The sequence below is a fragment of the Pseudobacillus wudalianchiensis genome, from assembly GCF_001685015.1.
Lineage (GTDB): Bacteria > Bacillota > Bacilli > Bacillales > Domibacillaceae > Pseudobacillus > Pseudobacillus wudalianchiensis.
In genome coordinates, this window is sequence record NZ_MAYT01000002.1 from 115,344 (window position 1) to 168,202 (window position 52,859).

Here is a 52,859-nt window from a genome sequence, read left to right on the forward strand (position 1 = left end):
TTACAAAAGAGACGAAAGCGTAACGGAAATATGGAATGACGGGCGTTTGCTGGAGGCTGTCAAGAACGGTTACACGCTTGTTTACGATGAATTTACCCGCTCACGGCCAACCACTAATAATATCTTTTTATCGATTTTAGAAGAAGGCGTTCTCCCTTTGTACGGGGCGAAACGAACTGACCCCTTCGTTCGCGTGCATCCTGATTTTGCCTGCATATTCACCAGTAACCCTGATGAATATGCAGGCGTCTATCAAACGCAGGATGCCTTACTTGATAGACTCATTACCATATTTATCGACCATAAAGATAGTGATCGTGAGGCAGCTATCATCTCAGAAAAAATGGATATCAGTAAGAACGAGGCTCAAGCCATTACCAATCTTATAGCTGAACTGCGAAAGGAATGCAAAGAGAATAGCGGTCCGAGCCTGCGTGCTTCGTTAATGATTGTTAAATTGGCTGAAGCAGCCGGTATTCCGATAGAGGGATCAAATTCACATTTCCAGCGTCTATGCATAGATGTATTAGGCCATCAGGTGAGTCGATGTATAGAATCTAATACTCCAATAACAACAGCAGAAAAACTGATTATAAAAGCGTGCCATAACATGAAGGTGACTGAAGAATAAAGGAGAGTTTGACAATGAGCCAGGAAGAACAAATGGGCATATACATTTTTTGTGGAATCCAGACAGAAACAGATGAAAAGTTGGGTGAGATTGAATTTGAAGGAGAACAAAGAGAGCTATTTATAATTCGGTATAAAGATGCAGCCATTGTTGCTGCTGAGGTACCTATGAAAATTTATCACCCGAATAAAGAAAATTTAATGATGCATCAAGGCGCTGTTTCGCTTGTGATGAAGCAGAATTCAACCGTCATACCTGTTAGCTTCGGCAATGTATTTCATTCAAAAGAAGACGTACGTGTACTGCTGGAAAACTTGTATCCGCAGTTTGAAAAGCTCTTTCCTGAAATAAAAGGAAAGGTTGAGCTTGGCTTAAAAGTGGTTGGGAAAAAAGAGTGGCTAGAATCACAGGTTAGCGAGAATTCGAAAATTAACAAGATGGCACAGGCCATTAAGGGAAAATCTGAGGAAGCCAGCTATTATGAACGAGTCCAGCTGGGCGGAGCAGCCCAAAAAATAATTGCTTCTCTGCAGGATGAGATAAAACAAGAAGTGTTTAGCCCATTGAAAGAGTTAGCGGAAGCATCAAAAGTAAATGATCCGATAGGCGAGAGAATGCTTCTCAATGCCGCTTTTTTAGTAGACCAGGATAAGGAAGATGAGTTTGATCAAAAAGTAAATGATTTGCATGAAAAATGGAAGGATAAAGTGGAATTTAGCTATAGCGGTCCTTGGCCTGCCTATAACTTTGTCAATATTAGATTAAAAGTTGAGGAAGCCTGATGCTGCATAAGTTAGTTTCCGCACCTATTAACGTTGTTATAAAAATTGCGGAAAAAGTGAAGGAAGAGGCAGATAAAGAGCTCTATGATCTTCCTACCATTCAACAAAAGCTCATTCAGCTGCAGATGATGTATGAGCTTGGTGATATTCCTCAAACGGCCTATGAGGCTAAGGAAGAAGAACTGCTTATAAGATATGAAGCAGCAAAACGAATGGAAATGGCGCAATGGGAACAGATGGCAAAGAAGAAAGGAGGAGAGGCAGAAGATGGATAGATTGATTTATTTATATGGCTTGATTCCAAGAAAGGAGGAAGGTCAGCAGCCTCTTCCGCCTTTAAAGGGATTTGATGGCACGGATAACTTGTATACCATTCCTATTGGAGATATAACAGCTGTTGTTTGCCAGCTCGATCCAGAAAAGTACTCAGAAGAAAGTATAAAAGAGCGGGTTAATGACGACATGGAATGGCTTCAGGAAAAGGCCTTTCACCATCATGAAACGGTCATGGCCTTGTCGAAGATTTTTACCGTTATACCGCTGAAATTCTGCACTTTATATAAAAACCCAGATAGTCTAAAAAGAGCTGTTCAGTCTAATAGGTCTAACATGCTGTATACATTTGACCTGATAGCTGGACATGAAGAATGGAACTTAAAAATGTATTGCAATGATCAGTTATTAAAGAAACAAGTGAGCGGGAGCAATCCAGTAATAGAAGCAAAAAGAGAAGAGATTAGCCAATTATCAAAGGGGAAACAATTTTTTGAAAAGAAAAAGCTGGACAAGCTGATTGAATCCCAGCTTGAAGAAGAAAAAAACAAAATCAGTGAAAACATTCATTTGCATTTGAAAGAGCTGGCCCGTAAAGGAGACGTAAAAAAAGCTTGGAGTGCGGCTGCGACAGCAAGAAAGGAAGATATGGCCTGGAATGGTGTGTATCTTGTCGAGAAATCAAAAGTAGAGCGTTTTCTCGAACAAATTCAACAGTATGAAAAAGAGCTGCGGGAAAATGGATGGCAGCTTGAGGCATCCGGACCCTGGCCAGCTTACCACTTCTCCAGCTTTTCATAAGTGAGGACAAAAACATGTCATTAAGAGAAACAATAGAAAACAAGGAGATCGCGCTCATTGATATTTTGGATGTCATCCTTGATAAGGGAGTGGCGCTAAAAGCGGATTTGGTCATTTCCATTGCAGGAGTCGACCTGGTTTATCTCGATTTGAGATTATTAATTGCTTCGGTAGAATCTCTTGTTCAGGCTCAGCAGGTAAATGGCAAAACGGTATCTTCAGAACAATTTAATAGAGAGAGGGAGGAGTTGGCTGATGCAACCGGTCAACCAATCGAATGGGAAAATTAACCTTGACCCTGAAAATGCAGAGCATGGATTGGCTCAGCTTGTTTTAACTGTTATTGAGCTGTTGAGACAAATTGTTGAAAGGCATGCCATTAGACGTGTTGAAGGTGGGACTTTGACAGACGAGCAAATTGAAAACCTAGGCGAAGCCTTAATGAATCTTGAAGAAAAAATGGAAGAACTAAAAGAACTTTTCGGACTGAATGATGAGGATCTCAATATTAATCTTGGTCCTTTAGGAAACTTACTTTAAGACAAACGCCAGGGAGGACTTCAAAATGGCGGTAGAACATTCAATGCAGTCCAGCTCGATTGTAGATGTGCTGGAGAAGATATTAGACAAGGGAGTGGTTATTGCAGGGGATATCACCGTAGGAATTGCTGATATTGAACTGTTAACCATTAAAATACGATTGATTGTCGCTTCTGTTGATAAGGCAAAAGAAATTGGCATGGATTGGTGGGAAACAGATCCCTATTTAACTTCAAAAGCCTCGGATCATAATGTCAAAGCTCTTGAAGAAGAAAATAAAGAGCTGCGCGAAAGGCTAGAATCTCTTGAAAAAAATATAGACCAACATCGTTTGGATGCCAGCGAATCTAATTATTGATAGGAGGATTTACAATGGAAAAAACAAAAAAGAAAGAAAGTCAGAATACAACAGCAGCAAATACTCTAAATGATAGTGCAATTAAGCGTTCGATAGCAGGAGGGCTGATTGGAGCAACAGTTGGATATTTAGCGGCTCCTGAGAATAGAAAAAAAATTATGGAGAATATTAGTCCGGATAAGTTAAAAAGTACAGGCATGGATTTAGGTCAAGCTGTTAAAGAAAAGACCATGAAAGCAGCGGATTCTATTAAGGATTCAGCCGGAAATTTATTTAATAAAGAAGACGTTTTAACTGAAGGCTATTCGAATGAACAAGATGAGGCAGCTGAGAATGAAACCTATCTTAAGTCAGATTCCAATAAAAATTCTTCCAATCATAATGATGTATCTCATAAGGAAAGTAAAATTTCTAATGATCAATTAGAAGAGATGCTTCTAAAATTAATTCAAGAAAGAAAAGATCAGAGCCAAGGGCAAAAAGAAGAACACGAAAATAATGAATCAAATAATAAATCTACACCGTCAACCCGATTAAACGATAAACGAGCTGAATCTCAAAGTAAAGAAGCACGCTCTCAATCAGAGGATGAGAATGATAGCAATGAATCACAATCCTATATATCCCAAAATTCATTGAACAATAAAGCAGCACAATCCCACTCAGAAGGCCAAGAGGAGAGTGCTAAAAATGAGACAGACCAACGATCAACTGACAACGATTACGAATCATTAAAGCAAGAGAATGAGCATTTGCAGAATCGTTTAGGAAAAATAGAGGAAATGCTAACAACGCTAATGCAAGAAAAAAGCAATGATCGCCAAGAGTCAACGTCTGAGCAAAAAGACGACGAATTGAAAGAAGAAGATTTACAAGAAAATGAGTCAGCCGGGAAGAAGCAAACTCTAACAGATACGGAAGAGCGATCTAATCAGGACGACAAAGAAGAGAAGTCTGAAGGTGTAACAAGCCAACAAGATGACGAAAAGGAAGAAAAAGAGAAGAAGGAGGGATCAAGTAATACTAAAAAGCAAAGCTCATCTGACAAAACATCAAAACCCGTGAGTCAGGCTGAGGAAGCCTATAATGTTCTTTCAGATGATCAAGACACTTATCTCCTTTTGAATAAATTAAGAAAGGAGATGTAAAATGAGTATGAGATCGGGCGTCATGAAAGACAGCATTCTTGAATTTTTTGTTCAAGCGGCCAATAAATACGATTTTTCCTTAGATATTACATTAAACATAAAGGGAGCAGTTGTTACAGGAACCATCATATCTGCTCAGGAGTATTTCGATAGGCTGAGCAGGTTATTTGAGGATGGTGATGAGGTTGCCCAAATGTTAAGTGAACAGCTTGAAGATGCTGGAGAAGCAGCCCATGCTCAAGATAACGCTGAAGCCTACTTTATCCATATGAAAGACACAAAGGTATATTGCGGTGATAGCAAACCGACACCCTCAAAAGGGGAAATTCTTTGGCGGGGGAAATTAAGCGAAATAGATGGTTTCTTTTTAGGAAAGATATTTGATCATAAGAAAGAAACATAGGTTTTAAATTTATAAAAAAATCCGGCAGGAAGCTTATCGTCCTGCCGGATTTAGTAATGGAGTTTAAATGTTCGGGAGATGAAAGTAAAAGGCCTACACTGCCTCCATCTTCTCCACATCTGTATAATAAATGACCTCAGAAAGGATTTTATATCCATCGATCTTATTGCATTTCTCTTTAGCTTCTTTTTTGCTATCAAATTCGAACATTTGAATACTATCTTCTAAATAAAGGGTTAGCACCCACACCATTATTTCCTCCTTATAAAGTAAAATTGCCTCACTTATTATGCAATAACTATGCCAAAATTTAAAAACTGGAATGCTTTGTTCTTATCAGTCTTTACAATGGATAAACATAGCTAGATTTACCATTAGGGATGAAAATTTTTTTACTTGGTCGTAAATATTTTTATTATTCATATGGCTGCTGAAGTATTAAGAATAAGTTAACTGTTATGTTCTATTTCTGAACGACTTGTGTACGAGAACTTGCAAGCAAACCAACTTTGTCACTGCTTATAGACTATTTTAAAAAACAGGCCCTATAAAGGGCGCTGTTCGTTTGTGTTATAATACCTTTGAGGTATGCTACTATTACTAAATGAATGATACCCCTGTCACTATTTAAGCAGGATATAGGTGTGTGAAGAGATGGAAATGAAGTTTGGCGATATACAAAAAGGAAAAAAGCCCTTGTATACGGTCGTGTATGATCAACTTTTTCAACAGATCATAAATGGCACGTTTCCAGTGGATACGAAGTTACCGGCAGAGCCTGAATTGGCAAAGATGCTGGGTGTAAGCAGAATGACGCTAAGGCAGGCTTTAGCCCTGTTGCAGGATGATGGATTAATCAAAAGCGTTCATGGGAAAGGAAACTTTGTTACAAGGTCGCAAAATATAAAAACAGCGATCGGTTTAGAGAAAATAGGAAACCCCATGTATAAATGTCACACTGAGAAAATTGACAACGTAGAGATGACCCTGCGCCTGGACTTAGAGAGTGAGTATACACAGCAAGTGTTAGGCAGAAAAGCTGCGGCTGTTGTGGCCTTTGAACGATGGTATAAAAGCAAAGATCAAGCTGTCGCCTATTCATTTACCTATATGGCCATTGAAACTGTTTCGGAGATGGGACTAGACTTACAGGATGAAAAGCGGCTGTTAGACATGCTTGAAAAAGAAGTGTATGAACTAGCTGCTTCGACGGTTACAGAAATAAAACGCTCAACGGCTATTCAGTCATCAACAGAAAAGTATCAAATCGTTGGCGCCGAGGAATGTGATTTGTTGTTAGAAAGTGTCTACATCAACGAGTCGTATCCTGTTGTTTATAATAAATACTACATTCCTAAGGAGTATAGTCAAATAAGGATCATTGCTTCTAAATAATGAAGCGCTCGAATTAATAACATATAGAAATTCTAAGAACAGTGCGGTTCCTTTATGGAATAGTACTGTTTTTTTGTTATGCATGTAGTTTTGCATGGACAAGTGTGTACCAAGTAATGAAGACCCTGAAAATACTAGTTGATAAAGGAATAAGGTATGTGGTATTTTTAATTAGTACTTATTAGACAACTATTTATACAACATGTAAAGTTGTATAAATGAGAGGTGTGACTGTCCAGCCTGTCAATATAAAATGAAAGCGCGATCAAGCAGTGTATAGATGGTTGTATGTGGGCAATAATAATTTTTGATATTTTACTGTGAAGAGGAGAGAACATAATGAGCTCAACAGAACATAAAGAAACACCTCATATTAAGCCAAATGGGGCGGAAATTGCGGAAACGATTCTTTTGCCTGGTGATCCATTACGGGCAAAATTTATTGCGGAAACTTATTTAGAGGATGTTATACAATTCAATGAAATTCGCGGCATGCTTGGATTTACGGGAACGTATAAAGGAAAAAGAATTTCTGTTATGGGAACTGGCATGGGGACACCTAGCATGAGCATCTATTCGTGGGAGCTTATTAACGTGTTTGGTGTAAAAAATTTAATCCGCGTCGGTTCTGCTGGTGCCATTCAGGATCATTTAAACTTGTATGATATTGTGTTTGCGATGGGTTCTTCAACGGATTCTAATTATGGCCATCAATATAACCTTCCAGGCCACTATTCTATTACTGCCTCATTTGAGCTATTGGAGAAAGCGAAAAAGGCTGCCGATCAACAAGGTCAGAAGGTCCATGTCGGAAACGTCCTTTCTAGTGATATTTTTTACAATGCGGACCCGACTGCTCTACAAAAATGGAGTGATATGGGAATTTTATGCGCCGAGATGGAATCAGCAGGTCTTTATATGAATGCTGCTCACGCGGGTGTAAATGCACTTTGCATTTTAACAATTAGTGATCATATTTTTAGACACGAGCAGACAACACAAGAAGAAAGACAGACAGCTTTCACGAAGATGATGGAGATTGCTTTAGAGCTTGCTTAAACAACATGAATACACCATTTAGAAGGGAAGTATAGCTATTGGCTACAACAATTGAACATTCAACAGATCATCCTAGCCATCTTGTCAAAAAAGCTGTACCCGTCATCCTATTCTTCTTCGTCTTTGCCTTAATCATTGATAACTCCTTTCGGTTAGTTTCTGTGGAAATTGCCAATGATCTAGGCATTTCAGCTACAACCGTTAGCTGGCAGGCTACATTAGCTGGCCTCGTGATCGGAATTGGAGCGGTTGTATATGCATCCTTGGCTGATACGATTAGCATTCGTACCCTTTTAAGCACAGGGGTTATTTTAATCTGTATCGGCTCTTTAATGGGATTTCTTTTTCAAGAATCCTTTACGATGATTCTCATTTCAAGGATTATTCAGACGGCTGGCTTAGCTTCAGCCGAAACGTTATACGTCATCTACGTAACAAAGCATTTACCTCGTGAGGAACAGAAGAAATTTTTAGGATTAAGCACGAGCAGCTACTCTTTATCACTCGTGATTGGTTCTTTAACGGGCGGATATGTTTCAACCTATTTAGATTGGACAACCTTATTTTTGATTCCTTTGTTAACGCTTCTCATCCTTCCGTTTATTATGAAATATCTGCCGAAGGAAAAAGCAAAAAAGAGTCATGTCGACGTAATCGGCCTCTTTCTAATTGCTGCTATTGCCACTTCGGTGATGCTGTATCTATCAAATTTTAACTGGATTTATATTGTTGTCTTTATCGCTGCAGTCGCCTTATTCCTTGCTTATATTAGTAAGAGTACAAAGTCATTAATCGATATTGCTTTTTTCCAAAATAAACGATTTATTTATACTCTTGCGGTCGCTTTTGTTATTTATACGGTACAGCTAGGCTACATTTTCCTGTTTCCGTTTTTGTTGGAAAAGGTTTATGGTCTAAAACTGGACATGATTTCCTTGCTCCTCATTCCAGGTTATGTAACCGCCGTTATCGTTGGGGGCTTGTCTGGTAAGATTGCAAAGATCTTGAGCAGTAAGCGAGCGATTGTAGCGGCTATGCTTGGTATTGCCATAAGCTTATTGCTGCCATCGTTCCTCGTAGAGAGTTCGGTTGTCGTGTTTGTTCTTTCAATGGTGTTATTCTCAGGTTCTTTTGCCTTCATGTATGCACCACTGCTCGATACGTGCATTAACACAATTCCGAAAGAAAGAGCAGGTACAGCTGTTGGATTTTATAATTTAGTATTAAATGTAGCAGCTGCTATTGGTATAGCTTACACAGCTGCTATGATAGATAAGATTGCATTTAGCCAAGTACTGCTGACTCTTGCCTTTATCGCTCTGGCTTCCCTAGTACTCTTTGGGTTACTAGTCGTTCGATTAACAAAAGCTGAATAACGCTGTTAAGATTTAGAATATTCTCTCCGGAAGAGCTCATGGCTCTTCCGGTTTTTTGTTTTCCGGAAAAATTGAGCAAGCTAAGGCTTGTTCTTCATTAAAAAGATTACACTCCTAATTAAGTTGTGATAATTTTGAACTATAAAGCGTTTTATAACCAATGCTGAAACAAAGAAGGATCATGGTAAAAGGAGAACATATGAAAAAATTAATAATAGGCATGAGCAGCTTTTTGATATTAGATCTATACTTTAATGTGATCACGCATTTTGTTTCCAATACGATCATTCAATTTGTTGGGCTCTTGTTGTTTTTCCCTCTTGCTTCGTCTGTTGGAAAGCTAAATGGGCTTCAAGGGCTGAAAGGAATCGGGTTAGTGTTCCACCACAACTGGCGGAAACATTTTGCTGCCAGTTTTGTCATGGGCTTTGGAGTTTGGCTGCTCATGTATAGTGTTTATGGGTGGATTGGAAAGTTTGAAATAATAGGAATCCAAACAGGCGGAGAGGCTTGGTGGGCGTTAATTCAGGTAATGATCGGATTTTTCCTAGGATCCTTCATCAACGATTTGATTACAAGGGGATTTGTTATCAATATATTGATAGGCAAGTTACCGCCGATGTTTATCGGCATCATAAGTATTTTTGTCTATGCTTTAGACGACTTTTGGAATGGCGATCTCACCATTTTAAATTTTGTTTTTTCTCTTATTCTAGGTTGTTCATTAACCTTTTCTTTCTACAAATCCGGCTCGATTTGGGCGGATACAGGCATTCACTTTGGATTAAATGTTGCTTACGGTTTATTTTACGGATTAATTGGCAAGGCAGGGGGAGGGCTATTATTAATTACAGAGGGAGCTATTAGCCCCATGCTTAATACTTTTATATTACTGTCATTTGCTTCTTTATTATTTTTGCCAGTGTTCTTTTACTATGGGCAAAGCAAGCCTAGTATGTTAGCTAACGAAAAGGCGGAGGAGATATAGAAAAGGGAGGTGGAATAGCTTTTATTATCTCACCTCCCTCTTATTTACCAATCCTTTGGTGTATAGTTCAAGTCTTTAAACAATTGATTGAGCTCTTTCTTAGTTAAGTCTCGCCATTGCCCGATAGGAAGGTCTCCTAAGTGTATATTCATAATTCTAATCCGTTGAAGTCTATAGATCTTATATCCGAGTGCTGCGCACATACGTCGAATTTGTCGATTTAATCCTTGTTTTAAAATAATACGAAATACGTATTTCGAAACCTTTGTTACTTCACAAGGAAGTGTTTTTGTATCTAAAATTTCTACTCCGCTTGCCATCTTTTTCAGGAATTCAGGCGTAATAGGCTTGTCTACCGTTACAATATACTCTTTTTCATGATTGTTTTCAGCACGCAAAATTTCGTTTACGATATCTCCGTCGTTTGTGAGCAGGATTAAGCCATCTGAATCTTTATCGAGCCGGCCAATGTGAAAAATTCTTAAGGGGTGATTGACAAAATCAACGATGTTTCCCTTGATATGTTTCTCGGTTGTGCTCGTAATGCCTACAGGTTTATTTAATGCAATGTAAACGTGATTTTTCTCCATTTGAATAGGCTTTCCATCTATCCGGACGTCATCTCCTGGTTCAACCTGACTCCCTATCTCTGCTAATTTCCCATTAATGGTGACTCTTCCTTCACTAATTAATTTATCTGCTCCTCTTCTAGATGATTTTCCAGACTCGCTAATGAATTTATTAATACGCAATATTGATCACAGCCTTAAGTAAGAATTGTATGCTTAAGAATAACTTAATAACCGATGTGTTTTCAAGAATTTTTCAGCCGCCTAGTCATGCCTAACTGGAGTAAGAAGCCATTCGCCTGGAGAGATGGGGAGGGGACGTCTATCTCTTAATCTGTTCCACCATTTTTGAGGTTCTAACTTAGGGTATATCAATCTTTACAATCTAAACGCAGTTAAGACTTTATTCATTCTGAATGTAATAGGGTGGCTTCACTCAATAAAATGATAAGAGTTTTCCGTTTTTTTGGACTTTTCCGAAGGGTTAGTTCCGTGAAACAGGAATTTTCCGTTTTTTTGGAATCCCTCTTTAGCTCATTAGTAAGAGATTTCCTTTTGCAATAGGAATATTCGTGAGTTTCTTTTGATTGGTACGATAATTGCAATCTAAAGAGAAATAGAGGTAAGCCTGTTTTATAATGATTGAAAGAAATTAACAGGATGATTAGCTTTTGGAGACAGAGGGGGAAATAACATAGAGGCTGCTTTGTAATGTAAACGCTTACTGAGAGGCAGCACTTTATGATTGATCAAACGATACAGGGGGGATTTACATGGATTTGCTAGTTATTTTATTGTCGCTTGGCCTTTTAATCTTTTTTGCTTATCGGGGTTATTCAGTCATTTTGTTTGCGCCTATTTGTGCGCTGCTCGCTGTTTTGCTAATTGCCCCATTGCACGTTTTGCCTTTCTTCTCGGGTGTGTTCATGGAAAAGATGGTTGGATTTATTAAATCTTATTTTGCTGTTTTCCTATTAGGAGCTATTTTTGGGAAGGTTGTAGAGATGTCAGGAATCGCAGAATCGATCGCCAAGACGATTGTGCGTTGGCTTGGAGCCAAACGGGCTATGTTAACGATCGTATTATTAGGGGCGATATTGACGTATAGCGGTGTTAGTTTATTCGTAGCCGTGTTTGCTATCTACCCGTTCGCTGCTCAAATGTTTAGGCAGGCGGATATTCCAAAGAGGCTCATTCCAGGAACAATTGCGCTTGGGGCATTTACATTTACAATGGATGCTTTGCCGGGAACACCGCAGATTCAAAATGTCATTCCCATTTCGTTTTTTAAAACAAATATTTATGCAGCCCCAACGCTTGGCATTATTGGCGGGATTCTTGTGTTAGCTGCAGGCCTGTTTTACTTGGAAACAAGGAGAAAGAAAGCTGAAAAGGCCGGTGAAGGCTATTACGGATTTGAAGCGGAAGAGGCAGCTGCAGTGGAAAACGCTGAGACAAGAGAGGAAAGCACTGGGCTTCCTAATTTAACATCACAACAATCGACAGCTAGACAGGTTTTAGCCTTCGTTCCGCTTCTTCTCGTTGGGGTGACGAATAAGCTGTTTATTACGTATATACCAAAATGGTACCCTAATGGTTTTGACTTTTCGGCTATTGGCTTAAAGGATTATTCAGTAGATGTTGCCACAGTTGCACCTGTTTGGGCGATTATTATGGCCCTGTTAGTGGGTATTGTTTCATCAATAGCGTACGATTGGAAACGGGTTACAAAAGGATTTAAAGAAGGCGTGAACACAGCCATCGGCGGTTCGCTCTTGGCCACTATGAATACCGGGGCGGAATATGGGTTTGGGGGAATTATCGCCGCGCTTCCAGGGTTTGCGAAAATGAGTGATGGGATCTCTAATACGTTCACTAATCCGCTCGTAAATGGAGCGGTGACGACGACTACACTTGCGGGGATGACTGGATCGGCTTCCGGCGGTATGGGCATTGCATTGGGAGCAATGGCTGATAAATACAATCAGGCGATTGCGGCAGCTAATATCCCTCCTGAAGTAATGCATAGAGTAGTCGCCATGGCATCAGGCGGCATGGATACGCTTCCTCATAACGGAGCCGTTATCACACTTCTTGCTGTGACCGGACTGACACACAAACAATCGTATCGAGATATATTTGCTATTACAGTTATCAAGACATTAGCCGTGTTCGTTGTAATTGCCCTTTACACATTTTTTGGCATTGTTTAAATAGGAAGAGGGCGTTTTTGATTACGAAAGTGTTTAAATTTAAGGAGGCAGCGGAAATATGAGCAAAGCATTAACAGGAAAAACAGCATTTATTACGGGATCGGCCAGCGGAATTGGCTTAGAGATTGCCAAGACGTTCGCCGAAGAAGGAGCCAATATCGTTATTTCAGATTTAAACGCTGAAAAAAGTGAACAAGTAGTTTTAGAATTAAAGGAACAAGGATTCACCGCATTGGCCGCTCCGTGTGATGTAACCGATGAGGAAGCTTATAAAAACAGCCTTGAATTGGCACAAAAAACGTTCGGGAAAGTAGATATTTTAGTGAACAATGCAGGAGTTCAATATGTTGCTCCTATTGAAGAGTTTCCTACAGAGAAATTTGAACAGTTAATCAAAGTCATGTTAACGGCGCCTTTCATTGGGATAAAGCATGTATTTCCAGCTATGAAGGAACAGGGCTTTGGCAGAATTATCAATATGGCTTCTATAAATGGCGTTATTGGCTTTGCCGGAAAAGCGGCATACAATAGTGCCAAGCATGGGGTCATTGGTTTGACGAAGGTGGCCGCATTAGAAGGCGCAGAACATGGCATCACGGTCAACGCTTTATGTCCTGGTTATGTAGACACACCGTTAGTCAGGGGGCAATTAAGCGACTTGGCGGAAACAAGAAATGTCAGCTTGGACCGTGCGATTGATGAAGTGTTATTGCCTCTCGTTCCCCAAAAACGGCTGTTAACGGTATCAGAAATCGCTGATTATGCTGTCTTTTTAGCCAGTGACAAAGCGAGAGGAGTGACAGGGCAAGCTGTCGTGCTAGATGGCGGCTACACTGCTCAGTAAAGTGGGAAATGGATAATGTGAATGCAAACTAAAAGTTCAAAGAGAATCCTGTCCGATTGATTGGAATAGGGTTCTCTTATTTGTTGTATAGGAATTATGTTAAGGAAATTTATGGTTGTATTTTTGTTATAATACATACATGAAGGTGAGAAGGGGGGATGTGGAATGAAACGGGCTTTTGAAAAAATTCCGAATAGCTGGTATGAACAAATCATTAATTTATTGGCAGAAAGAGTTGTTGTTGTCGACCGCAACGGCATTATTATCTATATCAATGAGGGGTACTGTGAGTTTATTGGAACGACGGTAGAAGAGGCAGTCAATCGTCCCGTACAGGACGTAATTGAAAACTCACGCATGCATATCGTAGCTAAAACAGGACAAACCGAACTTGCTGCCCTTCAATCGATCAATGGCAGCGAGATGATTGCTAATCGGTTTCCTCTGTTTGAGAATGGGGAAATTGTCGGCGCTTTAGGCAGTGTTATGTTTCGTAACCCTGAAGAGTGGCAGATGTACAAGACAAAAATTCAAAATCTCGTGGAGGAGTTGAATTATTACCAAGCAAGAGCCCAGAGAGACTTGCAAAGTAAATATAACTTTAATGATTTAATTGGAGACAGCCCGGCGTTTCTCTCGGTTAAAAAGCTTGCCCAAAGAATTTCAGGAAGCAATTCTTCGGTTCTATTGATCGGTGAATCTGGTACGGGAAAGGAATTGTTTGCTCATGCGATCCACCATAACAGCATGCGCGCGTCCGGTCCTTTTGTTGCGATTAATTGCTCCTCTATTCCAGAGCACTTGCTGGAATCTGAACTGTTTGGCTACGAGGATGGCGCTTTTACAGGAGCTAAAAAAGGGGGAAAGAAGGGGCAGTTTGAAATGGCCAACAAGGGTACGCTCTTCTTGGATGAAATCGGGGACATGCCTCTCTCTATGCAAAGTAAACTGTTAAGAGTCCTCCAGGAAAAAGAAATTTATCGAGTAGGCGGTCAAAAATCTATCTCTGTTGACGTGCGAATCATTGCAGCTACCCATCGTGACTTAGAAAAGATGGTGAAGAAAGGGGATTTTCGCCAAGATTTATATTACCGCTTAAATGTCATTAAAATTGAAATTCCTCCGCTGAGACAACGAGGGGAAGATATTATCCTTATTTCTAATTGGCTATTAAAAAAGTTAGGAACAAAATTTTACCGTAACAGCATAGAGTTATCGCCGGAAGTGGCGGTGAGATTAACACAACATTCTTGGCCGGGGAACATTCGCGAGTTGGAGAACGTGCTAGAGCGTTCGATTAATGTGCTGGACGGCAAAGTCATTAAGCTGCCTCACCTGCCATTATATTTACGCGATCAGGAAGCCGACATAACAGAAGAAGCTAAAATTAATGTACATGATGAACATCAACCAGCAAACATTCATGAGTTATCTCCGTCCTTGTCAGTTCAGCCTTTAAAAGAAGCAGTTGTTGCTGCTGAAAAACAAGCTATGCAGCGTGCTTTAGCCGTTGCAAAAGGCAATAAGTTAAAAGCAGCAAAGTTATTAGGAATTAGCAAAACCAGCTTTTATGATAAATGCAAATTATATAGTATTAAATAAAAAAGCCAGTATGACTAAAAAGTTAGCAGCTCATGATAGCTGTCTATGTGTAAATGCTCCAGAGTGCTGTCATGAGCAGCTTTTATTCTTAACACTTTGACCTCATTAATAGTTTCTTGAATTGCTTTTTATAGGAAGGATTCTCCGTTCTCCTCTTTCATAAATCACTAACAGCCTCTTAATAAAGCTTAACTTAGGCACTCCCCAATAAGCGAGTACGGCAGTGAAAACACTAATGGCTGCTCCCGCGAAGACATCCGCTGGATAATGAACACCTACCCAAATACGAGAAAAGCCAACTAAAGCAGCTAATAACAGCCACAATGCTCTCCCTCTTTTTTTAAACAGAAAGAAGGTCATACAAAACGAAAAAAATAAAATGGTGTGATCACTCGGAAAGGAGTTATCGACAGCATGCCCAATCAATTTATTCACATTAGCTAGTTCGGCAAATGGCTGATGGTTGGAATGGATCTTTCCAGCAAGCTTTCCTAATACTTCAGCTACAGCCAAAGTAATGGCTCCACAAACAATCATCATTCTATTTGTCTCGCTTCCCATAAACCAAAACAGGATAATGCTTAAGGCTAAGAAAAAGACCATATATTTAGCGGTGAATGTCATAGCAGGGTTTAAGTATGTAAAGTGGTTTCCTAAATTGTTGATCATTCTAAATAGCTCAACATTTATCTCATAAAAATTCACTGGATTGTTCCTCCTTATATCTCATTTTAAAAAATTATATGCCATTCATTGAAAGCAAGAAATTCATCTTTCTTACACCGTTCTTACATTTTTGTAAGGTTTTTCTTGAAATATTGGTCCCTGTTGTTCTTAGTCCTGTCTGAGAATGATGATGACAACGTGCTAAGAGTAAATTTTTTCTCTTCCAACAATATAGTGTAAGGATTTAGGCAATAATACAGAAGGAATATTCAATCTCACTTTGTTGGATAAGTAATATACATCCTGACACATAACTCTAAGGGGAGGACTAGAATGAAGAACTGTGAAGATATTCAGATGAAGTTTTACCAGAGCGGAGATGAAGGGGCAAAGCTTCTGCCGGTTTCGATAAAGGAATGGGAAGAAAGAGCAAGAAAGATACTTGCTGCTGGACCCTTTGACTATGTAAATGGCGGGGCAGGAGCAGGAGATACGATGCGAGCCAACTTAGAAGCTTTTCAAAAATATCAGATCCAGCCAAGGATTTGCCGTAACGTCGAGAAGCGTGATTTAACAATCAAATTGTTTGGAAAATCGATTCCTGTCCCAATTCTACTTGCACCTATTGGGGTGAATTCGATTCTTCACCCAGAGGCTGAACTTGCTCCTGCAAAAGCAGCAGCTAAGTTAGGGGTCCCTTATATTCTCAGCAACGTTTCTACGAAGTCGATGGAGGAAGTGGCTGAAGCAATGGGGGATGCCCTCAGATGGTTCCAACTGTATCCCCCTAAAGATCATGACCTGACAAATAGCTTTTTAAAAAGGGCGGAGAACGCTGGTTATTCGGCGATCGTCGTTACAATCGATTCTACTTTACTCGGCTGGCGAGAGAAGGATTTACATAATGCGTACTTGCCCTTTCTGTCAGGAGAAGGCATGGGGAATTATTTTTCTGATCCTGTCTTTCTTTCAAAATTAGAGGAACCGCCAGAAAAAAATGTGAAAGCGGCAAGCAAGAAGGCGTTAGATGAAGGAAATAATACGGCTTTTACTTGGAAAGAATTAGAGTATATTTGCCAGCAAACTCCGCTACCCGTCTTATTAAAAGGAGTGACTCATCCGGACGATGCGCTGCTTGCGCTAGAACATGGGGTAAAAGGCGTTATTGTCTCTAATCATGGCGGCCGGCAGTTAGATGGAGCCGTCGCTACTTTAGATGTACTCCCTTCTATATGCGAAGCCATTGAAAATAAAATTCCTGTTTTGTTGGACAGCGGGATCAGAAGGGGAGCCGATGTTATGAAAGCGATGGCTCTTGGTGCCTCCGCCGTGCTGATTGGCCGTCCCTATGCTTATGCTCTAGGGGTAGCTGGGGAAATGGGTGTACGGGAAGTGATTGAAAACTTTATTGCACAGACTGAGCTGCAATTAGCTATTTCAGGACGAAGCTCCATCAAAGAGGTAGATCGCCTTCTTGTAACAGATGCTTATCGATAAGATAAAGACAATAAAAAGGAAGTGCATGCATTCATGCACTTCTTTTCCACTTTTCTGTAATAATACTCGTTAATTTATTGTCTCTAAATAAATGTATAAAGAATGTCTTTAGGTTTCAGATTAAAGATCTCTCCCTTAGCCTGCGGTTTACATTGTAAATAGCAAGACCGCTTCCTTCTTTCGAATGCAGCGTCCAAATCCAATACCAACTCTATAACTATCAAGAAGACTGACTGATACGGCACCGACCATACGCGAATTAGCAACTAAACCGTGTATATGTACCGATAATGCCACAAAAATTGAGGAATAGGATCGCAGTGATGCAGCTGTTCTTAATAAACCATGCCCCTAAAAAACCTAAAGCGCGTCAAGATAAAAACGATAGTGACAATAATTCCAGGCCGTTCGAGCATGGTAATGAATAATTCTGGCATAGAATGCCCCCTTTTTGTGACCTTGTCATCCTCCTAAATTCTCTATAAATAATTTTTCTCATTATAACGGTATTTTAAGGGGTTCTCCTAGCTTTTTAGGTAGTTCAAGCCCTGCATACTTAAAAATAGACATAATTCTTTGTTTATCGACAAATAAAAAGAGGTATCGACAATTCGATAAAAAAAGTACAATAAGTATTATTGAATAATTCCTCTTATGGAAAACAGTTTCAATAAAATAGGTTTAAAGACATGGAGGGTTGAATGGATTGTGATATTTGAACCAAATAAAATTAAGGAAAATGGTCTATTTTATGGTGATAATTTGTATATTATGCAAGGGTTAATTAATATAGGTTACAAAGAAAAATTCGACATGATTTATTTTGATGGTCCGTTCAATTCCGGCTGGGTTTTCTCTGTGTTTAATAAGAGGTTAGATGAACGTATTATTGATCCGTGGAATGAGGCTGCCACTATTAAAAACTTCTATCATTCGGATATTTATCGTTCTAATTACCGAGAGAGAATCGCAACTGCTAGAGAGTTACTAAATGAAAAAGGAATCCTTGTTTTTCATACATCACAAAAAGAAGGGCATTATTTAAAAGTGATTTTAGATGAAATATTTGGACCTAATCGGTTTCTTGGAGAAGTCGTTTGGAAGTTTGCGGATAACGCGGTATATAAGAAGTCGCAATTTGGCCTTAATCACGAATCTTTATTTTTTTATGCTAAAACAGATCACTACTTTAAAAAGAAGGACGTTTCTTATTCATCCGTTTGGGATGATGTTGGACAGTATGAACACCTGGGAGAAGAAGATACATTTTATGCTACACAAAAACCTGAAAAACTGATGGAGCGTATTTTAGAAATGACGACAAGTGAAGGAGACTTAGTGGGGGATTTCTATTGCGGAAGCGGCTCTTTATCTTTTACGGCCGAAAAAATGAACCGAAGATGGCTGGCGAGTGATAATTCTCGATTAGCTATCCAGACTGCAGCGAGCAGAATAGGCACATTAGGGGTTGATGTGACGGTGCATCAGCTAGTTGAGGAGTTTAATAGAACATATCTTCAAGGAAATGAATATACGAAAAAAACGAAAATCCCATTTTCCTTAAATGAACTTCAAGGATTAAAGAACGAGCTGGGGAACACACCTGTTACGGTGCAAGCATATGAGTATACTCCTGAAATAGATTTGCTTGAAAATCAACATATTACATTTCAATTAATTATGCCTTCCATAACGCCTGAAGGAATTGATGCTACGGCTCCAGCTATCGTCCCAAGGCCCGTACCATTGGTAACCGAAAGTGGCTGCGAGCTCATTATTGACAATCCATTAAATTGGATTTTGTACCATATTGTCCATGGGGAAATTGAAGAAAACCAGTATGTTTTCGATTTTGCTGTGTTACAGCAAAGAGCTCATGGTGTTGATTTAAAAGTCATGGGTAATTGGATTGATAGGATGAAAGAATATAGTGAGTACTATCTATTAACAGATATTTTTGGCTATATTTACAAAGTAACCAAGCAAAAAGAGGTGCAATATGAGAGATAAAGTTGCTGTTGTTGTAGGTGGGTTAAAAGGGATTGGCGAAGGAATTAGCCGTAATCTTGCGAAACAAGGTTTCATCACCTATGCGACGACCCGGGAGAAAGAAGTAAACAGTGGTGTGAAAAATGTGATCCCTCTGCAAATGAACATCATGGATGAAGAAGAAATAAAGAACGCTTTTAACAGGATCGGTGAACAGCATGAAGCTATAGACGTGCTAGTTAACAATGCAGGCATTGGTTACTTTAAGGCATTTGAAGAGTTTACTCCCAAGGAATGGGAAGCTGTTTTTCAAACGAATGTGTTTGGTTTGTTTCACTGCATCCAAAATGCCTTCCCGTTACTGGAGAAGGAAGGAGGGCGCATCATTAATATTAGTTCTATCGCAACGAAAAGGAGTTTGCCATTGAATTCTATATATGCGGCTTCTAAACAAGCACTGAGCGGCTTAGGCAGTGTTTTGGCAGAAGAATGGTATAAACATAATATTTTCACTACAAATATTCAATTAGGTGCAACATACACGGATATTTGGAAAGGTGTCGAAGGATTTTCTCCTGAAGATATGCTGCATGTTAATGATGTAGCACGTGTAGTGTCATTTGTGGCTGCTACTCCACTTCATGTTCGGATGGATGAAATCACCTTAACTCCTCCAAAGGGTGTATTGTAATCACTATAAAAAACAACCTGCATTGGGGGAGAGAGTTTGTCTCTGAAGAAAAAATTATCATTCATTTTTTCTACGATAGTCACGTTCATACTCATTTTAAACAATATATTATCCTATTACTATACGAGAGACCTGTTAATCAAAGATCAAGAAAAACAGATGGAACTCTTAGTAAAGGAAATTAGTATAGCCATTAACCATTCACAATTTGGAGTAGAGTCTTTGGAGAATGCAATAGGGGAAAAGCTTCGTGCCGCAGCCATTGCGGCGCAGAATGCGCTTGATCCCGATATAAATAAAGTGACGAATGAACAACTTGTAGAGCTTAGCAAAAAGCTCGATGTTTCCTATATAACCCTGCTAGTGAAAGAAAAAGGAGACATCGTAGGAGTCAAGTCTTCTGATCCGCAAGAGAGAAATTTAAGTACTAAAGAATGGGGATATTGGTATACCGCATTTCAACAGCTATTTTCTAATAAAAATGTCACAATTCCTCAGGGTCAAAAATTATCAAATTATTGGTCAGGCCCTATGAATGTCTCTGCCTCAAATCCTGACCATGTTGATAAATGGGGATACTATTATGATGGCACAACAAACTATATCATCAGTCCCTATATGAGGGACAAACAGATTATGGACTTTGAAGAACACATTGGTCCTGACGCTATCGTGAAGAAAACATTAAGCAACAACAAGAGTTTACTGAATATTACTGGATTTAACCCAAACACCTTTGGCCTTCCGCCAGTTTATACAGAACAGAACGGAAAGAAATTTATTGAACTAGAAAATAAGGCCATTCAATTTGGCGAATACGAGTATAAAGATAAAAACGTAGATGTTTCAGCTGTCAGAAAAGCAATGAAAACGGGTAAACCAATTAGTGTACAGAGCACAGTGAATGGTAAAAAAGTCCTTAAGAGCTTTATTCCTGTTTCTGCTCAAAATCCTTATGTAATTGGAATCGTAACAGATTATAAGGTAATTCAAGATGTACTGAACAAGCAGTTATTGAATAACCTCATCATTTCGATTGCTATTTTAGCACTAGTTTTTATTGTTAGTTACTTTTTATCTAGGTATATTGTCAGTCCTATTAATCAAATTTTACTAAAAGTTGACGAAATTGCCAAGGGAAATTTTGGGGAACAGGTGATAATTGAACGTCGTGACGAATTAGGGGCGCTTGCTAATCAAGTGAATGTCATGTCGTTGAATTTGTTGGATCATACCGACGAGCTTAAGAAAAAAAATGAAGAAATCCAATATCACGCTTATTACGATTTTTTGACTGGTCTTCCAAACTTGCGCTTTTTTAATAAAACGGCATTAGAGTTAGCGAATTCAAACGATAAGGAAACGATGGCATTTTTATTCCTCGATTTGGACAGGTTTAAATTCATTAATGATTTACTTGGACATTCCGCAGGGGACGCTATTTTAAGAGCTGTCACGAATCGTATTTCTTCCCTTCTTAAAGAAGGAGAGATGATGTCACGTATTGGTGGAGATGAATTCATTTTGCTTCTGCCTAACACTAGCTGTAAGGAAGCGAATGACAGGGCACAAACTATTTTAAAAGAATTAGAAAAGCCCTTCATTTATGAAGGAAATGAACTGTTTATCACATCAAGTATCGGAATCAGTATGTATCCGACAGATGGTAAACACGTTGAAGATGTGATTAAAAATGCTGATATGGCCATGTATCGTGCTAAAGAACAGGGGAGAAACAATCTTCAATTCTATACAGCTGATATGAATGATTGGATTCAAAGAAGAGCGATTTTAGAAAAAGGTATGCGTCAGGCGTTGGAGCATGATGAGTTTACTTTGTATTACCAGCCTAAGGTTGATATAAATACCGGAAAAATAACTGGAAGTGAAGCCTTGATTCGCTGGAGACACCCGCAATTGGGTATGATTTCCCCTCAAGAATTTATTCCGCTAGCTGAAGAAACTGGATTAATTGTTTCAGTAGGAGAGTGGGTATTGCGCACAGCGTGCAAACAAAGCCTAGAATGGCAAAGGCTAGGCCTGCCTAAAATGGGTGTATCAGTGAACCTTTCTCCGCGACAATTTCAACAAGCGAACTTAGTAGAAATCGTTAGCAAGATATTAAAGGAAACGGGACTTGCACCGGAATATTTAGAACTGGAAATTACAGAGACAATCGCTATGTACAATGAATCCTATGTGATTGCCAAGCTGAAGGCGCTAAAAGATCTAGGGGTCAAGATTGCAATCGATGACTTTGGAACAGGATATTCTTCGCTAAGCTATCTTAAGAAGTTCCCGTTCCATACTTTAAAGATCGACAAGTCCTTTATTCAAGATATAGAGGAAGGCTCTGATGATAATAAAATTATTACGACCATTATCGCGATGGCTCATAATCTGAAGGTCAACGTTATCGCAGAAGGCGTAGAAACAGCTGAACAGCTTCAATTCCTTCAACAGCAACAATGCAATGAAGTACAGGGCTATCTATTTAGCAAGCCTTTATCGGTAGAAGAGTTTTATAAGGCATTTAGTGAGATACAAGAAGCTGCACTCACTAAGATAAACAGAAAAAGCGAATAGTAAGAGAGCCTATATTGATCAATTCTTGCACCAGGGAGAGATGAAATCTTGATTTTACTAACAAGAAAAGTGGAGTTTTCAGCAGCTCATAGTTATCGGATTGATACTTGGGATGAAGAAACAAATAGAAAAGCATTTGGTTTATGCAGCAACCCTAACGGCCACGGGCATGATTATACATTAGAAGTAACGGTCAAAGGAGACCTTAATTCTTCATCAGGCATCGTAGTGAATATTACGGATGTTGATAGAATAGTAAAGAGCGTAGTTTTAGAGGAGTTAGACGGAAAATTTTTAAACCGGGAACATTCTTTTTTTAAAGAACACATTCCAACAACGGAAAATATTGTGAATTATATATGGAATGAATTGAAAGATAGATTTAATGGCTGTAAACTTGATAGAATAATATTGCACGAGAATCCATTTTTGTTCTCTCAAAAAGGGGAAAATTCAATGATTCAATTAACAAGAAAATATCATTTTTCGGCTGCACATAGATTGCACAGTGATCAGCTATCTGATGAAGAAAATAAAGAGATTTTTGGAAAGTGCAACAACCCGAACGGACATGGGCATAACTATGTTCTTGAAGTAACGGTAGAAGGAGAAATTGATCCTGTAACCGGAATGATTATAAACCTGGCTCAACTCGACGAAATAGTAGATGAAACCATCATACAAAAATTCGATCACAAACATCTTAATCTTGATACTGAGGAATTTAATGGATTGAATCCAACAGCCGAGGTTATGACTATAGTCTTCTGGGAATTGCTGCAATCACGTTTGCCAAGTTTATCGAAAGTAGGGCTTTGGGAGACGGCTAAAAATTATTTTGAGTATGGCGGTCCAGTAGAAGAATAAGAAATATGAACATTAGGGGATTTTATTAAATGGAAAATATTCTTGTTCGTAATAATGTAAAAGTTTTTGGTCAAGGGGAAAAGACAATTGTTTTTGGGCACGGCTTTGGATGCGATCAAAATATGTGGCGGTTTGTTGCCCCTCAATTTGAAAAAGAATATCGAGTCGTGCTATTCGATTATGTGGGTTCAGGAAAGTCAGATTTAACGGCCTATTCTTATGAAAGATATGGAACCATTGAAGGATATGTAAAGGATTTGCTAGAGGTTATGGAAGCCTTAAATGCAGGCAAAGTGATATTTGTAGGACACTCTATCAGTTCCATGATAGGAATGATGGCTTCCATTCAAAGACCGGAGTATTTTGAATGCTTGATTATGGTCGGGCCATCTCCCCGGTATTTAAATGACGAATCTGGTTATTATGGAGGCTTTGAACGAGAAGATGTCGAAGAATTATTGGATATGATGGAGATGAACTTTGTGGGCTGGGCAAGTTATCTTGCCCCTCTTGCACTGAATAATCCAGACCGCCCTCTTCTTACTAAAGAGTTAGAGACAAGCTTTTGCTCAACGGACCCAGCTGTTACTCGCAAGTTTGCCGAAGTCACTTTTTTCTCCGATCATAGGGAGGATTTAGCAAAAGCAGAAACACCGTCTCTTATTTTACAATGCTCGGAAGATAGTATTGTTCCTGTAGGAGTAGGAAAATACTTAGAGAGTCATCTTAAAAATAGCACGTTTCGTTTAATGGAGGCCAAAGGACATTACCCGCATTTAAGTCACCCCGAAGAGACAGTCCGCCTTATAAAAGAGTATCTTTCAAGCTTTAAAGAGGATTATGTCGATTGAGAGGGTGTATTAAATGGATGAACGGCTAGACCGTGCTCCTTGTGGATATATGACTATCAATAGTCAAGGAATTATAAGCTATGTCAATCAAACGTTTCTTGATATGGGTGGTTACAGTAGAGACGATCTTATGAATCACCATATTGAGTCGATTATGTCCATGGCGAATAAATTTCTGTTTCACACATACTTTTACCCATTTATCCAATTATATGGTCACGTGGATGAAATGTATTTAACATTGAAATCCAGCAAAGGGGAGAGCATTCCTGTTCTTTTAAATGGGAAAAGCTATGAAGGGAATGAAGCAGAGAAAATAGAATGTGTTTTTGTAAAGATGACCCGGCGGATTGATTACGAGAAAGAAATCCGCAATGCAAAGAGAGAAATAGAGGAAGCTTACCGAATTAAAGATGAGGCGCTTGAGAAATTAGAGGCATTGCATCGTGATGTTGAAAGAAAGCAAGAAGAGCTTATGAGGTTAAATGCTAAATTAGAGAGTCTGGCAGTCACAGATACCTTAACTGGATTAAAAAATAGGCGTTATTTTATTGAAAAGCTAGATTCGCATATTGACCATTTTTTTCTTTCTAAAACTCCTTTTTCTCTTCTAATTATGGATATCGATCATTTTAAAAAAGTGAATGATACGTATGGTCATCTGACTGGGGATCAAGTTTTACGAGAATTTGCCCGGATTCTCGAGGCCAATTCAAAAGAAAGTGATACTGTAGCCCGTTATGGTGGAGAAGAATTTATTATTCTTTTGCCAGAAATGAATGAAATGCAATCAAAACAGGCAGCTGAAAGACTGCGGAAGATTGTTGAAGAGGCTCCGTGGAGCAGCTGTCCCGTAACGATAAGCGTCGGTGCGGCTACTTTCACAGAGCATGATACGAATATTTCTATATTGGCTAAAGCAGATGAGGCTCTATATACATCTAAGTCTAACGGACGAAATCGCGTTACGCATTCAGCTGATTTAGACGGAAGCTCTTAATGTAGATAAATAGAAGGATTCTTTATTCTTCCATCGTATAGTCGCAGTCATTTTCACTAAAAAATTCAATATGCTACATTGTTAGTCCTAGGCATACTGTTAACTTGTGCCTAGGGCTTCTTTATGTTCTAGGTAAATAATTGGAAAATAAATTAAAAACAGAATGTTAAGGAGTATTTTCCGATATAATGTAATTATTCAGTAAACTGGTAAATACTAAGTGGTAATCACTATCTAGTAATCCAAGTATCACTAAATAGGCATGATGAGACTCTTTCATCATATAAAGGTTAACATTTATTGAACAAAGTCAACTTATGCAATAATCATGCCATTATTATGTTAAATTAGAGTGTAATGCTAAGAGGCTAGGAAAAAAACAGACTGCTGATTTAGTCTATCAGGTTTTTAAAGAGATTAAGCAAGGAGAGAGTGTTCATGATGAAATCCATTACGGTTGGAGATATAGTCCGTAGATTTTCATTAGAGGTATTAGCCGGAGAGGATCAGCTGCATCGGAAGATTGAAAAGTCCCCAACTCAGCGTCCGGGACTGGAGTTTATTGATTACTTTGATTTTTTTCCAAGTGGACACGTTCAGGTGCTCGGCAACAATGAAATAAACTACCTACATAGATTGAGCGACAGCGAAAGCAAGCTGCGGATCGGCAATATTGTGAAATACCATCCCCCTTGCATTATTGTCACTGCTCATGAAGAGGAATTAATGTACTTGCCGCAGTATTGCACAGAGGAAAAGATTCCTTTGTTGCGCACGGATCAATCCACTTATGAATTCGTTGGAAAATTAGATGCTTATTTGACGAAGACGTTGGCACAGGAAATTGCCGTACATGGCGTTTGTGTAAATGTTTCGGGAATTGGCATTTTGCTGCGGGGGAAATCGGGAGTTGGAAAGAGCGAAACCGCCCACACACTGATTGGCCGCGGGCACCGATTGGTTGCGGATGATATCGTAGTACTCAAGAAGCTAAGTCCGCAAACGCTGCTCGGTACTCATGATGAAAAGAACAAGGAATTCCTCGCGTTGCGCAGTGTTGGTTTGTTGAATGTCGTCCGTTTATATGGACGAAAGGCTTTTCAGGAAGAGACGCGGATCGCGCTTGATATTGAGCTGACAAAGTGGCAGAACAATACGTTAAATAACGAACTGGAAGTTGAAACGAAGTTCACAGAATACATGGGTGTTCGTGTTCCTCACATTCAAATTCAGCTTCAGCCGGGCCGTGATGTAGCTGGATTAATTGAAGCGGCAGCAAATAACTGGTATTTGCAGCAGCAAGGGTACAGTGCTGCAGAAGAATTCATGAAACGAATTGAATCCGAGTTTTCCGATTCTGATAAAGAATGACCACTTATGGATAAGCAAAAGACAGACACGACCTCTTTGGGTACGGCCTGTCTTTTTTTGTAATGAGTGAATGCCATTTTGATGGGCCTTATTTTATCATGAGATTTTTAGATAAGTTTGCGAGGTTACCGATTCCTTTCCTTGGAAAAGGAGAGGGAGGATTTAACTTAGTTCCGGTTGATTACATTGTAAGTGCCGCTTGCTTTTTAGTAATGGACCCGCGAGGCGAAAATAAGGTCTAGCCTTTAACAGATCCGAGCCTTTATAAAGCAAAGGATGTCTATCGATTCATTTATGAAACGCTAATAGGTCAAACATCCAATATATGATTCCGCTATTTATTGTTTCTTCCTTGCTATTGGAGGTAGATCCCGGCAGAAAAAGAGATGATTCAGTATTTTCGATTGAAAACAGAGTATGACCGTCCAGAAGCGATAAGAGAGTTAAAAGGTGCCGGCATTCAGTGTCCAGACTTTGCCGATTATGTTCCAGCTGCTGTACAATTTTATCAGAAGCATCGAAAAGTCACGATAAGATGATTGTGGTTCATTAAGGAGGAACAGACATGATATGGACGGTGAAAAGTCCGGCAACAAAGAAGGTAATTGGCACACTAGACGAGACGCCTTTAGAGAGAGCCGAAGACCTATATGACAACGCGAATAAAGCCTTTTTAACTTGGTCTGGCTTGTCAATTTCCGAAAGGGTTCATTTCCTTCAAAAGCTAAGGCTTTCTATTGTGGAACAGTTAGACGATATCGTGAAAGTCATTCATGATTCCACTGGAAAAGTTGCTGTTGAAGCTTTAACAACGGAAGTAATGACCGTTGTAGATTCTATTTCACATATTGAAAAGAGGGCGGCAGCGGCGTTGAAAACAAGAAAAGTAAAAACGCCTATTACGTTTATTGGAAAATCCTCTTACATTGAATATAAGCCGCGGGGAACAGTATTAGTCATCTCTCCGTGGAATTTTCCGTTTCAGCTTTCGATGATTCCGATTGTGGAAGCGCTCGTTGCGGGAAATGCAGTTATTTTAAAGCCATCGGAAATTACCCCGATGGTGGGAGTACTGATTGAACAGTTATTTGAACAAGCTGGTTTTCCCGCTGGTCTATTGCAAGTTGCCCATGGCGGCAAGGAACTAGGCGCAGCCCTCGTAAAAGGAAAGCCTGACTTTATTCACTTTACGGGTTCTGTCCGAACAGGAAAAATTATTCAAGCAGAAGCAGCCAAACAATTGATCCCGACTTTGTTGGAACTTGGCGGCAAAGATCCGATGATTGTTTGCGCCGATGCCAATATGGAAAGAGCTGTACAAGGAGCTATTTGGGGAGCTTTTACAAATAGCGGCCAAGTGTGTATGTCAGTTGAACGAGTGTATGTGGACAAGTCCATCTATCAAAAGTTTGTCGATCGTTTAGTTCAGGAAACACAAGCTTTAAAGCAAGGGATAGCTGCTGACAGCGATATTGGTTCGATGACTTTCCCTCAACAAACCGCCATCATTAAAGCGCATGTAAAGGACGCGCTCGAAAAAGGGGCAGAATTGATTGCCGGTGACCATCCTGATCAATGGAAGGATGGTCAAATGTTTATCGAGCCTATGATATTAACGAAGGTTGATCATGGAATGGCGATTATGCAAGAAGAAACATTTGGTCCGGTGCTGCCGGTTATGCCCTTTGAGACAGAAGAGGAAGCCATTGCTTTAGCGAATGATACCCGCTTTGGCTTGAATGCCAGCGTTTGGACGGCTGACCTGGATCGGGGGAAACGGATTGTCTCCCGGCTCATATCGGGAAATGCTGTGATCAACGATGTCATTATCACCGTAGCCAATCCTTATCTTCCTTATGGAGGAGCAAAAGAGGGCGGGATCGGCGCTTACCATGGAGATGTGGGTATGCAGAATTTTTGTGTGCAGACCGCTGTTATGGTGGACAAGGGCCATAAGAAAAAAGAAGTGAACTGGTACCCTTATGAAGGAAAGTATGAAGCATTTGTCAAACTCATTCGCAGCTTTTGGGGTGAAAAAAGGGATTGGGGTCAATTTTTATCGGCATATAAAAAACTTTTGAAGATTGGAAACAAAAAATAGAGGTAAAGGAGTGTTGTTTCATGGCTGAACAATGGAAGTTAGCTACGTTTGCGGGAGGATGTTTCTGGTGTATGGTCTCGCCTTTTGACGAGCAGCCGGGAATTAAAGAGGTTGTTTCGGGCTACACAGGAGGTCACACGGAAAATCCGACATATGAAGAGGTTTGCTCTGATACAACCGGCCACTATGAGGCGGTCCAAATAAAGTTTGACCCGGCTGTTTTTCCATATAAAAAATTAGTGGAGTTATTCTGGCAGCAAATTGATCCGACAGATGCGGGCGGGCAATTTAATGATCGGGGCTTGTCTTATAAAACGGCGATTTTTTATCATGACGAAGAACAAAAAGAATTAGCAGAGGCTTCGAAGACAGAACTTGAAGCGAGCGGCCGTTTTCAAAAGCCCATTGTAACGGCCATCCTGCCGGCAGGTCCTTTTTACCGGGCGGAGGAGAAGCATCAGCATTATTATAAAAAGAACCCTTTCCATTATAATCTTTATAGAGAAGGGTCTGGACGTGCAAAGTTTATTCGTGAAAATTGGAAGAATCGGAAAACAGATGAGCAATTGCGTCAAGAATTAACACCGCTTCAATATGAAGTGACAAAGCATAACGCAACGGAACCACCGTTTCGCAATGAGTATTGGAATCATATAGAAGAGGGGATTTACGTCGACATTATTTCAGGAGAGCCATTGTTTAGTTCGACTGATAAATATGATGCTGGCTGCGGCTGGCCGAGTTTTACAAAGCCCTTGCGCCGTATAGAGTTAGAGGAAAAGCTCGATACTTCTCATGGCATGAGGCGGATTGAAGTCCGGGCGAAAACCTCTGATTCCCACTTAGGCCATGTGTTCGATGACGGCCCCGGTCCAGATCGGGCGCGCTACTGCATTAATTCAGCCGCTCTTCGCTTTGTGTCCAAGGATAAGCTAGAAGAAGAAGGATATGGAGAGTTTAAAAGTTTGTTTGAGTAAGGGAGTGTCCGTTACTCGCCATGTTCGCATTTTACTGACCATAGAGATAGAATCGTTATTTGAGCAGGAGAAAGCGGCTGTCTTATAATAGAGAAAAACGAATTGGGGAACTGCAATGAATGAAAAAGAGTACGACCGTCTGCTCAAAATTCAGACAGGCGGCACATGGGAATGGCTCTATCAGTCGCTTCATTATAATCGTTATGAAGCAACCCCTTATGAAGCAATAGACGAGCTCTTCCAGGAATACGAGTTAAAGAAAACGGACGGAGTCGTAGACTTCGGCTGTGGAAAAGGGCGTCTGTTATTTTATATTCACTATCGGTTTAACGTGCGGGCCACGGGGGTTGAGGTGAATGGGCAGCTGTACCAGGAAGCGGTTGAGAATCTGGCCGAGTATATGAAGAAAAAAAAGAGTCCCCTTCATTCTCTCCGCTTTGAATGTTGTGCTGCAGAGGATTATAAAATTGGGAAGGAAGACAATCGCTTTTACTTTTTTAACCCGTTTTCTATCCAAATTTTTATGAAAGTCGTTCACAATATTATGAGCTCAGTTGAAGAACAACAGCGGTCTGTTGATATTGTTCTTTACTATCCAACGGCCGAATACATTCAATTTCTCGAAATGTATACTCCATTTCAGCTTTTAAAAGAAGTGAAGGTGCCAGGGCTCTATGAAAAAAATGACAATGAACGGTTTTTGATTTTTCGTCATGAGGGATACTAATGGTTCCCTCTTTTTATAAGCGGAATCGTCAGAGAAAAATAAAAGCAATTGACAATCGTTAATATTTCAATTATTCTGAATGAAAATAGCGGATGACGATTGTGGGAGAGTGCAAGCAGTGAGCCACCGAAGGAGCAAGTTCCAAAAAGACCCTTGGAATCAATCTCTCAGGTAGAAGAACCACAATGGGACGCACCTCTGGAGAGCGCGTTTAAATACGCCACCAAAGGGGAAGGCTCAATCCGATCGCTGGATGGAGTTAAACTCTCAGGTAAAAGGACAGAGAAGGGAACGTTACCCTTTTCTGTCCTTTTTTGCGTGCATAAAAAGTGTCGGGAAGTGGTTGAAAGCCGACAAATGGAGAAGGGTATATATCAGGGAAAACGCTTACAGGAAGGGGTGGAATAATCGTGATCAGATTAACAGAGCCGGCTGTAAAACAGTTAAAAGCAATGGTACTAGAGGAAAAGAATAGTCCAAGAATTGATGCGGATGTCGCTGGCGGATGTGGTGTATCTGTGAGGTTTCAGCTTGTATTTGATGAGCCGCGCCGAAATGATAAAGTGATTGACTGTGAAGGAATTGAAATTCGAATGGACCGTTTTACCGAACGTTACTTAGATACAGAAACACAGGTTGATTACACAGAAGAATTAGGTTTTCTAGTGGGAGAAAGCTTTACTTCAAGCGACTGTGCGATAGAGTAGTCTTTTTGAAATGAATATAACATTTAAGGGTGGAGGAAGAGTTTTGCATAAAAAGGGGAATCTTAATTACTTTAAATTGTTAGTCACTTGTCCGGAAAAGCCGGGCATTATTTCCGCTGTGTCAAATGTTTTGCTGGAGCACAAAGCGAATATTGTTCAATTTGATCAGCATACGACAAATCCAAAAGACGGCATTTTCTTTATGAGAATTGAATTTGATATGGAAGAGACGGATACAGCCGTTGAGAAGCTTGAACAAGGGCTGCGGGAGTTATCCGAGTCGTATCCAATGGAGTGGGAATTAAGAAACAAAGAAAAGGCCAAGCGCATGGCTATTTTTGTCTCTAAGGCAGATCATTGTCTGTTAGAATTAATTTGGCGCTGGAAATCAAAGGAGCTCCCAGTTGAAATTCCAATGGTGATTAGTAACCATCCAGATTTAAAAGAAGTAGTAGAGAGCTATGGCATTCCGTATTACCATATTCCGCTTTCCCATGAATCGAAAGAAGAAGCGGAACAAAAAGCAATGGAACTAATGGAAGGAAAAGTAGACTTTATTGTCTTAGCGAGATACATGCAAATCCTTTCTCCTGGTTTCATATCAAAATATCCAAATCAAATCATTAACATCCATCACTCTTTCTTGCCGGCATTTGTAGGGGCAAATCCTTATGTGCGAGCTTTTAACCGTGGGGTGAAATTAATTGGAGCGACTGCGCATTATGTGACAAACGAGCTCGATGAGGGACCGATTATTGAACAGGATATCCTGCGGGTAAATCATCGTTACACAGCGGAAGACCTTAAGATTGCTGGTCGTCATGTAGAAAGAAGTGTACTTGCTGAGGCAGTTTCTTGGCATGTGGAGGATAAAATTATTGTTCATGGTAATAAAACAATCGTGTTTACGTAAGAGCAATGGTAGAAAACCAACTTTTACTCAATGTGACGAGTATCCTCCTGGCAATTATCTGTATAGGGCTTTTTTTCATAAATCAGCGCAGGAGAAAAGTGAACTTGTTACAAGTCATTTTGCTTATCTATGCGTTGTCGGTACTGGTTACGGCCGTGCTGGATTATTGGCAGCAATAAAGCAAAGCTTTTAGGGTGTTCACCATCGTTTTTTACTAGTAGGAATGATTGTAAGCAAAGTCTGCTTTATATACTATCAGGCTGATTGAAAAAGTTTGTCTTTCGAGGCGCAGTATCTGGCGAGCAACGAAGAAGGCCAACGTTTCTCAATAGCCTAAAAGCTTAACGGGCTTGTAGCCCGTTAAGCTTTTTTCATGGCTAGGAACTTTTTTGCCGCAAGTATTTTTTATCGTGCATAAACAATCTCCAAAAATAAATAAAGCCGGGAAAGAGAATGGCAAAACCGGCAATGTATGTGATGAACACAGCCATAAAAGAATTAGGGTCTGTGAAGCCTGATTGAATCGTTACGTTAGGATAGACCATATACGGCAAATGAGCTTTCCCGTATACATAACTAGCAATGAAATATTGAATCGTAACCGCAATGACGGCAATTCTTGGCATTCCCCTTTCTTCTTTGTTCGAAAAGGATGGAAGGAACAGACTAATCCCGCCAATTAAAAAGAAGCCGAGTGAAACGAACAATAAAGGCAAATCATCCATCATGCGCGTATATAGCCAAGGTGTTTCTGCTCTTAAAGTCAGCATAATCGCAAAGGCCATCAACAATGAAATAGGACCTAAAATGCGGCAGTCTCTTAAATAAACTTTGTAAGCCTCCATTTCATTAGAGGTTTTCGAATAATCCGCTAGCAATAAAGAAGACAAAAAAAGGGTGCTGCTAATCGCAAAGCCGATAAAGGCATATTCATTCGGGCTCGTAAACAGCTTTTGGAGGTTTAAAGACGGGTGACCGCCTTCGTACTCGATGAATGCGCCGTGAGCAACCGGCAGCACACTAATTAACAGGCCGGGAATTAAAATGCCGGTAATACCTGAAACATACGTTAGCGGCTTTTTATACTCGGTTGCAATATTTGAAAAGACTAAGAAGGCACTTCTGACCGCCAGTAATAACAAAATCATGCTTCCCGGAACGAGCAGAATTGTACCGAGCGTGTAAGCGGCCTTCGGAAATAAGCTATACACAGCGACAACTAAGGCGACGATAAACGTGTTTGTCACTTCCCAAGTGGGGGATAAGTAACGGTTGGCAATATTCGTCGCTCTTGTTTTTTTCCGGTTTATGTAAATCATCGACCAGAAGCCTGCGCCGAAGTCCATCGTTGCCATAATGGAATAAATAAACACAAACCCCCACAAGATTGTGATCGCGATTAATTCATTTGTCATCAATAGGGCCTCCTATACATGTAAGTAGAATCGTTAAGCGCCTTTTTCAGCCTTTTGGATATCATCCAACTCTGTATTCTTTCTAAAAAAGTACAACAGCACTGCTACAACGGTAATGCCTAGAAGTGCATATACACTAAAGAATAAGAGGAAAAGAACGCCTAAGTTGGTTGCGGAGGTAACTGAATCAGCGGTAGCCAACACTCGATAAATGACCCATGGCTGCCTTCCTGTACAAGCAAAGATCCAACCGCATTCAATCGCAATCACCGCTAGCGGGCCGGATGCCACTAACACCCACAAAAACCATTTTGGAAAGCGGTCCTTTTTCATAAACTTTTTCCATACAATCCCCACTAGTGAAATAAGAATAAGCAATGAACCGATCCCGACCATAGCATTAAAAAGTGTGTGAATAAACAAGGGCGGCCACAATTCTTCGGGAAAGTCATTTAACCCGACCACAACCGTGTCAAAGCTGTTGCCTGCTAGAAAACTTAATAACCAGGGAATTTCGATAGCCCCTTTGATCGTCTGGGTTTCCCGATCCGTAATACCTCCGATCGCTAAAGGAGCATGTGACTGTGTTTCGAACAAGCCTTCAGCAGCCGCTAATTTTTCTGGCTGGTATTCATGTAAATACTGGGCCGATTCATGCCCGTTAATCGCTGTTAAAAAAGAAAAGATTCCTCCTAAAACAAGGCTTACCATTAACGCTTTTTGATGAAAAAGATATACTCTTGAACCATATTTATTTCTCATCATTTTAAAGGCCGCAACAGAAGCTACTACAAAAGCGCCAACAACATAGGCCGATAAGGCGACATGTCCAGCCGTAACAAAGAAGCTCGGATTAAAGAAGGCTTCCCATGGATTAATATCAAGAAATTTGCCATTTTCGTAACGGAACCCGGCGGGAGTGCCTTGGAAAGCATGCACATTGGTGATCAAAACAGCCGATGCGAGCGCTCCTAGAGCAACTAACGTTAAGCTGATAACTCTCATCCATGGAGCAATTCTTTCGGCTGCATAGACATAAATAGACATAAAGAGGGCCTCTATGAAAAAAGCATAGATTTCAATTTGAAATGGCAGCGGCATGACACGTCCGATAACCTCCATAAACCCAGGCCAAAGAAGAGATAATTGAACGCCAGCGATCGTACCGGTTGGAATGCCAACTCCAAGCAAAACGGCAAATGTTTTGGTCCAGCGTTTGGCCATCACCACATAGTCTAAGTCCTTCGTTTTTTGATAAAGCAATTCTGCCGTCAAAATCATTAAGGGCAGTCCGACTCCAATAGTGGCAAAAATAATGTGAAAAGCCATCGTTGTGCCAAACAGGGACCGCGCAATGAGTAAATTGTCCATTCTGTACTCCGTCCTTTCTTCACGTCTCCTATTATTTCCAATTGAGAGAAAGAATATGTAAAAAAGCAGGGGAAATATAGGGGAAAACTGGATAAACAAATTGTTTTAAAAGTTAATATTTAAATGTTAAAATACTTTAAGGATGAAAGAGTTATCATTGAGTTAATCAATGGGGAATAGCTAAGAGAGTAGCAATATATAAAGGAGTGAAGGAAATGAAACGTGTAGAGGGAAAAGTAGCTCTCGTTACAGGAGGCGCTTCTGGAATTGGATTATCGGCTGCTGCCTTAATGGCGAAAGAAGGAGCAAAGGTTATTATTGCTGACTTTAACATTGAAGGCGCCAAAGAGGCTGCAGAGAATATAAAGAAACAAGGCGGTGAGGCAGCGGCTGTATTTTTAGATGCTTCAAAGGAAGAGTCTATTAAAGCGGCTGTTGATTTCACAGTTGAACAATATGGAACGATTACCGTCCTTTTTAACAATGTAGGCTTAACAAACCTTCATAAAGATTTGGACGTTGTAAATATGGATTTAGAAGAATGGGACCGCTTAATGAACGTTAATACAAAAAGTGTGTTATTAGGCAGCCGGTTTGCCATCCCTCATATGATTAAAGCGGGAGGCGGCTCGATCATTAATACCGCTTCTATGGCCGCCTTTGCTGGCGATGCCTTGCGTTCTGCTTACGGCGCTTCTAAAGCCGCTGTTGTGAATTTGACAAGATACATTGCAGCACAATACGGAAAAGATGGTATTCGCTGTAATGGAGTAGCCCCAGGACTAATTTTAACTCCTGCAGCTAAAAACAATATGCCAGAAGCGGTGCTTGATATTTTCGCTAAATATAATGCGCTGCCATACCACGGTGAAGCGGACGACATTGGCTATACCGTTTTATTCCTTGCTTCTGATGAGTCTAAATTTATTACAGGACAAACGATTCAAGTAGAAGGCGGACACTATATATCTAATCCAACTATGCCGGATTTCAATCAATTCGCGGAGCAATCACGTTCTAAATAAGAATCGGCCAGAAATCCTTAAGAAAAGACCCATCTAAAACGTAATAAAGCAACGGCAATAGATAGTGAAGCTTAACCTCATTTACAGGTTAAGCTTTTTTGTTATGCACATAAACCTCTATGTTCCGTCAGCATAACTATTTCGTTCTCAAAATACACTTCATAATGTATGAGGCTGTTGATAAACGTTTCCATCAGCCTAATAGAGGCTTCGTCTACACTCTCATGTAGTTATGCCTATTTTACTTGAAGGGAAGAGGGGAATGAAAAAGGAAACAGACATCGGTAAACAGAAAACAAATGTCGTATTTATTGTATTAGATGATGTTGGGTTTTCTGCATTAGGCTGTTACGGTTCGGAAATCGAAACACCTTATATAGATTCAATCGCGCACAATGGGTTAAGGTACAATAATTTTAATGTGACTCCTTTATGTTCACCAACTCGCGCTTGTCTGCTGACTGGCCGTAACTGTCATGCTGTTGGAGTGGGGATGGTAACTGAAGTAGACTGGGGACCTCAATATCCTAATAAACGAGGAAGAATTACAGAGCGCGCGGCTCTCATAGCAGAGATTTTAAGAAAGCATGGAATGGCTACTTATATGGCTGGAAAGTGGCATCTCGTTCCCGGTCATGAAGCGGCTTCCAGCGGCCCATTTGACAATTGGCCGCTGGCTAAAGGATTTGACCGATTTTATGGCTTTTTATTAGGGATGACGGATCAGTATGAGCCCGATTTAATTTACGACAATCACCGTGTTCAGCGGGATAAAAAACAAAATTATCATTTATCGGAGGATCTTGTTGATAAATCACTGGAATTTTTGACGGATCACTTGTCCGTTACTCCAGAACGCCCATTTTTTCTATATTTAGCCTTTGGGGCACAGCATGAGCCGCATCAAGTGCCGAAATCTTTCATCGAAAAATATAAAGGGATCTACGACAAAGGATGGGATTATATCCGTGAAGAACGGTTTAAGCGCCAAAAAAAATTAGGTGTCATCCCGCCGAATGCTGAGTTGGTAGAGCGCAATCCCGGAATCAAGCCATGGTCTGAACTGACTGAGAAGGAAAGAGCTTTATTTATCCGGTTTCAGGAAACGTTTGCCGGCTTTTTAACGCATACTGATGAGCAAATTGGGCGGCTGTTAGAGTTTTTAAGAGCCAAAGATCAATTGGATGATACGATTATCGTTTTGCTATCGGATAATGGAGGCAGCCAGGAAGGCGGATGGAACGGTTCCATTTATGATGCAGCCTATTTTAATGGAATTGAGGAGAGTGTCGACAAGCTTTTTGAAAAAATAGATGAAATTGGGGGGGCCTCTGTCAGTCCAAATTATCCGAAAGGGTGGGCTCAAGTTAGTAACACCCCTTTTAAATACTATAAGCAAGATACATTTTTAGGAGGGATCCGTGTTCCTCTCATTATTCAATGGCCTCAGGAAATCTGTGATAAAGGAGCTGTTCGTTCCCAGTTCTATCATGCTATTGATATTATGCCTACTATCCTCGATGTTTTAAAGATTGCCCCGCCACAAGAATTTGACGGTGTTGCCCAGATGCCGATGCACGGTGTCAGCATGAAGGATACCTTTAAGGAACCTCAAGCTCCCACCAAACGGATAACACAGTATTTTGAGATGCTTGGCAATCGGGCGATTTGGCATGACGGCTGGATGGCTGTTACGTATCATGAAAGAGGTGTTCCTTTTCATGAGGATAAATGGGAACTCTATTATATCAATGAGGATTTCTCGCAAAAGTACAACTTGGCAGAACGGTATCCCGAAAAGGTAAAAGAAATGGAAGAAAGGTGGATGGAGGAAGCGGGAAAGTACAATGTCCTTCCTCTCGATGATAGGATGTTTCACAAAGGGTATCAGGGTTTGCAGGAAGGAAGAACCCTCTTCACTTACTATCCGGGAATGGCTCATCTGCCCAGTGGTGCCGCTCCCAGAATGACTTTAACCTCTTATTCGATCACTATTCCCATTCTTCGCTTGAACACTACGGAAGAAGGCGTTTTAATTGCTTATGGAAGCCATTCGAGCGGTTATACGCTCTATATAAAGGATAACTACTTAATATACGAGTACGACTATGTAGGCACGGTTTATAAGGTGCGATCGTCTATAGAAGTACCGATTGGATTTTCGGTTATCCGTTTTGAATTTAAGAGAAAAAAGCTTATTCAGGGCATAGGAAAGCTTTATATTAATAACGAATTAGCAGGCATCGTTCATTTGGAGAGGACTCTGCCATTTGTTCTTTCAGTTGAAGGGCTGGACATTGGGCGTGATCGCTTAACACCTGTCAGTCCTCATTATCCGGTGCCGGAGTTTCCTTTTACCGGGCAAATTAAGCAGGTGAATATTGAGCTGTTAGATGTGCCTGTGAAATCTCAGTCGTCTCACTGTGAAGGGAAACAACCTATTTATATACAGTTGAATGGCAGTATTATTTTACGGTAGAAGTCCGGTTTGTGAAGGCAGCCCTTCGTGTTATACAGGGGCTGCTTAGAGTGCAATGACTAAATAAAAAAGGGACTTGCAATGAAAAACAAGTCCCTTGTGCATGATGCAGGGGTTAAAAAAAGATAAGCATAATCGGTAGAATCCATGGAGTTAGGAAAAGGGTAATAAGAGCAGCCATAATCATGGATAAGCTCGAAATGGTTCCTGTAACCGAGCCAAACTCGAAGGCTTTTGATGTGCCAGCACCGTGTGCAGCCGTGCCGAGAAGCACGCCGCGGGCAATGTCATTCTCAATACGCAAAAGCTGAATAATCATTGGACCGATGACAGAACCGAGCAACCCGGTCATGATGACGAACACGGCTGTAATAGCAGGCACGCCGCCAATGCTTTCAGAGACACCCATCGCGATAGGCGTAGTGACAGAGCGTGGAATGAGACTATCAACAATTTCTGTATTTAAATGCAGCATTTTGGCCATCGCCATGGATGAAATAATAGCGGTAACCGAGCCGGATAGTACGCTTAGTATAATTTCAGCTGCATGTTTTTTTAATATATTGAAATACTTATAAAGCGGCACAGCAAAAGCAATCGTAGCTGGCTCAAGCATCCGGCTTAGCCAGTGTGCGCCGGCATCATATGCTTCATATGAAGTATGGGTGAGAAATAAGCCGCCGACAACAAGGACCGGCACGGTAAGCAAGGGAGACAAATATACTTTTGGCTTTCGTTTATAGCACCATTTGGCTCCCCAATACAAACAAATTGTCAATATAAGACTAAAGAGAGCGATCATGATAAATGTCTCTGTTCCTTTCTTTCTGCAATTTTTTTAGCTGTTAGACCTGTACAAGCCATGACGACAGCGGTGCTTAAAACAATCACTAATGTGACATAGAGACCATCATCTATTAGTACATTTTTATATTTTATAATCCCAACAGCAGCTGGAATAAAGAATAATAATAGCTCTGCTAGCAGCCAATTTGCACCTAGTTCGATCCATTCCAGGCGAATGATTTTCGTTTGAAGCAGGATAAAAAGAATAAACATGCCTAAAATGCTGCCGGGTATGGGCAAATCAAGCCAGTTCACTAGCTGGTTCATACCTAGAGAAAAGGCGCATAAAAGGATTATTTGAACGATGCTTTTAAGAAACATCACCATGCCATTTCCCCCTTTCAAAGAAAAGTGTACTTCATCTGCTCTCATAGGTAAAATGCATATATAGAATCTATAGCATTCTTTTTATCTATGACTAAAAAGGAGAAAAAAATGGATATCCGGCATTTGCAATATTTCTTAAAAGCTGCACAGTATAAGAGTTTTACGAAAGCCGCACAATCTCTGTATATTACACAGCCCACCATTAGCAAAATGATCAAAAGCATTGAAGAAGAATTGGGAGTAGAGTTATTTAACCGTTCTGGCAAACAGGTGGAATTGACAGATGCGGGACAAGTGATTTTCGCCCAAGCGCAAGACATTGTGAACTCCTTTGACAATTTATCAACGGAGCTAGATGACTTAATGAATTTGAAAAGGGGCCGTATTAGTATTGGGCTGCCTCCGATGATTGGGTCGAGCTTTTTTCCTAAAGTGCTCGGGAAGTTTCGGGAGCAGTATCCTGATGTGACCATTCATCTTGTGGAAGATGGAGCGAAGAAAGTAGAAGCTGATGTAGAAAGCGGTCAGCTTGACATGGGAGTAGTGCTGTCGCCAACAAATGAGGCGCTGTTTCATTCATTTTCACTTGTAAAAGAAAAGCTGATGGTGCTTATTCATCCTTCACATCCGTTAGCAGAAAAGGAAAAAGTCACCTTATCGGAATTGCAAAAAGAATTTTTTGTTTTTTTTCGCAAAGATTTTGCCCTTCATGACCGGGTGATCGCAGAATGTGTACGAGTAGGATTTCATCCACAGGTCATATATGAAAGCTCACAATGGGATTTTATTAGTGAAATGGTGGCAGCCAATCTTGGTGTTGCTTTGCTCCCGGAGCCGATTTGCCGAGAACTGGATAAAGAGCGTATTCGGGTGCTGCCGCTTGTTGAACCGGTGATTCCATGGCATTTAGTCATGATTTGGCGTAAAGAGCGCTATCTGTCGTTTGCAGCACGTGAATGGCTTCGCTTTACTCAAGATTTATTTAGAAGAGGGCATGGGGAGGATCATTAAATGCCTCTACGTTTCACAAGGGAAAAGTAGAGGCGGCAGCAAGCAGGCTTATTGGTGCTCTTCTAGTTCATTTAATGATACTGTTTGCTCTTGTTCCGGTTCAGTTAAAGGATAAATTCTAGCCGTTTCATTTTGTTCATCGACGTGTTGAATGTAAATGGGCATTCCTTGATAAGTAACGTCCATCATAACAGGTGAAGCGGCAATCTCTTTCGCACGCTGTGTATTCATCAACTGACCTCCTTATCGGTATATTTCTCTTATAATATTGTCATTAAGCTGGTGATGTATTCTGTCGTGCTGATGAAGCAGCATGTTAAAATATAAACACAAAGCATTTGCTTCTAAAGGAAGAACAGATTAGTGAAATATAATTGAAAAAGGTGTTCATATGAAAGATTTTATTGTGGTGGGTGCAGGAATTTTAGGGGCATCAACAGCTTATCATTTGGCAAAAGCAGGAGCCAATGTAACAGTCATAGATCGGCGGGATGCAGGACAGGCGACAGATGCGGCTGCCGGGATTATTTGTCCGTGGCTGTCCCAGCGGCGGAATAAAGCCTGGTACGCACTCGTAAAAGGCGGGGCCGCGTATTATTCTTCACTGATTGAACAGCTTGAAAAAGATGGAGAAATGGAAACGGGATACGAGCAAGTAGGGGCTATTAGTCTGCATACGGATGCTGAAAGGCTTGAGAAAATGGAAGAAAGGGCTCTGAAAAGACGGGAAGATGCTCCAGAAATCGGCGAGGTTCGTCCTTTGACACCCGCTGTCACTACTGAACTATTTCCGCCGTTATCAACAGCATTTGCTTCTGTACATGTGAGCGGTGCTGCACGTGTGAACGGCCGGGCCTTACGAAATGCGCTTCTCGGGGCAGCACAGAAGCATGGTGCTGTATGTGTAAATGGTTCTGCGGAGCTGGAGCATACAGACGGTCAAGTGACAGGTGCACGGGTAAAAGGTAAGGCATATGCAGCAGATTGCGTCATCTTGACAGCAGGAGCTTGGGGTGCTGAACTGCTGGCACCGCTTGGTTTGAATTTTCAAGTGACTTCACAAAAAGCGCAAATTGTTCATCTTCAACTGGAGGATACCGAAACGGCTAAATGGCCGGTCGTTATGCCGCCAAATGATCAGTACATTCTTGCTTTCGACAAAGGCCGTATTGTAATTGGCGCTACGCATGAAGAACATGAACATTTTGATCGGCGTGTCACAGCTGGCGGCTTACATGAAGTATTAGATAAAGCATTATCTGTTGCCCCCGGTCTGGCTGACGGTACATTTCTTGAAGCGCGTGTCGGCTTTCGTCCATTCACACCGGGCTTTCTGCCGATCATCGGCGAGGTACCAGGCTTTAAAAACCTTCTTCTCGCCAACGGACTGGGTGCTTCCGGTTTAACAGCCGGACCGTTTCTTGGCGCGCAGCTCGCTAAGCTGGCTCTTGGTGAAGAGGTTAACATTGATCTGCAGTTATATGATGTAGCGGGCGCGATCGGTTCCTGAACCGCTTTATTCGCCCATATTAGCTGTTTATTATCACAAATTAGTATTTTATTAGCCAACAGGACGATTTACTATCTAAATGAACCGTTTTATTATCCAAAATCTTCTTTTTTAAATTAACCAATCCTGGGTATAACACTAGTGACGAAGCAACCAGGGGAGGAAGAAGGATGAAGTGGAGAGGAAGAAGAGAAAGCACAAACGTTGAAGACCGGAGAGGCAGAGGCGGAGGAACACTTATTGGAGGAGGGATCGGCGGTTTAATTCTTTTACTCGTCTTTACCTTCCTTGGCGGTGATCCGACAGAACTGATGAACGGTCTGCAAACGGTTGATGATAATAATACTCCTTACGAAGAAACAGCAGCGGAAAAAGAGCGTTCAGAGTTTGTATCTGTCGTGCTGGCTGATACAGAGGATGTATGGTCAGAGATTTTTAGGCAGGAAGGCTTAGTGTATAAAGAGCCGACGCTCGTCCTGTATACAAATAGTGTGCAGTCTGCCTGCGGAACATCTAGTGCGTCAGTGGGGCCATTTTATTGTCCAGGTGACCAAAAGCTATACATTGACTTAAGTTTTTACGATGAGCTGCAGCAAAGATTTCACGCACCTGGGGATTTTGCGATGGCCTATGTCATTGCTCATGAGGTTGGCCATCACGTCCAAACGCTTCTTGGCACAAGTGACAAGATTATGCCTCTTCGCCAGCGGATGAGTGAGGAAGAGTTTAATAAATATCTCGTTCGTTTCGAACTGCAAGCCGACTATCTGGCCGGTGTTTGGGCTCATCATGCGCAAGGAATGGACTTGCTGGAAGAAGGAGATCTTGAAGAAGCTTTAAACGCGGCCAGCGCTGTTGGAGATGATACTCTGCAAAAACAAGCGAGAGGCTATGTTGTTCCGGAAAGCTTTACACATGGAACTTCCGAGCAAAGAAAACGCTGGTTTTATAAAGGCTTTCGTTCTGGCAGTTTAAAGGGTGGAGACACCTTTAATGCCCGTGATTTATAAAGAGAGTGGACAGGTCTTATGAGGTTAAAGAGAACCTCTCGTAAGGCCTGTTTTATGATGCTATGAGCTGCTCTTTAATAAACGAAACTGGACCTCTAATATGGCTGAAGGTGTAATCTGCTTCTTCTAAGCCGATTCTAATCGCCACACCGGCTTCTCGCAGCATCGGTAAATCTGGATCAGAAAGCGTATGGTCTAAATCGAAAGCAAGCAGCTTAAGAACTCTCCTTTTTCATATGTAAAGGAATGTGAGAACGATTCTACACTCGATAGTTCAGCATGATAAAAGGTTGCTGTCATGGATTTGGATGGCTTGATTTTTGAAAAAAATGGAGAAACACCTTGCTCTTCTTTGTTTCAAAGCGGCTTTAATTGCGGTATAATATAATCTGCACATGATTTGACACCGTATTTGATTCGTTATATAAAGTCGTCACAAGCTCCATATAGTTATTTTGAAAAAGTGTTGAAAAGCCAGCTTATTTTGCATTCATCATTTAATTCAGATTCAAATTGGAAAGAGAGTGTTTACGATGGGACGTAAATGGAACAACATTAAAGAAAAGAAAGCAGCAAAGGACGCTAACACAAGCCGTATATATGCTAAATTCGGACGTGAAATTTATGTAGCAGCGAGACGGGGAGAACCTGATCCCGAATCCAACCAAGCATTAAAATTTGTGCTTGAGCGGGCAAAAACATACAACGTGCCTAGACATATTATTGATCGTGCCATTGAAAAAGCAAAGGGAGGATCAGATGAGACATATGATGAGCTTCGCTATGAAGGCTTTGGACCGAGCGGATCGATGGTTATTGTTGACGCTTTAACAAATAACGTAAACCGTACAGCATCAGAAGTGCGGGCAGCTTTCGGTAAGAACGGCGGCAATATGGGAGTAAGCGGATCCGTTGCCTATATGTTCGACGCTACGGCTGTTATTGGGGCAGAAGGCAAAACAGCTGATGAGATACTGGAAATTTTAATGGAAGCAGACGTGGATGCACGCGACATTCTTGAAGAAGGAGACGCTGTCATCATCTACGCTGAACCTGATCAATTCCATGCCGTACAAGAAGCATTAAAGAGCGCTGGGATTACAGAATTTACAGTAGCTGAGCTGACCATGCTCGCACAAAATGAAGTGACGCTTCCAGAAGATGCAAAAGCTCAATTTGAAAAAATGATTGATGCTTTAGAAGACTTGGAAGACGTTCAACAAGTGTATCACAATGTAGATTTAGGTGAATAATGTAAAAAAGCAGACCTTTGTTTCCGGCAAAGATCTGCTTTTTTATTGCTTTTGAGGATAGATAGACTAAGTAATGTTCTCGAATAGGCAGTTAGTAATAGGATGGTATAACTAAAACTGTTGAAATTTATCATTTTATGATATATTATGAAGTTGCAATTGATGTATAAACTGGAAATCTACTGAATCATATAAAAAGTAATTATCAAAGAGCAGATGGGGCTATGAACTATACTTCTAACTTGGGCATCTGAAGTATAGGGAGCGAGTGATGCAACCGACCAACACTTGTTGGTCTTTTTTGTTTTTTAACATGGTGAAGGAAGGGGATCTGATGTTTCTTAACCGTATAGTTCACTTATTTCAAATATCAAGCTTAAAAGGAAGGCTGCGATTTTGGTTCATCTGCTTTACGGTAGTGTTCGTTTTATTGGCCTCCATCCCTCTTGTCATAATAGAGAGAGGCCAAAAGCGAGAGGAAGCTAACGTTGCAATTGAGAAAACAATGAACTTGCAGCAATTAGTAATAGACAATTGGTTTGAGGACAGGTTAGCAGATATTAAATCTATCTCTGAACTCCCGACTGTAAAAGCGGGGGATATAGCAAAGATGGAGGGTGCATTAAAAGCAGTTGATAAAAATCACCCAGAGTTTAGCGGTATTGTATATGTGAATAAGAATGGAATAACGGAAGTTGATACGACAGGACCTATAGGGTTGGATCTATCGGATCGGCCTTACTTTAAAGAAGCGAAAAAAGGGAATATTTTCATTACAGATGTATTAATTGGCAGGCAGTCCAATAAGCCGATTATTATTTTTTCTGTTCCCGTATATAATGACGCGGGGCATTTTCAGGGGCTAGTATTCGGACCAGTTCCAATCAAAACCATTAACAATGTCATGAGGCAATATCAGGATAGTTCAAGGGAAACCTATTTGGTTGAAAGAAATGGTATGTTAATCAGCGAATCACGCCAAGGCAAAATAGGGAAAAATATTAAATCCAAAATATATAAACAAGCATTAGCGGGAAGTAACATTAAGAATCAATTTTACACAGCCCCTAATGGCGAGACTGTACTAGGAGATTATAGATGGGTGCATGATAATCAGTGGCTTATTATTGGTGAAATAACAGAAAGTAAAATTTATGAGTCCTTTTACCATATGGTTATGATATTTTCTTTCGTTATCTTAATTGTGATTATAATAGGGTACATCTTAATGATTTGGGTATCTAATCAAGTAGAAGCCCCTATCCGGAAAGTATTAATAGGAACAAGAAAAATCGGCCAAGGAAATTATGAATATCGTTTAGATAAAACTTCTTATAAAGAGGATGCAAGAGAGCTTCAAGAACTCTGTGATAATTTCAATAGCATGGGTGAATTGATTGAAAGTCATATAGACTCCATTGCAAAAAGTGAAGAGCGGTTCCGGATGATTGCGGACTATTCAAGTGATGTGATTACGATACATGATTCATCCGGAAAGTATTTGTACGTATCACCAGCAGGAAAGGAAATATTGCAATATGAAGATGAAGAAGTGATAGGTCACGACAGTTACCTCTTTATTCATCCGGATGATATAGAAATGATAAGAGAAAACCATCAAATTTTATTTGATACTGGATACGTCGTTTCGACTTATCGAATTCGTAGGAAAGATGGGGAGTATATTTGGTTTGAGTCTTCTATTAAGAGTTTACAAGGGAAAGATCCAGAGGAACCTCAACTAATCGTAATATCCCGCAATATAACCGAAAGAAAATTGGCAGAGCAAAGACTCGAAGAAGCCAATAAAATTTTACATGATCTATCTGCCAAGGACGGATTAACAGGGGTGTGGAATCGCCGGACGTTTGATGAGAAATTAGAAATAGAGTGGAGTCGTGCGTTAAGAAATTCTACGTCTTTTTCTCTGATCATGCTTGATATAGATTCTTTTAAAGCCTATAACGACACGTATGGCCATCAAGCAGGAGATGATTGTTTAAGAAAAGTAGCTGCGAAAATTAGTAACGTTGTGATAGAGTTTGGAGGCATGGTCTTTAGGTATGGGGGAGAAGAGTTTAGTGTCGTCTTGCCGGAGACGAATCATGATGACGTCCAGCGAACAGCGGAAACAATTAGACACGCGGTAGAGGATTTGAAAATCCCGCATTCAGGTTCAAAAATCAGCCAGTATGTCACGATCAGCTTAGGGATCGCAACTATTATTCCAACAAAAGATAAACACACAAACCAGTTCATAGAGTTTGCCGACAAAGCTTTATATAAGGCAAAACAAGACGGCAGGAATCGCGTTAAGTCTTACAATGATCTTTGTAATTTACAAATCTGTGGAGAATAATCAAACGGCTCTAAAAAAGGAGCCGTTTTTTCATGGAATTGTTAAATCAGCAAAATAAATGGTGCTCGGTTAGATGAAACGAATTGTAAACTTGAAGCCGCTTAACGTTTAAAAAATTGTAAAGAGTACGGATAAAACTATCTTGAATTTTAAAAATAGTTAGAATAAGATATATACTTATTATCGTTTTTAAGGGGCTGATTACCTACAATAAACAGATAGATGCATAAATAGTTGAATGGTCTTATTCCGAAATAGAATGGGGGAAAGGTTGCGTGACTAAAACTAAAAAGGACTTCACCGATATCTTGCAGGTCATTCCTAAGGTTCTTCAAACGATATTGAATGTATCTCTCATTCTTCTTGCTATTATTTTATCTTTTTTATTAGTGAAGGAACTAATTGTTTTCGGTAATATTTTAGTCGAAAGTGGCACGAACGATTATAAGCTTTTTCTTGCGAATATCCTTATCTTCTTTCTATATTTTGAGTTTATCACGATGATTGTGAAATATTTTAAAGAAGACTATCATTTTCCGCTCAGATACTTTCTATACATAGGTATTACGGCTATGATACGATTGATTATCGTGGATCACGATCATCCGATTAATACATTGCTATACTCGCTTGTCGTCTTAATTTTGATTATTGGCTATTTCATCATGAATCTCACACCGCACGAAAGACCGAAAGTGGGATGGTTTTTTAAAAAAGACACTCCAAAAGAGGAATAGATGAAAGGACTGTTCGAAAGCGTTGGCTTCTGGAACAGTCCTTTTTTATTTACGGAGGTTGTTTCAAGAGAGGGAATAAGGAACACCGTGTTATAATAGGTCGTTGATCTCCAAAACTGTCAAATTGGTGTGGATGTATATGTTCTCGCAATCATTTTTACAATTAAACACGATCTTTATTAGTATTCTAATAGAAGCGATTCCCTTTGTGTTAATCGGCGTTTTCATTTCCGGCTTTATTCAGATGTTTATTACAGAAGAAATGATAGCAAAAGTTATACCAAAAAATCGTTTTCTAGCTGTCTTATCTGCTGCGTTTATCGGTGCTTTGTTCCCGGCCTGTGAGTGTGGCATTGTTCCCATTGTCCGCAGGCTGCTCTTAAAGGGAGTCCCTTTGCATGCGGGCATTGCCTTTATGTTAACAGGGCCTGTCATTAATCCCATCGTTTTATTTTCAACATATATTGCCTTTGGAAACCAATGGGACATGCCTTTATACCGCGGGGGGTTGTCATTTATCGTAGCGATTTTGGTTGGATCGATTATTTCGTGGCAATTTAGTGGGAGCCAGCTTTTAGATAAAGGCTCCCTGCATACTCATTGCCATGCTCCAGGGAAGCAGACGTTTAGTAAAAAGTTTGTCGGCATGCTGCGGCATGCGATAGAGGAATTTTTCTCGGTCGGTAAATATTTAATTATCGGGGCATTCATTGCTGCAGCGATGCAAACCTATGTAAAAACCTCGACCCTGCTAGAAATCGGACAGACAGAAGCAGCTTCTCATCTTGTCATGATGGGCTTAGCCTTTGTTTTATCCCTTTGTTCAGAGGCGGATGCTTTTATTGCGTCCTCTTTTAGAAGCACATTTTCCACAGGTTCCTTAATTGCTTTTCTTGTTTTCGGAGCGATGGTAGACATTAAAAATCTTTTAATGATGCTAGGGACATTTAAAAAGCGCTTTGTCATGTATTTGATCGTCTATATTGCCATTTTTGTATTCATTGGTTCATTGTTAATTTAAAGGAGGGATGGGATGTTTAGAGTTTATATATTATTGCTGTTCACTTTTTTCTTTTTTCATCTCCATGCTTCCGGTAACATTTCCAAATACATTAATATGAAATACGCTTATTTGTCTTATAGCGCTATTTTTATCTTTGCGCTGCTCACAGTTGTCCAGGCTTATGACTATTTCAGAGGAGATGGAGAATCGGCAGATGAACATTGCTGTGACCATGATCACGTTCATGAAAAGGAAAAGCCTTTTTATCAGCGGTGGCTTTTTTATCTTGTGTTTGTTTTTCCGTTAATATCGGGTTTGTTCTTTCCGATTGCTACTCTTGATTCGACCATTGTTAAATCAAAGGGATTTTCATTCAAGCCAATGGAGCAAATAGAGGCGGCTGATCATTATGCTCAAACCCAATATTTGAAGCCTGATACGAGTATTTATTATGGAAAAGAGGGCTATGAGGAATTAATGGCGAAGGAATTAGCCAAATATGTCTCTAAGCAGCACATTGTTCTGAATGACGATCAGTTTTTAAAAGGGATGGAAACGATCTATGATTTCCCTGGTGACTTTCTCGGAAAGGAAATTGAATTCGATGGTTTTGCCTTTCATGGTGAAAACACAGATAGGCGTCAGCTGTTTGTTCTTCGCTTTGGTGTGATTCATTGTGTTGCCGATTCGGGTGCTTTTGGGATGCTCGTTCAATTTCCTAAAGGAAGCAATTTTAAAGACGATGATTGGATACACGTAAAAGGCACATTATCATCAATGTATTACCAGCCGTTTAAATCAACGATCCCCGTTCTGCTTATAAAAGATTGGCATAGTATTGATAAGCCGAAAGATCCTTATGTTTATAGAGGCTATTAACGCCTGCTCAGAGTGTAGGCAAAGTCAATTTTTAATGTCCAGGCTGACCTGTCTATGAGCGGGGAAGATGAGGAGCCTTTGCTTTTGTGTTAGATTGTAGATAAGAAGAGAAATAGAACAATTGGAAAGGGTGGGTTCCATGGGACAATGTAACATTGATCATTCACGTGAAGATGTCATTCAGAAGCTCGAAAGCCAACAGGCATTTATCTCTCTAGGCTTATATGAAACTCTGTATAATTTCCTGAAAACTGAGCATGAACAGGATACTTTGAATGAACTATTTCATTTATTAAAAAAATATGATTTAGCTTCTGAGGAAGAACAAGAAGCAAGAAATGTAAAGCTGAAACAGCTAGTACATGAATAAAAATCGAAATAGCCTGAAGCGGTCATAACGCCGCTTCAGGCTATTTTTTATAGTCAAAAAGGCAGGTTGTTTCAGAGGGATTTCTTTTATGATGGTTTCTTCAGCAAAGCTGATTAGAAAAGAACCGCTTCCGATTCAAAAAGCAGATTTACGACGTTTTCGTCGTTTGGAGAAGGCGGTTAAACAAGGACATCAAACAAAAAGCAGAACTGCTGAACGACAGATAAAAACAGAGTAGATCGATAAATCAAAATGCCCGGCAATTATTAATTGCCGGGCATTTTATATGGCAGCTATTCCATCATGTTCGCTACAATTTCATAAGAACGCAACCGATCTTCATGATAGAAAATCTGTGAATTTACAATAATTTCATTAGCGTTTGTCTCTTCGAGGAAGCTAGTTAACTTTTGTTTAACCATATCAGGCGTACCGACAATGGTTGCCCGTGAATCAAGCGTTTTTTCAATAGCTGCACGCTCAAAAGGGCTCCACACGGCATCAATATCATCAATCGGCGGCTTTAGCTGTGTCGGCTCTCCTCTTCTTAAGCTCAAAAATTGCTGTTGCTGGGAAGTGGCTAGCCATTGAGCCTTTTCTTCCGTGTCTGAGGCAATGATATTCACTCCAACCATCGCGTAAGGTTCGTTCAGGACATGGGAAGGTTTGAAGTGATCGCGATAAATTTTTAAAGCCGGCAATGTATACTCCGATGCAAAGTGGCTTGCAAAGGCAAAAGGAAGGCCTTTCTCAGCAGCAAGGCGGGCACTGAAATCACTTGAGCCAAGCAGCCAGATCGGTATATTCAAGCCTTCACCAGGAAATGAACGAACACGGGCAGACGGGTTTACTTCAAAGTAGGCTTGAAGCTCATCTAACTGTAACGGAAAATCCTCGACGCGGCTGTGAAGGGTGCGCCGCAGGGCAAAAGCGGTTGCCTGGTCACTGCCGGGGGCGCGGCCAATCCCAAGGTCGATTCGCCCGGGGTATAAGGATTCGAGCGTTCCGAATTGTTCTGCTATCACAAGTGTGGCGTGATTAGGAAGCATAATGCCTCCTGAGCCGACACGAATCTGCTTAGTCGCTCCGGCGATATGGCCAATAATGACAGAGGTGGCGGAACTAGCGATACCTGGCATATTATGATGCTCGGCCAGCCAGTAACGGTGGAATCCCCACTTTTCTGTATGTTGAGCTAGGTCGGTACTATTCTTAAAAGACTGTTCAGCGTTGCTTCCTTCTATAATCGGAGCTAGATCTAGTACGGATAAAGGAATACCTTGAAAGTGTTTTGTTTGAATGGCAGTCATATTTTCCCCTCCTTATGGGCTCTGCACTAAGCAATGATACAAGGTTTAGAGGCAATCTTCCAGTGAATTGCCTGCGGAAAGGAAGAGATTGGAGATTAGAATAGCAGCTTTGGATAATAAAATAGGAAAACGACTAATATAATGTCTTTTTCAGCTGCTTACTAATAAAAAGAACTGATTTAACGACCTGTCAAACAGGTATTAAATCAGTTCTTGAAAAATCATCGTTAGGCTCTTACCATCTTAAGTCTGCCAATTTGAGATAAGTTAGCTATACCAGAAAGGGAGAGAGAAATTTCAGTTTCGCGGGTGAAACCCTCGATCACTTTTTCCACTCCTTGCTGTCCGTGAGCAGCTAAGCCATAAAGAAATGGGCGCCCAATGAGCACAGCGTCTGCGCCTAGAGCAAGAGCCTTCACAACATCAGTGCCTCGTCGGATGCCGCTGTCAAATAAAACTGGTATTCTTTTTTGAACAGCCTCCGCAATGGAAGGAAGCGCATCAAGGGCACCAATAACGCCGTCGAGCTGCCGTCCGCCATGATTGGAAACGATGATGCCATCTACGCCATATTCTAACGCCGTTTGGACATCTTCTGGGTGTAAAATGCCCTTTAATAAAATAGGCAAGTTTGTTCTTTCTTTTAATTTGGCGATATGTCTCCAATGAAGAGACAAGGTTTGAATGTTTTCTAGTATGGAGGCAACAATAGCATCGTCATCCTGGCTTTTTAGTGCCTTCATAAATGCTGGATCACTTACATAGTTTGCTTTACCCAAGCCTTTGGAGAGCGGAGAAAACTCACTGCGAATATCTGTTTCGCGGAAGCCTGTTCTAACTGTATCCACCGTCACAACAATTGCCTCGTAGCCTGCTTTTTCTGCTCTTTCTACCATGCTAAAGGAGATTTCCTCATTGTTCGACCAGTAAAGCTGAAACCATTTAGAACCCGTCGGGGCAGCGGCAGCTACTTCCTCGATTGAATGGCTCGCGACAGTACTTAATATGAAAGGAACATTTAAATTGGAAGCTGCTTTCACAGAGGCAAGTTCGCCTTCCGGATGAGCCAGCTTTTGCATGCCAATGGGTGCCAATAAAAATGGCGTCTTATACGTCCGGCCAAATAACGTGACGCTCATATCTCCATCCGATACATCACTTAGCATTCTTGGCACAATCGCCCACTTTCCAAAAGCTTCTTCATTTCTTCTGCCTGTTTCTCCTTTTCCTGCACCTGAGCAGGCATAGCCATAGCCGCCTGGCTGCATCATGCCGGCCGCTTTTTGTTCCCACTCTTCAAATGAAAGAGGAAAATGGATTTCTTTACGATCTGTTTCAACTGATAGTAACCCCTCTTGCTGATTCATCTTATCAGACCTCACTCTTTTGTATGATTTTATACGCACATCGTTACTCACCCTTCTTCCTGAGGGTTGAAGTTTGAATTTTCTTTCTTCTTTTATTGTAAAGATTATTTTTTGGCTTGTACATATTCTTTTTTGATGTAAGGAGAAACGATAGGCTGATAGGAAATAAAAAAAGACCGGTGAAACACCGATCCTTCTATTTTCATATATTTAATTCTTGGCGTTCTTCAGATGTGAAGACACGTGATCTCGTTAAAAATCGCTTGCCTTCAGGTCCTTCAAGTGAAAACATGCCGCCGCGTCCATCGACAACATCGATAATAAGCTGTGTATGTTTCCAATATTCATATTGGGCTTCACTAATATAAAAAGGGGAGCCGCCGATTTTTCCAAGCAATACATCGCTGTCACCCGTTAGGAATTCACCCTCAGGATAGCACATTGGCGAGCTGCCGTCACAGCAGCCTCCTGATTGGTGAAACATAAGAGGACCATATTTCTCTTTCAGCTTATCAATTAATCCAAGGGCGGCAGGAGTTGCGGTTACGCGTTCAACCATTTAAATACGCTCCTTTCTGCTAGGGCAGAAGATGTTGCGCTTTCAAATTAATTAAAAGAATCCAAGAGCATCCTCACTATAGCTGACGAGCAGGTTTTTCGTC

General features: G+C 40.5%; 55 protein-coding genes and 3 riboswitches (1 of these 58 only partly in view). Of the genes, 43 read left to right on the forward strand and 12 right to left on the reverse strand.

The genetic code is table 11. The annotated features are described in order from the left end of the window. The 9 genes in view from gvpN to gvpU are tightly spaced (at most 25 nt apart) and all read left to right on the forward strand, a layout consistent with a single transcriptional unit that may run on beyond the window. A protein-coding gene (gene gvpN, locus A8F95_RS04995) for a gas vesicle protein GvpN (RefSeq protein WP_245671128.1) crosses the window boundary here: on the forward strand, window positions 1-631 show its 3' portion. It extends 311 nt beyond the left edge of the window; the window shows 631 of its 942 coding nt (coding positions 312-942); its start codon lies beyond the left edge, outside the window; the stop codon is at window positions 629-631. A gap of 14 nt (window positions 632-645) precedes the next feature. Next, window positions 646-1,413: a GvpL/GvpF family gas vesicle protein gene (locus A8F95_RS05000; RefSeq protein ID WP_065409535.1), complete on the forward strand. Its 768-nt coding sequence runs from the start codon at window positions 646-648 to the stop codon at window positions 1,411-1,413. After that, a complete protein-coding gene (locus tag A8F95_RS05005) occupies window positions 1,413-1,688 on the forward strand; it encodes a gas vesicle protein GvpG (protein WP_065409536.1) in 276 nt (91 codons plus the stop codon). The genes A8F95_RS05000 and A8F95_RS05005 overlap by 1 nt, the downstream gene beginning before the upstream one ends. Next, a complete protein-coding gene (locus A8F95_RS05010) occupies window positions 1,681-2,487 on the forward strand; it encodes a GvpL/GvpF family gas vesicle protein (RefSeq protein ID WP_065409537.1) in 807 nt (268 codons plus the stop codon). Before A8F95_RS05005 ends, A8F95_RS05010 begins: the two co-directional genes overlap by 8 nt. 14 nt (window positions 2,488-2,501) lie before the next feature. Further along, window positions 2,502-2,777 (forward strand): gas vesicle protein, encoded by a 276-nt coding sequence (locus A8F95_RS05015; RefSeq protein ID WP_065409538.1) that lies wholly within the window; start codon window positions 2,502-2,504, stop codon window positions 2,775-2,777. Next, on the forward strand, window positions 2,743-3,027 hold the full coding sequence (locus A8F95_RS05020; RefSeq protein ID WP_065409539.1) for a gas vesicle protein K: 285 nt from the start codon (window positions 2,743-2,745) through the stop codon (window positions 3,025-3,027). The genes A8F95_RS05015 and A8F95_RS05020 overlap by 35 nt, the downstream gene beginning before the upstream one ends. Before the next feature lie 25 nt (window positions 3,028-3,052). After that, window positions 3,053-3,385 (forward strand): gas vesicle protein, encoded by a 333-nt coding sequence (locus A8F95_RS05025; RefSeq protein ID WP_065409540.1) that lies wholly within the window; start codon window positions 3,053-3,055, stop codon window positions 3,383-3,385. A gap of 14 nt (window positions 3,386-3,399) precedes the next feature. Then, window positions 3,400-4,533 (forward strand): GvpT/GvpP family gas vesicle accessory protein, encoded by a 1,134-nt coding sequence (gene gvpT / locus A8F95_RS05030; protein ID WP_065409541.1) that lies wholly within the window; start codon window positions 3,400-3,402, stop codon window positions 4,531-4,533. A 1-nt stretch (window position 4,534) separates the two neighbouring features. Beyond that, a complete protein-coding gene (gvpU, locus tag A8F95_RS05035; RefSeq protein ID WP_095407437.1) occupies window positions 4,535-4,936 on the forward strand; it encodes a gas vesicle accessory protein GvpU in 402 nt (133 codons plus the stop codon). 93 nt (window positions 4,937-5,029) lie between these two features. Here gvpU and A8F95_RS22320 read toward each other — a convergent pair whose 3' ends face one another. After that, on the reverse strand, window positions 5,030-5,188 hold the full coding sequence (locus tag A8F95_RS22320) for a hypothetical protein (protein ID WP_176713624.1): 159 nt from the start codon (window positions 5,186-5,188) through the stop codon (window positions 5,030-5,032). Between the two features lie 402 nt (window positions 5,189-5,590). Here A8F95_RS22320 and A8F95_RS05040 point away from each other — a divergent pair, with 402 nt between their 5' ends. From A8F95_RS05040 to A8F95_RS05055, 4 genes are all read left to right on the forward strand, one after another. Continuing rightward, entirely contained in the window at window positions 5,591-6,331 is a 741-nt protein-coding gene (locus tag A8F95_RS05040) for a GntR family transcriptional regulator (protein ID WP_065409542.1), read from the forward strand. Between the two features lie 339 nt (window positions 6,332-6,670). Beyond that, on the forward strand, window positions 6,671-7,390 hold the full coding sequence (gene deoD, locus A8F95_RS05045) for a purine-nucleoside phosphorylase (RefSeq protein ID WP_065409543.1): 720 nt from the start codon (window positions 6,671-6,673) through the stop codon (window positions 7,388-7,390). A 50-nt stretch (window positions 7,391-7,440) separates the two neighbouring features. Then, a complete protein-coding gene (locus A8F95_RS05050) occupies window positions 7,441-8,766 on the forward strand; it encodes an MFS transporter (RefSeq protein ID WP_065409587.1) in 1,326 nt (441 codons plus the stop codon). Between the two features lie 199 nt (window positions 8,767-8,965). Beyond that, the gene (locus tag A8F95_RS05055; RefSeq protein ID WP_176713626.1) at window positions 8,966-9,754 is read left to right on the forward strand and encodes a CPBP family intramembrane glutamic endopeptidase; all 789 of its coding nucleotides are present in this window, start codon (window positions 8,966-8,968) and stop codon (window positions 9,752-9,754) included. 44 nt (window positions 9,755-9,798) lie between these two features. Here A8F95_RS05055 and rluF read toward each other — a convergent pair whose 3' ends face one another. Continuing rightward, entirely contained in the window at window positions 9,799-10,506 is a 708-nt protein-coding gene (gene rluF / locus A8F95_RS05060) for a 23S rRNA pseudouridine(2604) synthase RluF (protein WP_065409545.1), read from the reverse strand. Between the two features lie 590 nt (window positions 10,507-11,096). On the opposite strand from rluF, the gene A8F95_RS05065 reads away from it, so the two are divergent. The 3 genes from A8F95_RS05065 to A8F95_RS05075 all read left to right on the forward strand — a co-directional run bounded on the left by A8F95_RS05065 (window position 11,097) and on the right by A8F95_RS05075 (window position 14,982). After that, a complete protein-coding gene (locus A8F95_RS05065) occupies window positions 11,097-12,536 on the forward strand; it encodes a GntP family permease (protein ID WP_065409546.1) in 1,440 nt (479 codons plus the stop codon). 58 nt (window positions 12,537-12,594) lie between these two features. Further along, complete coding sequence (locus A8F95_RS05070; protein WP_065409547.1) at window positions 12,595-13,380, forward strand: 3-hydroxybutyrate dehydrogenase; 786 nt, start codon at window positions 12,595-12,597, stop codon at window positions 13,378-13,380. A 165-nt stretch (window positions 13,381-13,545) separates the two neighbouring features. Continuing rightward, on the forward strand, window positions 13,546-14,982 hold the full coding sequence (locus A8F95_RS05075; protein ID WP_065409548.1) for a sigma-54 interaction domain-containing protein: 1,437 nt from the start codon (window positions 13,546-13,548) through the stop codon (window positions 14,980-14,982). Between the two features lie 105 nt (window positions 14,983-15,087). On the opposite strand, the gene A8F95_RS05080 is transcribed toward A8F95_RS05075, so the two are convergent. After that, on the reverse strand, window positions 15,088-15,687 hold the full coding sequence (locus A8F95_RS05080; RefSeq protein WP_065409549.1) for an undecaprenyl-diphosphatase: 600 nt from the start codon (window positions 15,685-15,687) through the stop codon (window positions 15,088-15,090). Window positions 15,688-15,981: 294 nt separating this feature from the next. On the opposite strand from A8F95_RS05080, the gene A8F95_RS05085 reads away from it, so the two are divergent. After that, window positions 15,982-17,145, forward strand: a complete 1,164-nt coding sequence (locus A8F95_RS05085; protein ID WP_065409550.1) for an alpha-hydroxy-acid oxidizing protein — start codon at window positions 15,982-15,984, stop codon at window positions 17,143-17,145. Window positions 17,146-17,292: 147 nt separating this feature from the next. Here A8F95_RS05085 and A8F95_RS23310 read toward each other — a convergent pair whose 3' ends face one another. After that, on the reverse strand, window positions 17,293-17,442 hold the full coding sequence (locus tag A8F95_RS23310) for a hypothetical protein (protein ID WP_176713627.1): 150 nt from the start codon (window positions 17,440-17,442) through the stop codon (window positions 17,293-17,295). 357 nt (window positions 17,443-17,799) lie between these two features. Between A8F95_RS23310 and A8F95_RS05090 the strand changes: the two genes are divergently transcribed. The 14 genes from A8F95_RS05090 to purU all read left to right on the forward strand — a co-directional run bounded on the left by A8F95_RS05090 (window position 17,800) and on the right by purU (window position 31,925). Beyond that, window positions 17,800-19,155 (forward strand): DNA methyltransferase, encoded by a 1,356-nt coding sequence (locus A8F95_RS05090; RefSeq protein WP_077247224.1) that lies wholly within the window; start codon window positions 17,800-17,802, stop codon window positions 19,153-19,155. Further along, a complete protein-coding gene (locus A8F95_RS05095) occupies window positions 19,145-19,825 on the forward strand; it encodes an SDR family oxidoreductase (RefSeq protein ID WP_065409552.1) in 681 nt (226 codons plus the stop codon). Before A8F95_RS05090 ends, A8F95_RS05095 begins: the two co-directional genes overlap by 11 nt. 222 nt (window positions 19,826-20,047) lie before the next feature. Continuing rightward, window positions 20,048-22,411 (forward strand): bifunctional diguanylate cyclase/phosphodiesterase, encoded by a 2,364-nt coding sequence (locus A8F95_RS05100; protein ID WP_245671130.1) that lies wholly within the window; start codon window positions 20,048-20,050, stop codon window positions 22,409-22,411. 48 nt (window positions 22,412-22,459) lie between these two features. Then, window positions 22,460-23,278 (forward strand): 6-carboxytetrahydropterin synthase, encoded by an 819-nt coding sequence (locus A8F95_RS05105; RefSeq protein WP_065409554.1) that lies wholly within the window; start codon window positions 22,460-22,462, stop codon window positions 23,276-23,278. A gap of 29 nt (window positions 23,279-23,307) precedes the next feature. Next, the gene (locus A8F95_RS05110; RefSeq protein WP_065409555.1) at window positions 23,308-24,129 is read left to right on the forward strand and encodes an alpha/beta fold hydrolase; all 822 of its coding nucleotides are present in this window, start codon (window positions 23,308-23,310) and stop codon (window positions 24,127-24,129) included. Window positions 24,130-24,142: 13 nt separating this feature from the next. Then, window positions 24,143-25,129: a sensor domain-containing diguanylate cyclase gene (locus A8F95_RS05115; RefSeq protein WP_065409556.1), complete on the forward strand. Its 987-nt coding sequence runs from the start codon at window positions 24,143-24,145 to the stop codon at window positions 25,127-25,129. A gap of 441 nt (window positions 25,130-25,570) precedes the next feature. Further along, window positions 25,571-26,500, forward strand: a complete 930-nt coding sequence (hprK, locus tag A8F95_RS05120; protein WP_049666822.1) for an HPr(Ser) kinase/phosphatase — start codon at window positions 25,571-25,573, stop codon at window positions 26,498-26,500. 98 nt (window positions 26,501-26,598) lie between these two features. After that, the gene (locus A8F95_RS22330) at window positions 26,599-26,742 is read left to right on the forward strand and encodes a hypothetical protein (RefSeq protein ID WP_176713628.1); all 144 of its coding nucleotides are present in this window, start codon (window positions 26,599-26,601) and stop codon (window positions 26,740-26,742) included. Between the two features lie 144 nt (window positions 26,743-26,886). After that, window positions 26,887-27,039 carry a hypothetical protein gene (locus A8F95_RS22335; protein ID WP_176713629.1) on the forward strand — a complete coding sequence of 51 codons (153 nt, stop codon included), beginning with the start codon at window positions 26,887-26,889 and terminating at the stop codon, window positions 27,037-27,039. A gap of 26 nt (window positions 27,040-27,065) precedes the next feature. Next, window positions 27,066-28,601 carry an aldehyde dehydrogenase family protein gene (locus tag A8F95_RS05125; protein ID WP_065409557.1) on the forward strand — a complete coding sequence of 512 codons (1,536 nt, stop codon included), beginning with the start codon at window positions 27,066-27,068 and terminating at the stop codon, window positions 28,599-28,601. 20 nt (window positions 28,602-28,621) lie between these two features. Continuing rightward, window positions 28,622-29,578, forward strand: coding sequence for a peptide-methionine (S)-S-oxide reductase MsrA (gene msrA / locus A8F95_RS05130; RefSeq protein WP_065409558.1), 957 nt, complete (start codon window positions 28,622-28,624; stop codon window positions 29,576-29,578). Window positions 29,579-29,693: 115 nt separating this feature from the next. After that, complete coding sequence (locus tag A8F95_RS05135; protein ID WP_065409559.1) at window positions 29,694-30,305, forward strand: SAM-dependent methyltransferase; 612 nt, start codon at window positions 29,694-29,696, stop codon at window positions 30,303-30,305. Between the two features lie 92 nt (window positions 30,306-30,397). Continuing rightward, a riboswitch (glycine riboswitch) is annotated at window positions 30,398-30,498 on the forward strand. 3 nt (window positions 30,499-30,501) lie between these two features. Next, window positions 30,502-30,590, forward strand: a riboswitch (glycine riboswitch). Between the two features lie 125 nt (window positions 30,591-30,715). After that, window positions 30,716-31,012, forward strand: coding sequence for an iron-sulfur cluster biosynthesis family protein (locus A8F95_RS05140; RefSeq protein WP_245671132.1), 297 nt, complete (start codon window positions 30,716-30,718; stop codon window positions 31,010-31,012). 10 nt (window positions 31,013-31,022) lie between these two features. Further along, on the forward strand, window positions 31,023-31,925 hold the full coding sequence (gene purU, locus A8F95_RS05145) for a formyltetrahydrofolate deformylase (protein WP_095407438.1): 903 nt from the start codon (window positions 31,023-31,025) through the stop codon (window positions 31,923-31,925). Window positions 31,926-32,302: 377 nt separating this feature from the next. Here the strand turns inward: purU and A8F95_RS05155 are convergent, their stop codons facing one another. Together A8F95_RS05155 and A8F95_RS05160 are read right to left on the reverse strand one after the other, a co-directional pair. Next, window positions 32,303-33,340: a cytochrome d ubiquinol oxidase subunit II gene (locus tag A8F95_RS05155; protein WP_065409562.1), complete on the reverse strand. Its 1,038-nt coding sequence runs from the start codon at window positions 33,338-33,340 to the stop codon at window positions 32,303-32,305. Window positions 33,341-33,373: 33 nt separating this feature from the next. Further along, on the reverse strand, window positions 33,374-34,711 hold the full coding sequence (locus A8F95_RS05160; protein ID WP_065409563.1) for a cytochrome ubiquinol oxidase subunit I: 1,338 nt from the start codon (window positions 34,709-34,711) through the stop codon (window positions 33,374-33,376). Between the two features lie 215 nt (window positions 34,712-34,926). Between A8F95_RS05160 and A8F95_RS05165 the strand changes: the two genes are divergently transcribed. After that, window positions 34,927-35,736 (forward strand): SDR family NAD(P)-dependent oxidoreductase, encoded by an 810-nt coding sequence (locus tag A8F95_RS05165; RefSeq protein WP_065409564.1) that lies wholly within the window; start codon window positions 34,927-34,929, stop codon window positions 35,734-35,736. Between the two features lie 262 nt (window positions 35,737-35,998). After that, window positions 35,999-38,215 (forward strand): arylsulfatase, encoded by a 2,217-nt coding sequence (locus A8F95_RS05170; protein ID WP_065409565.1) that lies wholly within the window; start codon window positions 35,999-36,001, stop codon window positions 38,213-38,215. 115 nt (window positions 38,216-38,330) lie between these two features. On the opposite strand, the gene A8F95_RS05175 is transcribed toward A8F95_RS05170, so the two are convergent. Both A8F95_RS05175 and A8F95_RS05180 read right to left on the reverse strand, forming a co-directional pair. Continuing rightward, complete coding sequence (locus A8F95_RS05175) at window positions 38,331-39,017, reverse strand: CidB/LrgB family autolysis modulator (protein WP_065409566.1); 687 nt, start codon at window positions 39,015-39,017, stop codon at window positions 38,331-38,333. Next, window positions 39,014-39,388 carry a CidA/LrgA family protein gene (locus tag A8F95_RS05180; protein WP_065409567.1) on the reverse strand — a complete coding sequence of 125 codons (375 nt, stop codon included), beginning with the start codon at window positions 39,386-39,388 and terminating at the stop codon, window positions 39,014-39,016. The genes A8F95_RS05175 and A8F95_RS05180 overlap by 4 nt, the downstream gene beginning before the upstream one ends. Window positions 39,389-39,496: 108 nt before the next feature. On the opposite strand from A8F95_RS05180, the gene cidR reads away from it, so the two are divergent. After that, window positions 39,497-40,399, forward strand: coding sequence for a cidABC operon transcriptional activator CidR (cidR, locus tag A8F95_RS05185; RefSeq protein ID WP_065409568.1), 903 nt, complete (start codon window positions 39,497-39,499; stop codon window positions 40,397-40,399). A gap of 48 nt (window positions 40,400-40,447) precedes the next feature. Here cidR and A8F95_RS05190 read toward each other — a convergent pair whose 3' ends face one another. Further along, a complete protein-coding gene (locus A8F95_RS05190) occupies window positions 40,448-40,630 on the reverse strand; it encodes a small acid-soluble spore protein H (protein WP_049665689.1) in 183 nt (60 codons plus the stop codon). Between the two features lie 160 nt (window positions 40,631-40,790). Here A8F95_RS05190 and A8F95_RS05195 point away from each other — a divergent pair, with 160 nt between their 5' ends. From A8F95_RS05195 to A8F95_RS22340, 9 genes are all read left to right on the forward strand, one after another. Next, window positions 40,791-41,909 (forward strand): NAD(P)/FAD-dependent oxidoreductase, encoded by a 1,119-nt coding sequence (locus tag A8F95_RS05195; protein WP_065409569.1) that lies wholly within the window; start codon window positions 40,791-40,793, stop codon window positions 41,907-41,909. A 170-nt stretch (window positions 41,910-42,079) separates the two neighbouring features. Continuing rightward, window positions 42,080-42,919: a KPN_02809 family neutral zinc metallopeptidase gene (gene ypfJ, locus A8F95_RS05200; RefSeq protein ID WP_065409570.1), complete on the forward strand. Its 840-nt coding sequence runs from the start codon at window positions 42,080-42,082 to the stop codon at window positions 42,917-42,919. 533 nt (window positions 42,920-43,452) lie between these two features. Beyond that, window positions 43,453-44,172, forward strand: coding sequence for a YebC/PmpR family DNA-binding transcriptional regulator (locus tag A8F95_RS05205; RefSeq protein ID WP_065409571.1), 720 nt, complete (start codon window positions 43,453-43,455; stop codon window positions 44,170-44,172). Window positions 44,173-44,381: 209 nt separating this feature from the next. Next, window positions 44,382-44,464: riboswitch (cyclic di-GMP riboswitch) on the forward strand. Window positions 44,465-44,506: 42 nt separating this feature from the next. Next, the gene (locus A8F95_RS22020; protein WP_065409572.1) at window positions 44,507-46,531 is read left to right on the forward strand and encodes a diguanylate cyclase domain-containing protein; all 2,025 of its coding nucleotides are present in this window, start codon (window positions 44,507-44,509) and stop codon (window positions 46,529-46,531) included. Between the two features lie 275 nt (window positions 46,532-46,806). Continuing rightward, window positions 46,807-47,268, forward strand: coding sequence for a phosphate-starvation-inducible protein PsiE (gene psiE / locus A8F95_RS05215; protein WP_065409573.1), 462 nt, complete (start codon window positions 46,807-46,809; stop codon window positions 47,266-47,268). Window positions 47,269-47,407: 139 nt separating this feature from the next. Next, a complete protein-coding gene (locus A8F95_RS05220; protein ID WP_065409574.1) occupies window positions 47,408-48,289 on the forward strand; it encodes a permease in 882 nt (293 codons plus the stop codon). 12 nt (window positions 48,290-48,301) lie between these two features. Next, window positions 48,302-49,150, forward strand: a complete 849-nt coding sequence (locus A8F95_RS05225; protein WP_065409575.1) for a TIGR03943 family putative permease subunit — start codon at window positions 48,302-48,304, stop codon at window positions 49,148-49,150. A gap of 139 nt (window positions 49,151-49,289) precedes the next feature. After that, entirely contained in the window at window positions 49,290-49,520 is a 231-nt protein-coding gene (locus A8F95_RS05230) for a group-specific protein (protein ID WP_065409576.1), read from the forward strand. 88 nt (window positions 49,521-49,608) lie between these two features. Then, the gene (locus A8F95_RS22340; protein WP_176713630.1) at window positions 49,609-49,758 is read left to right on the forward strand and encodes a hypothetical protein; all 150 of its coding nucleotides are present in this window, start codon (window positions 49,609-49,611) and stop codon (window positions 49,756-49,758) included. 55 nt (window positions 49,759-49,813) lie between these two features. Here the strand turns inward: A8F95_RS22340 and A8F95_RS05235 are convergent, their stop codons facing one another. From A8F95_RS05235 to A8F95_RS05245, 3 genes are all read right to left on the reverse strand, one after another. Further along, window positions 49,814-50,830, reverse strand: coding sequence for an LLM class flavin-dependent oxidoreductase (locus tag A8F95_RS05235; protein ID WP_065409577.1), 1,017 nt, complete (start codon window positions 50,828-50,830; stop codon window positions 49,814-49,816). Window positions 50,831-51,057: 227 nt separating this feature from the next. Beyond that, the gene (locus A8F95_RS05240) at window positions 51,058-52,197 is read right to left on the reverse strand and encodes an alpha-hydroxy-acid oxidizing protein (RefSeq protein ID WP_065409578.1); all 1,140 of its coding nucleotides are present in this window, start codon (window positions 52,195-52,197) and stop codon (window positions 51,058-51,060) included. 202 nt (window positions 52,198-52,399) lie between these two features. Continuing rightward, window positions 52,400-52,756, reverse strand: coding sequence for a DUF779 domain-containing protein (locus A8F95_RS05245; protein WP_065409579.1), 357 nt, complete (start codon window positions 52,754-52,756; stop codon window positions 52,400-52,402). Between the last annotated feature and the right edge of the window lie 103 nt (window positions 52,757-52,859).

Bases quoted from the DNA above. Each gene is read 5' to 3' on its own strand.
- A8F95_RS05000 (WP_065409535.1), top strand. From the start codon at position 646: ATGAGCCAGGAAGAACAAATGGGCATATACATTTTTTGTGGAATCCAG.
- A8F95_RS05005 (WP_065409536.1), top strand. From the start codon at position 1,413: ATGCTGCATAAGTTAGTTTCCGCACCTATTAACGTTGTTATAAAAATT.
- A8F95_RS05010 (WP_065409537.1), top strand. From the start codon at position 1,681: ATGGATAGATTGATTTATTTATATGGCTTGATTCCAAGAAAGGAGGAA.
- A8F95_RS05015 (WP_065409538.1), top strand. From the start codon at position 2,502: ATGTCATTAAGAGAAACAATAGAAAACAAGGAGATCGCGCTCATTGAT.
- A8F95_RS05020 (WP_065409539.1), top strand. From the start codon at position 2,743: ATGCAACCGGTCAACCAATCGAATGGGAAAATTAACCTTGACCCTGAA.
- A8F95_RS05025 (WP_065409540.1), top strand. From the start codon at position 3,053: ATGGCGGTAGAACATTCAATGCAGTCCAGCTCGATTGTAGATGTGCTG.
- gvpT (WP_065409541.1), top strand. From the start codon at position 3,400: ATGGAAAAAACAAAAAAGAAAGAAAGTCAGAATACAACAGCAGCAAAT.
- gvpU (WP_095407437.1), top strand. From the start codon at position 4,535: ATGAGTATGAGATCGGGCGTCATGAAAGACAGCATTCTTGAATTTTTT.
- A8F95_RS22320 (WP_176713624.1), bottom strand. From the start codon at position 5,188: ATGGTGTGGGTGCTAACCCTTTATTTAGAAGATAGTATTCAAATGTTC.
- A8F95_RS05040 (WP_065409542.1), top strand. From the start codon at position 5,591: ATGGAAATGAAGTTTGGCGATATACAAAAAGGAAAAAAGCCCTTGTAT.
- deoD (WP_065409543.1), top strand. From the start codon at position 6,671: ATGAGCTCAACAGAACATAAAGAAACACCTCATATTAAGCCAAATGGG.
- A8F95_RS05055 (WP_176713626.1), top strand. From the start codon at position 8,966: ATGAAAAAATTAATAATAGGCATGAGCAGCTTTTTGATATTAGATCTA.
- A8F95_RS05065 (WP_065409546.1), top strand. From the start codon at position 11,097: ATGGATTTGCTAGTTATTTTATTGTCGCTTGGCCTTTTAATCTTTTTT.
- A8F95_RS05070 (WP_065409547.1), top strand. From the start codon at position 12,595: ATGAGCAAAGCATTAACAGGAAAAACAGCATTTATTACGGGATCGGCC.
- A8F95_RS05075 (WP_065409548.1), top strand. From the start codon at position 13,546: ATGAAACGGGCTTTTGAAAAAATTCCGAATAGCTGGTATGAACAAATC.
- A8F95_RS05085 (WP_065409550.1), top strand. From the start codon at position 15,982: ATGAAGAACTGTGAAGATATTCAGATGAAGTTTTACCAGAGCGGAGAT.
- A8F95_RS05090 (WP_077247224.1), top strand. From the start codon at position 17,800: ATGGAAAACAGTTTCAATAAAATAGGTTTAAAGACATGGAGGGTTGAA.
- A8F95_RS05095 (WP_065409552.1), top strand. From the start codon at position 19,145: ATGAGAGATAAAGTTGCTGTTGTTGTAGGTGGGTTAAAAGGGATTGGC.
- A8F95_RS05110 (WP_065409555.1), top strand. From the start codon at position 23,308: ATGGAAAATATTCTTGTTCGTAATAATGTAAAAGTTTTTGGTCAAGGG.
- A8F95_RS05115 (WP_065409556.1), top strand. From the start codon at position 24,143: ATGGATGAACGGCTAGACCGTGCTCCTTGTGGATATATGACTATCAAT.
- hprK (WP_049666822.1), top strand. From the start codon at position 25,571: ATGAAATCCATTACGGTTGGAGATATAGTCCGTAGATTTTCATTAGAG.
- A8F95_RS22330 (WP_176713628.1), top strand. From the start codon at position 26,599: ATGAGATTTTTAGATAAGTTTGCGAGGTTACCGATTCCTTTCCTTGGA.
- A8F95_RS22335 (WP_176713629.1), top strand. From the start codon at position 26,887: ATGATTCAGTATTTTCGATTGAAAACAGAGTATGACCGTCCAGAAGCG.
- A8F95_RS05125 (WP_065409557.1), top strand. From the start codon at position 27,066: ATGATATGGACGGTGAAAAGTCCGGCAACAAAGAAGGTAATTGGCACA.
- msrA (WP_065409558.1), top strand. From the start codon at position 28,622: ATGGCTGAACAATGGAAGTTAGCTACGTTTGCGGGAGGATGTTTCTGG.
- A8F95_RS05135 (WP_065409559.1), top strand. From the start codon at position 29,694: ATGAATGAAAAAGAGTACGACCGTCTGCTCAAAATTCAGACAGGCGGC.
- purU (WP_095407438.1), top strand. From the start codon at position 31,023: ATGAATATAACATTTAAGGGTGGAGGAAGAGTTTTGCATAAAAAGGGG.
- A8F95_RS05155 (WP_065409562.1), bottom strand. From the start codon at position 33,340: ATGACAAATGAATTAATCGCGATCACAATCTTGTGGGGGTTTGTGTTT.
- A8F95_RS05160 (WP_065409563.1), bottom strand. From the start codon at position 34,711: ATGGACAATTTACTCATTGCGCGGTCCCTGTTTGGCACAACGATGGCT.
- A8F95_RS05165 (WP_065409564.1), top strand. From the start codon at position 34,927: ATGAAACGTGTAGAGGGAAAAGTAGCTCTCGTTACAGGAGGCGCTTCT.
- A8F95_RS05170 (WP_065409565.1), top strand. From the start codon at position 35,999: ATGAAAAAGGAAACAGACATCGGTAAACAGAAAACAAATGTCGTATTT.
- A8F95_RS05175 (WP_065409566.1), bottom strand. From the start codon at position 39,017: ATGATCGCTCTCTTTAGTCTTATATTGACAATTTGTTTGTATTGGGGA.
- A8F95_RS05180 (WP_065409567.1), bottom strand. From the start codon at position 39,388: ATGGTGATGTTTCTTAAAAGCATCGTTCAAATAATCCTTTTATGCGCC.
- cidR (WP_065409568.1), top strand. From the start codon at position 39,497: ATGGATATCCGGCATTTGCAATATTTCTTAAAAGCTGCACAGTATAAG.
- A8F95_RS05190 (WP_049665689.1), bottom strand. From the start codon at position 40,630: ATGAATACACAGCGTGCGAAAGAGATTGCCGCTTCACCTGTTATGATG.
- A8F95_RS05195 (WP_065409569.1), top strand. From the start codon at position 40,791: ATGAAAGATTTTATTGTGGTGGGTGCAGGAATTTTAGGGGCATCAACA.
- ypfJ (WP_065409570.1), top strand. From the start codon at position 42,080: ATGAAGTGGAGAGGAAGAAGAGAAAGCACAAACGTTGAAGACCGGAGA.
- A8F95_RS05205 (WP_065409571.1), top strand. From the start codon at position 43,453: ATGGGACGTAAATGGAACAACATTAAAGAAAAGAAAGCAGCAAAGGAC.
- A8F95_RS22020 (WP_065409572.1), top strand. From the start codon at position 44,507: ATGTTTCTTAACCGTATAGTTCACTTATTTCAAATATCAAGCTTAAAA.
- A8F95_RS05220 (WP_065409574.1), top strand. From the start codon at position 47,408: ATGTTCTCGCAATCATTTTTACAATTAAACACGATCTTTATTAGTATT.
- A8F95_RS05225 (WP_065409575.1), top strand. From the start codon at position 48,302: ATGTTTAGAGTTTATATATTATTGCTGTTCACTTTTTTCTTTTTTCAT.
- A8F95_RS05230 (WP_065409576.1), top strand. From the start codon at position 49,290: ATGGGACAATGTAACATTGATCATTCACGTGAAGATGTCATTCAGAAG.
- A8F95_RS22340 (WP_176713630.1), top strand. From the start codon at position 49,609: ATGATGGTTTCTTCAGCAAAGCTGATTAGAAAAGAACCGCTTCCGATT.
- A8F95_RS05235 (WP_065409577.1), bottom strand. From the start codon at position 50,830: ATGACTGCCATTCAAACAAAACACTTTCAAGGTATTCCTTTATCCGTA.
- A8F95_RS05240 (WP_065409578.1), bottom strand. From the start codon at position 52,197: ATGAATCAGCAAGAGGGGTTACTATCAGTTGAAACAGATCGTAAAGAA.
- A8F95_RS05245 (WP_065409579.1), bottom strand. From the start codon at position 52,756: ATGGTTGAACGCGTAACCGCAACTCCTGCCGCCCTTGGATTAATTGAT.